Genomic DNA, 57,671 nt, shown 5'->3' with positions numbered 1-57,671 from the left:
TAAGCGTTTGCATAGCGGAACGTCAAATATACAAAATTAGTTACAAAAATAGGCAGATGAAATGCAAAAAGCTACTTCTTAAATACGAAGTAGCTTTTTGAGTTCTTTTGCATATGTACGGCTAACAGGTACTTTTGATCCTTCTTTCATAATTAAATTATATGTAGAATTGAACCATGGTTGTATTTCCGTAATATGATTAATATTTGCAATAAAACTGCGATGGACACGCATAAAACTTGCTTGTGGCAACTTCTTTTCCAAAATTACAAGTGTATCGTGTGTTACATACGTTTCTCTCATTGTTTTTACTGTCACTTTTCCATCCACAAGTCCTACATATATAATATCTTCAATATTCACAAGTACAATCGATTCCTCAATTGGTAATGCTAATTTATGCATCTCGGTCGTTACGTCTACACTCTTTACCTCTTGATTTGTTTCTAATTTTATTTGTTTTTGCTTTTTATATTTCTTTAATGTCTGTACGATACGTTCTTCATCAAATGGTTTTAAAATGTAGTCTAACGCGTCTACTTCAAATGCTTGCAGCGCATATTGATCATAGGCAGTAGCAAACACAATTGCAGGGGGATTTTTCATCTTCTTTAATATATTTGCGATTTCAAATCCGTTATCATCAGATAGCTGAATGTCTAGGAAAACAATATCTGGTTTGTTTTTCATTAATTCCTCTAATGCATCCTCTACACAATCCGCCTCACCAATTATCTCTACTTCTTTCGTTTGCTCTAATAAATACTTCAATTCATCACGTGCTAACATTTCATCGTCAACTACTAATACTTTTAACACTCCGTTCTTCCTCCCCTATTTTTTTAGGAATAACAAAAGTAATCTCTGTCCCCTCATTTAATTCACTTTCAATTTGAAGCATTGTCTCTTTCCCAAATAACCCGATAAGTCGTTCATTAATATTATATAAAGCTGTTCCAGTCCCCTTCTTTGACGACACTACCATTTTTCCTAATTGTTCTAAGCGTTCTTCCTCAATTCCTTGTCCATTATCTTTTACTTCGAAGTGAACCATGCCCCCTTTTTCAAAAACATGCACTTCTACTTCGCATACTGGCTGTTTCTTCGGAAAACCATGTCGCAACGCATTTTCAACCAACAGTTGAAGAACAAATGGTGGTACTAATGTTGTCTTTAACTCTTCCTCAATATACATCTTTACTTCATACTTATTTGGGAATCTTGCTTGTTCTAGTGATAGGTATGCCTGTACATGGTTTAATTCTTGTTCTAGTGGAATCAACAACTGACGTGCCCCTTGCAAATTACAACGAAAATACACGCTAAGCTGCAATAATAACTTCCTTGCCTTTTCTACATCTGTTCGGCATAAAGCTGATACGGTATTAATCGCATTAAATAAAAAATGCGGATTGATTTGTGCTTGTAACGCTTTTATTTCGGCATCTTGCAATAACTTACTTTGTAACTCTGCTTCACCTAACTCAAGCTGCGTGGAAAATATTTTTGCTAATCCTTCTGCAAGTTCCTCTTCAACACGACTTAACTGGTTAGGGTTCTTGAAATACAGTTTTAATGTCCCTATCGTATTTTCATGTGAAGTTAATGGAATAACAATAGCTGCTTGCAAAGGACAGCCTTCATGTTGGCAATTAATAACCTCACGTGATTTCGCTTTCATTATTTTCCCTGTATGTAAAACCTCTTTCGATAAACCTGTTATTAAACTGTGTGAAGGAATATGATGATCTGATGCCAATCCAACGTGAGCTAATATTTTCTCTGTATCTGTTAAGGATACCGCATCCGTTCCCGTAAAACGGTGAATAATTTGTGCCACATGTTTACAAGACTCTTCTGTTAATCCCCTGCGAAAATATGGTAATGTCTTATCAGCAATTCGTAATACTTTATGCGTTTGCAGAGCTTTCGCGTTTTCTTCCTGACGCAAAATAGCTTGTATCATTGAAAGTAAAATAAAACTTCCGAAACTATTTACAAGGATCATTGGTATCGCAATTGTTTTCACGATACTAGTTCCATCCTCTACGACTAATAGGATCATAATCATTTCTAAAGAAACAATAAACACGCTTAAAATCGCTGAAAATTTAGGCGTAATTGCACGATTATATTTTTTGAAAATGTGTCCAATATACCCAGTTATAACACCTGCTAAAATTGAAGAGATTGCACAACTTAGCGCTGTCGTCCCGCCAAGCATATAACGGTGAATACCAGCAATCGATCCTACTCCAATTCCGACGATAGGACCACCAAGCAATCCACTAATTCCAACACCCATAATACGTGTATTCGCAATTGTACTAGATGACGAAACACCTTGTAGCCAATTTTCATTCATAATTGTATTCCCCGCAATTTCAATTCCCGTGTAATTGCTGACAATTGTAAACACTGAAAAAATACAAATAAGCTTAAGCTTATCTACATACCCATCTTGTCTATGAAGAAGGCGCCTGAACGTTCTAATATGAGAAAGTAAAAATCCTAAAATAACAATAAGTCCGACACGTTCAATCATCATAAGTACTAAATTTAGCATCTGTGATTCATTCCTTTTTATATGAGTTAGTTTTATTATGGGAAAATAATGAAGTGGGCGTCAAGAAGAATGCAATATCTTTTGAAATATTTTACACATAACTATCCCCTCTTTATTTGACAACCTAATAGAAGAGTGCTAAAAATAAAGTAATATAATACAGTCCTTTAACCCAACCCCGTGAGGTTGAGAAGGAAGTCGGAATATACTATACGTATGGTCTTTTTTAGAGATACGTATGCTTTTTTGGCCTTCTCATCATATCAGGTGAGAAGGCCTTTTGTTATTCTTCCATAGCGACTGTAGAAGAAAATAAGGAGGAGTAATGATGAACGTTACTACTGATGTACAATCAACAACAGAGGAAACGAAGGAGAAAAGATATAAAACATTGTTTGGTTCTGCGCTAGGATATGCAGCAGAAGGTTTAGATATGTTGCTCTTATCTTTCGTACTCGTCTACATTTTAAAAGAATTTCATTTGAGCCCTGTTGAAGGTGGAAACTTGACATTAGCTACCACAATAGGAATGCTAATCGGGTCTTATTTATTTGGATTTATTGCTGATTTATTTGGGCGTATCCGTACGATGGCCTTCACAATCTTACTATTTTCACTCGCAACAGCACTTATTTATTTCGCAACAGATTATTGGCAATTATTAATTCTTCGCTTTTTAGTTGGAATGGGAGTTGGTGGTGAATTCAGGATTGGAATGGCCATCGTAACTGAAACATGGTCTAAAGAAATGCGCGCTAAGGCGACATCCGTTGTTGCACTTGGATGGCAATTTGGCGTACTAGTCGCTTCACTCCTTCCAGCATTTATCGTCCCGCATTTCGGATGGAGAGCTGTTTTCTTATTTGGACTCATTCCCGCTTTATTAGCTGTTTACGTCCGCAAAAGTTTAAGTGAACCGAAAATATGGGAACAAAAACAACGATACAAAAAAGAATTGTTACAAAAAGAAGCTGAAGGTAATTTAACAACTACCGAGGCAGAACAACTAAAGCAAATAAAAAAGTTCCCACTTCGAAAGTTATTTGCCAATAAAAAAGTAACGATAACAACAATCGGTCTTATTATTATGTCATTCATCCAGAACTTCGGATATTATGGAATTTTCACATGGATGCCAACTATTTTAGCGAATAAATATAACTACACATTAGCAAAAGCGAGCGGTTGGATGTTCATCTCTACAATTGGCATGCTAATTGGAATTGCAACTTTTGGTATTCTAGCTGATAAAATTGGTCGCCGTAAAACTTTTACAATCTATTATGTCGGTGGTACTATATACTGTCTCATTTACTTCTTCTTATTCACAGACTCAACATTATTGTTATGGGGAAGTGCATTGCTTGGATTCTTTGCCAATGGCATGATGGGAGGATTCGGGGCAGTTTTAGCCGAAAACTATCCTGCTGAAGCTCGCTCTACAGCAGAAAACTTTATTTTCGGTACAGGACGTGGTTTAGCTGGATTTGGGCCTGTTATTATCGGCTTACTTGCTGCAGGTGGTAATTTAATGGGAGCATTATCTCTCATCTTCATTATCTATCCAATCGGTTTAGTTACGATGTTATTATGTGTTCCAGAGACGAAAGATAAAGTATTAGAATAGATTGAAAATGTACAGAGTATGAACAGTAGTTAAATAAATAGCAAAGAGGAAGCATCTCAAATGAAACGCTTCCTCTTCTTATATAAATACAATTATTTATTTTGATTTACTAGCTTTTTGGAACAAGAAGCTAGTTTTATCTTCTTCTTTTACAATACCTTGTTTTAACGCTAATTCCCCTGCGACTTTAGGCGCTAGCCATAGCATCGGGAATAACAGAATAGATACTGGAACAGCCGTCACTACAATGAAGGATTGTAAGGCGTTAATACTTCCCTCACCCATATATAAAAGAATCGCCGCAACTGCGCCCATAATAAGCGACCAAAAAACTCGCAAACTAATTCTAGGATCTCCATCTCCAGTCACTGCCATTGAAATCGAATAAGCCATTGAATCTCCTGTTGTTACTACAAATAAAATTGTTAATAAAAGAAATGCAGGTCCAATAATATTAGATAGTGGCAGTTGCTCTGTAATTGCAATCATAGCCGCTGGCATACCAGATTCACTTAATGCCACCGAGATAGAACCAGGATTCATTAACTCATAAAACACACCTGATCCCCCTAGTATAGTAAACCAAAACGTTGTAATAATAGGTGCAATAATTCCAATTGCAACGATGATTTCTCGGATTGTTCTTCCTCTTGAAATTCGGCTCACTAAAATTGCCATCATCGGTCCATATCCAATAAACCATCCCCAGAAAAAGATTGTCCACGACCCTAACCAAGCTGTATCACCACGATATGTGCTCATTGGAATAAATTCATTTATATAAAATCCAAACGAAGAAACAAATGAATCGATAATAAATCCACCTGGTCCAAACAGTAATACGAATACCATTAATAAAACTGCTAACCTAACATTTAAATTACTTATAATTTGAATCCCTTTATCAATTCCCGTTACCGCAGATATAGTAGAAACAGCTACTACACAAACAATAATAGCTAATTGAGTAGTAAACACATCAGGAATGTTAAACAATGCTTGTAACCCATAACTTGCTTGTAGTCCTAAAAATCCGATTGGACCAATCGTCCCTGCAGCTACCGCAATAATGGCAAATACATCGATCATTGTTCCAAGCCAACTCTTTCGCAATCTCTCCCCAAAGATAGGATATAAAAGCGTTCGAGGTTTTAACGGCATATCTTTATGATAATGCCCGTACATCATAACTACCGCACTAATTGTACCTAAAATCGTCCAAGCCAGGAAACCCCAGTGCATATAACTTTGTGCTAAAGCAGGCATTACCGCTTCTTGCGTCCCAGCAGTTATACCTTCATGTATTGGTGGCACCGTCATCAAATGGTACATCGGCTCTGCGGCTGCCCAAAAAACGCCACCTCCAGCAAGTAATGTAGACATAATAATAGCGAGCCATTTTGTCGTACTAATCTCAGGTTTTTCTAGCCCCCCAAGTTTAACTCTCCCATATTTCGAAAATGCCATACACATTGCAACAACAAATGTACCAATTAATAAAACTTGCCAAAAGGCACCAAAATATTTAATTGAAGCTGCAAAACTGCTATTAATGACTCCCTCTACGTAACTTTTATTTAAAATAACTGCAATTACAAATAATAAAAGTGAGCCACCACTAATAAGAAATACAGGCCAATCCGTTTTTCGACTCTTCATTCTCATTTACACTTCCTCCTTCCTCAGCAATCTAAAAAAACAACTTTATTATGTTTTATTGTTTACATCCAAAACACAATGATTATATAAGCATAATAATTCATCAATTTTCTACACACTTATGTTGTCCCTAAAAATATGCTAAATCCCTTATTTAAAAGAAATTTTCTATTCCTATTACATAAAAAAGCAAAACAAAAGACCTTATATTTCTATAAGGTCTTCGAAACAGAAATTTGATTATAACATAAGGAACTCCTTGGTTCAAAAAGCTCCTTCCAAAAATAACCGAGAGTAAAGGCTTCCATTTGCTACGTAACAGTAATTAAAAAAAATTATAATTTGCATAAAAAAACTATACTAGCTATTATTTATGAAAGAAATTTGGCTTCAAAATTTCATTTGGATACGGTTTATGATAAATATGAGTGGTAGCTGGCGACAACGGTGGAATGAGCCATACCCAATTACCTGTTACAACCCGTCCACATGCCGCTTCCTGCTTCTCAAATTGTTGAAATTGTTGCGCAGCTGTATGGTGATCCACAATACTAACTCCTTGTTTTTTAAAAGAATGTAAAACAGCCACGTTTAATTCAATTAGCGCCTTGTCTTTCCATAACGTACCGTTTCTCGATGTATCGAGCTTCATCATCTCCGCAACAGCCGGCAGTAAATTATAACGATCATGATCCGCTAAGTTACGAGCCCCAATCTCCGTCCCCATATACCATCCATTGAACGGAGCGGCTGTATAGGAAATACCGCCAATTTCTAAGCGCATATCTGAAATCATTGGAACCCCATACCATTTTGCTCCTAAAGATGAGATTGGGTACTCTGGATGTTCAATTGGTACCTCTTTCACTTCTTTTTTTGGAATTTCTTTATATACAGGTTCTTTTCCATCGACAGAAAAAACAAGTGGCAATACATCGAAATTCGTACCTTCTCCTCGCCAGCCAAGTTCCTGGCAAAAATCCGTAAACGCAGTGGAATGAGAGTCACCAATCACTCCCATTTCTGTTTTATACCCTGCATACCGAATCAATTGGTGATTATAAATTCGTATATTATTTTCTTCACCTTGATATTGCTTAAAAATTGTAATTGTCGGTTTAACTTTCCCATCGTTCGTTGCATATTTAATATGATGAATTAATGCGTTGTATACACCTTCCTCATCATTTACTTCACGTGCATCTAATATGTGCATCTTACTCCAAAATAGTCTTCCGATACATCGATTACTATTGCGCCATGCCATTCGTGATCCATGAACAAGTTCTTCAAATGTATGCTCATACGTCCCCGTCTTCTCTATCTCAACTTGAATTTCTTTTATTCTCTCTTCTATGAATTGTTCTTTATTAAGCTCTTTATAGCAAACCGTAATAAAATGACTCGCTTCCTCTATTAATTGTTTCGTTTTACTCATAAACGATCTCCTTCTATTTCAACAAAACGTTACTACTTTACAGTATAAGCAAAAAGAATAAGAGTCACAAATGAAAGTCGAAGTGTTACTTTTATTGTAATATTTTTCAGAAAATTAAAGAGATTACTATTGACTTGTATAAAAAATAGGTGTATTTTTGACTCAGGTAAATTATTTTTACCTAGACCAACTTTTTAATGAGAAAGGAGGGAATGTTATGTCTTCATTTCAATTGCCAAAGCTTTCATATGACTATGATGAACTAGAGCCATATATCGATAGCAACACGCTTTCTATTCATCATGGAAAGCACCATGCGACATACGTAAATAACTTGAATGCCGCTTTAGAAAACTATACGGAATTACATAATAAATCTTTAGAAGAGTTACTATGTAATTTAGAAACTTTACCAAAAGAAATTGTTACAGCTGTCAGAAATAACGGTGGTGGTCACTATTGTCATAGTCTTTTTTGGGAAGTAATGAGCCCGCGAGGTGGCAGTGAGCCTAATGGAGACGTTGCAAAAGTAATTGATTATTATTTCAATACCTTTGACAACTTAAAAGATCAACTTTCCAAAGCAGCTATTAGTCGTTTTGGAAGTGGCTATGGATGGCTTGTTCTGGACGGTGAGGAACTTTCCGTTATGAGTACACCCAATCAAGATACACCTTTGCAAGAAGGTAAAATTCCATTACTCGTCATCGATGTATGGGAACATGCCTATTATTTAAAGTATCAAAATCGGCGTCCAGAATTTGTTACCAACTGGTGGCATACAGTGAACTGGGACCAGGTAAATGAAAAGTATTTACAAGCAATGCGATCACAAAAACATTAGTCGTGCGTATAAGGTAAGTTTGGTAATGTACAATTAGTATTGTCGAAATCCTCCAGAATCCCCCGGATTGCCACCGGGGGATTTATGATTATTTCATTGCATGTATGTAATAACGTAATACTTGTTCTATTTCTATTTTCAATTCTCGGAACGGGAATCCTAATTCACTAGCTTTTCCATTATGTAATGTACAATTAATCACTTCATTATAAGGTGCTACATTATCTCCTACTTCTTGAACAAGTGCTTTTATTCCCGTATTTTCTTCTATGAAATGAATAACTTCTCGAGTAGAAACTACCCCGTTGCTACAAGCATTAATTGGCCCTTCTATGTCCTTCATCCCGCACCAAGCTAAAAATTCTCCTGCTTCTTTTTCATGTATAAATGATAACTCTCCATCTAGATTATTCACGGCGACAGGTTCTTGCTTCACAATATGTTCAACGTAAAATTGTAACCTTTTCGTATAATCGTTTTCTCCAATAACAACTGGAAAACGTACTGCAACAACTGGGAATGTTGCTTGTTGAAATGAAACCGCTTCGGCTAATCTCTTTCCTTCACTATAAGTAAAATCCTTCCTACCACCATACGTAACGGCATACTCGTACGGATTAAAGTTCTCTTCTAATAAGCCTAGTGCTGGCTCGTAAACAGCCATTGAAGATGTCATAATGTATTTCTTCGTTTTTCCTCGTAACACTCCACATACTATCTTCGCCGCATTCGAGCTATAGCATAAATTATCGTATACGATATCATAACTTTTATCTTTTAGACGCTCAGCTAGTTGTTTTTCGTCTTCTCTATCTACAATCAATCTGTTTACTACACTTCCAAAAGAATCTTCAGTAATGCCTCTCGTCGCAATTGTTACATCGTGTCCAGCTTGCAAAAGTGCTTCTACTAAATGTTTACCAAAAAATCTTGTTCCCCCTAGCACCAATACTTTTTTCAAATTCATCATCCCCATTTTGATAAATTGTAAAATACTACCTCTCTATTATAAATGCTAATATAGAAAAAGCATGGAATTCGTTTAACGATTCCATGCTTTTCTACAGAAAATATATTAACGTACTCGATATTTATAAATACAATAACAGAAGTATAAAATAGAAATTACGGATACATAAACCCATAGTTCATATACGAATCCCTCTCCCCATACTCCCATAAAATAAAAGAGTGAAGGCAACGTCAATGTTACCCATGATTGTACGAAGGCAATTCTTCCAAGATATTGATTGATATTCTTCTTTTGTGTATTTAATACAAAGAATAAATACCAAAGTAATGCCCACATAAACCACGTTAATGCATTAACAACATCGTGAAATTGAACAAATGAAACAACCATATAGAATAAAGCAATAATTGCTACCCAAATACAAAACCAACCTAAACCGCTACTATCCATTCCTTTTATAAAGGTAACACCTACATATAAATAGGTTAATCCAAATAAGAAAGTAGCTGCATATGAATACACTGTCCAATTACTTTGGTCAGAAATCATGATCAAATAGAACGGAATAATAATTTGTAGTGCACCCACAAATAAATTAAAAACACCCGCACTTTTCATCTCTGCTTTCCCTAATATAACAAGACTATTTAAAAATAAAGCTGCACCCGAAAGTAATAATCCTACGTACCCCATATATCCTCATGTGAAAACCTTACATTTTCACACTGTACCCTCCCCGTCTTGTAAAAATTATATTATTCCTTATTCTCCTTCTTACTTACAACTACATACGAAGTTTTTTCGAAAATAAGTCAGACTTCCTACCTTAAAAAACAATAGAAAAACCCTTTTCATACATTTTATACAGTAATGATGTCAATCAAAATATATCACGCAATAAAAACGCTTTCAATAATACGTAATTCAAGCAAAAAGCTAACAAGATTATTTGATTATAAACGCACTTTAACAATGATACAAGTATTGGAATACTTTTCAATAGAACCGGTTGCTATTCAAATGCTATGGTCAGTAATATTTTATTACATTCTCTTTCCTAAATTGAACATATTACTGACCTCAAGCAACATAATAAAGAAAACAATTTATTATATACATAAAATATCCTACAAATTAATAAGAGAATGCTTTACTAACTACCTTAAATCATTTGATAGCCGTTTTTATTATTTACCTGCCATCTCCAAGAATCTACACACATCTCTTCTAACCCATATTCTGCTTCCCATCCTAATTCTCGTTTCGCTTTAGATACATCAGCAAAACATACTGCTACATCACCAGGACGACGCCCTATCACTTTATAAGGTATTTTTTTACCTGAAACCTCCTCAAAAGCCTTTATCATCTCTAACACACTATACCCTTTACCTGTGCCAAGATTATATGCCTCTATTCCTTTCGTCTCAAGTACTTTCTCAAGTGCCTTTACATGTCCTTTTGCAAGGTCAACAACGTGAATATAATCACGGACACCTGTCCCGTCTTTTGTTGGATAGTCGTTTCCGAATATATTTAGTTCCTTTAATTTACCTACCGCCACCTGCGTTACATATGGCATTAAATTATTCGGAATCCCATTTGGATCTTCTCCAATACGACCACTTTTATGTGCTCCGAAGGGATTGAAATAACGAAGTAACGCAATACTCCATTCATCATCAGCTTTTGCCACATCACGCATAATTTGCTCAATCATTAATTTTGTTTGCCCATATGGATTTGTCACACTTAGTGGAAATTCTTCTGTAATTGGTGACGTTTTTGGAATTCCATATACAGTTGCAGATGAACTAAAAATAAACTTTTTAACATGATGTTTCTGCATCACATCGCATAGTACGATTGTACTTATTATATTATTATAATAATATGTTAGAGGAATTGTAGTCGATTCCCCCACTGCTTTAAATCCAGCAAAATGTATAACCGCTTCAATATTATTTTCCAAAAAAATCTCATTCATTTTTTCACGATTTAAAACACTTTCTTTATAAAATTCAAATTGTTTTCCTGTTATTTCTTTTACTCGATTTAAGGACTCGATTGAACTATTTGAAAGATTATCTACGACTATAATTTTATAATTATTATTTAATAATTCTATACACGTATGACTACCAATATATCCTGCTCCACCTGTTATAAGTATCGCCATATATATAGTCCCCCACTTATTATTAATTATAAAATTTTATAACCTCAATACAAATCTATCCTACCACAAAAGACTGATAATTTAGAATATTTATTTCGAATTATTATTTATATAAAAAAGAGCCGCATAACCTTTACGTTATGCAACTCTTTAACATACATATGTGTCTATATCTTTATTTATTAATCAAGAGAAAATAAAAATCACTCGGAAATTTCATCTTGTTAAATTACGTAGCAATATATACTTAAAAAGTGGGCAAGGCTTCCCAATAACACGAACACGTGAAAAATTTCATGATGCCCCATATGTTTAAACTCTAACCATTTTGGCTTTGTTCCATAAATAAATCCACCGATTGTATAAAGAATGCCTCCAAGCACTAGAAGCACGATACCTCCTGCACTTAAGTTAGCAGCTAACGGTGCAAAGAACAGAACAATTAACCAGCCCATTGTAATATAAATTGCTGTTGATAACCATCTCGGGCAACTAAACCAAAACATTTTAAAAACAATACCACAAATGGCAGTTGCATAAACTAAACAAAATAATAATAAACCGTTTGCGGAATGTAATGTAATTAAACAAAATGGTGCATATGTACCTGCAATCAATATAAAAATCATAGAGTGATCAAGCTTCCGAAAGAAATAAATAACACGTTCACTGGCTACAACACTATGATATACAGCTGATGCTGTATACAGAACCATCATTCCGATACCAAACAAAATAACAGCTGTAATTGCCGCAAAAGATGGCATCTTAATAGAAACTTTTACAAGCATAGCTAATAATGCAATAAATGATAATACAGCTCCTCCCAAGTGGGTAAAAGCATTAACTGGTTCTCTTACATAAGCATTCATATATACACCCCTCATATAATTACATGTAGTTTCAATAACTACATGTAATTATATACGTATTATTATTAGAGGTCAACATTTACAATTCATTTGTTTCGTAATACCATATTTAGAGATAAACTAAACATTATGCTCCACTAAGTTATAAAAGTGAGGGGTTCTACGTGGAAAATATAAATAAACTGCTTGAAACATTATATTTAGAAAAAAACATTACGCTTGAGGATATTCCAAATGTCGACTTGTATGTAGACCAGGTTGTCCAATTATTTGAAAATACTTATTCGGATACAACAAGAACCGATGATGAAAAAGTATTAACAAAAACAATGATTAACAATTACGCAAAAGGGAAACTGTTTATTCCAATCAAAAATAAAAAATACTCAAAAGAGCATATGATTTTAATCAGCTTAATTTATCAATTAAAAGGAGCCCTTTCCATTAATGACATAAAAAGCTCCTTAGAAAATATAAATGAATCCTTATTAAACGATGATTCATTCGAATTAAATACATTATATAAAGATTATCTTTCTCTTACCGAAAAAAACGTCGAAAGCTTTACACAAGACGTAAATAATCTTGTTTCAGAAGTAAGTGAAATTTCTTCCTTAGAAGATCCGAATCTAGAGAAATTTTTATTACTAACATCATTTGTGTCGATGAGTAATATGTATAGGCGCTTAGCTGAGAAGTTGATTGATGATTTAAAAGAATCTTAAATAAAAAAACTATCCACCTATTATAGTGGATAGTTTTTTTGTTTACTTAATTGCCTCATGAACTTTTAATTGTTTACCTTTTATCGTTGTATTTCTCATAACCTTTAAAACAAGTGGTCCTTTTCCGTTTAATATTTCAACATACGAAACATTATCTTGTATTGTAATAATACCTATATCATCAGCAGAAACACCTTGAATTTTAGCAATTGTACCAACGAAATCTACCGCCCTAATTTTCTTTTTCTTTCCGCCATTAAAGTACAATTTCATAATTCCTTTGTTTAGGTCTGCATTTTTATCTTTCTTTATAATTGGTTTAGCATATATTTTTTCTTCAAATACTGCTTTCTCTTTTATAACTTCTTCTTTTGAAGGTGCCAGTTCCTTTGGAATTTCAAATCCGATATATTCCTCAATCTCTTCTAAAAATCTATTTTCATAAGGCGTTATAAATGTAATAGCTTTTCCATTATTACCAGCTCGTCCCGTCCTTCCAGTACGGTGTACATAGCTTTCTTTTTCTAATGGAATATCGTAATTAATAACATGTGTAATATTATCAATATCAATTCCTCTCGCAGCTACATCAGTTGCTACTAAATAACGGAACTTTCCTTTTCTAAAATCATCCATAACTTCAAAACGATCTTCCTGCACCATACCACCGTGTATTTTGTCACAAGGATAATTAACTCGTTTTAGCTGTCTATATACATGGTCTACGTTTTCTTGTGTACGACAAAAAATAATGCAACTGTCTGGATTTTCAATCATAGTTACATCCTTAAGAAGTGAAAGCTTCTCTTCTTCCCTTACTTCAAAAAGGGTATGTTCAATTTTATCTGTTGTAATCCCAGCTGCTTTAATTTCAATATGAGTTGGTGCATTCATATATGTACGGGATAACTTTTCAATATCTTCCGGTAGGGTTGCTGAAAATAGCATTGTCATTCTTTTTGTAGGTAATTCATCAATAATTGCCTCTACTTGATCGATAAAGCCCATATTTAGCATTTCATCTGCTTCATCAATCACTAAATATTTCAATCGATCTAAAGGAAGGGTCCCTTTTTCAATATGATCCAACACACGTCCTGGGGTCCCCACTACAATATGCGTCTTTTGCTTTAACTCTAATTTTTGACGTGCAAATGGAGATTTACCATAAATTGCAGCAGCTTTAATTCTTTTGAATCGCCCTATATTCGTAATATCTTCTTTCACTTGAACAGCAAGTTCCCTCGTTGGTGTTAAAACTAATGCTTGTGGTTTATTCTCTTCCCACTCTACCATTTCACAAAGTGGTATTCCGAACGAAGCCGTTTTTCCACTTCCCGTTTGCGACTTTACAACAAGATCCTTCTTTTGCAATGCAACTGGAATAACCTCTCCTTGCACTTCTGTCGGATGCTCATATCCTAAACCAGTAAGTGCTCGTCTTACTTCTTTACTTAATGCATAATTACTAAAGCTTTTTTTACTCATATATTAACCTCATTTGATTTTATATTTAACCTATTATGTTCTTCATACCTCACTTTAGACTATAGTAAGATACTATATTAATCCACTGTTTTCAATTCGTTTCAACCTAAATTTATCTAAGTATAATTTTAAAATAGGAAAAGGCAGCCTTAATAATAAGTCTGCCCTATCTATACTGTATTCATTTTTACGGAACTAATTTTTTCACAACTGGTATTCTTTGCAATACTAACGTAATTACCAGACTAAGAACAATTGTAATCGTTACATTAATAGGTATTGCCAATATTGCATGTACACGCTCATTTACCTTAGGGAAAACCATGTACAACAAGTTATTTAATAAGAAGAAGTGAAGAATATAGATTCCAAGGCTTGCTTGATTTATAAAACGGAATAACAATGGTAATTCTCTTTCTGACTTTTGGAATGCATATTTGAAAAATATAAATAATCCGATCGCCATCAGTACAACACCTGGCGCAAAATATCCATACCAAAACTGCTCTAACTGTCCATTTGCTTTTACTGTATAGTAATATGTAATAAAGAATGTACTAATAAATCCTACAAGTCCTCCAATGTAAGAAATATTCCTCCATTTTTTCGAAATATCGTAATTGGATAAATAATAACCAAGTAAGAAATACCCTACATAATTTGTAACGTAAAATAATTCAATGTTAAAGTTGATAGGATAATAATATTTCACTAAATTGACTACAACAGACGCATATAGCCATAAAATTAAAAAGTATTCTATCTCTCTTTTTTTAGCGTTCTTCACAAAGATTTTCAGTAGAGGTGTAATTAAATATATCCCTACAATCATGTATAAGAACCATAAATGTCCCCCAATAGTATCCGTTAAAAAGTGCTTTATCCCTTGCTTTAAAGATGCCGGGAAATATCCTGCATATGCTCCATATGCATAAAATATAGCGCTCCAAGCTACAAAAGGTATAATTACTTTACTTGCACGCTTCTGTAAAAATTCCCCGACTGAAATATCTTTTGTACCCTTTAACAATAACGCTCCACTAATCATTACAAAAATCGGAACACTCGCACGTGAAATCGATTCAAACAAGTTACCAGCCATCCAGCGTGATACGTTATTTGCATCTAACATAGAAACATAACCAGCAGAAACGTGAATTGTAACCACTGCGATCGTTGCTAATACACGCAACCAATCCATATATACTAAGCGCTTCATTAGCACCCCTCCTAAATTTACCTCTTTAACTTTTATTTCCCAAACATAATTTTACATCAAATAATACTATGTTTAAACACATTTTAATTACATGAACTTACAACATACGTAGCTAAACCTTAATTTTTAAATATAAACATGAAAACCTTTGACTTATGAGTGAAAATAATGTAAATTATCTTTTGGACGAACATTTTTAAACAAAATGAATAAAATATTCGTATTTTAGGGGTGTAAATGATGGAAAACGTATTCGACTATGAAGATATTCAATTAATTCCTGCGAAATGTATTGTAAACAGCCGCTCTGAATGTGATACAACTGTCACTTTAGGTAAACATAAATTTAAATTACCTGTCGTACCTGCAAATATGCAAACGATTATTGATGAAAGAATCGCAACTTATTTAGCTGAAAACAATTACTTCTATATCATGCATCGTTTCCAACCAGAGAAACGTATCTCATTCATTAGAGATATGCAATCACGTGGATTAATCGCTTCTATTAGCGTTGGTGTAAAAGAGGACGAGTATGAATTCGTACAACAATTAGCTGCTGAGCAACTTACACCTGAATACATCACGATTGATATTGCACACGGACATTCTAATGCTGTAATCAACATGATTCAACATATTAAGAAGCATTTACCAGAAAGCTTCGTTATCGCTGGAAACGTTGGGACTCCAGAAGCGGTAAGAGAATTAGAAAACGCTGGTGCTGACGCAACAAAAGTTGGTATTGGACCTGGTAAAGTTTGTATTACTAAAATTAAAACAGGTTTTGGAACTGGCGGTTGGCAACTAGCTGCACTTCGCTGGTGTGCAAAAGCTGCAAGTAAGCCAATTATCGCTGACGGTGGTATTCGTACACACGGCGACGTAGCTAAATCTATTCGATTTGGGGCGACTATGGTTATGATCGGTTCTCTATTCGCTGGTCATGAAGAGTCTCCAGGGGAAACAATCGAAAAAGACGGCAAACTTTATAAAGAGTACTTCGGTTCAGCTTCTGAATTCCAAAAAGGTGAGAAGAAAAACGTTGAAGGTAAGAAAATGTTCGTTGAGCATAAAGGTTCTTTAGAAGATACTTTAATCGAAATGGAACAAGATCTTCAATCTTCTATCTCTTACGCTGGCGGAACAAAATTAGACTCAATTCGTACTGTAGATTATGTAGTCGTGAAAAACTCTATTTTCAACGGTGATAAAGTATATTAATTTTAAATTTAACTCGAAGGACAAGCATTTTTATGCTTGTCCTTCTTTTTCATACATAGAAATGTAAATTATTTTCATTTTACTGAATTTTCTAGTATCATGTTTTTAGATACTTATAATAAGGGGGATATAACAAATGAAAAATGTAATTGAGAAACGCCATATTCGCACAGAAGTCCCTACTGAACTAACATGGGACCTCTCTGATTTATACGAATCTGATAAAGAGTGGGAAACTGCATTACGTGTATTAACAAACGATATAAAAAAACTTGATGCGTTTAAAGGACAATTACACACTAGCCCCACTACCTTATTACATTGCCTACTTTTAGAAGAAGATCTTTTAATGGAGTTAACAAAACTATACTCATATGCAAATTTAAAAGAATCCACTGATCGTACAAATCCAATTATTCAAGCGAACTCTTCCAAAATTGCTGCTTTATGGACGAAAGTACATACTGCACTGTCCTTTATCCATAATGAAATCCTCTCATTCGACGAAGGAACAATTGAAAAATATTTAGCTGAAGAAACAAAACTCGAACCTTTCCGTAAGTCATTACTAGACATCCTACAAAAAAGGCCGCACACGCTCTCTCCTGAAACAGAAGAAGCTCTTGCTGCACTTGGCGAAGTACATAGTTCTCCATACAAAATTTACGGTATGACTAAATTAGCCGATATGGATTTTACCTCCATACAAGACGAAAAAGGAAACGAACTCCCTGTATCATTTTCATTATTTGAAAGCAAATATGAGTTCTCTCCAAGCGTAGACATACGTAGAAAAGCATACTCATCATTTGTTTCCACCTTAAAACGATATAAGAATACAGTGGCAACAACATATGCTACTGAAGTAAAAAAACAAGTAACACTCTCTCGTTTACGCAAATTTGAATCTGTTACTCATATGCTTTTAGAACCTCAAAAAGTTCCACTTGAAATGTATAACAATCAACTTGATATTATTTATAAAGAATTAGCGCCTCATATGCGCCGTTTTGCAGATTTAAAAAAGAAAGTATTAGGACTCGATCAAATGCTGTTCTGCGACTTACATGCACCTTTAGATCCCGAATTTAATCCAACCATCACATACAAGGAGGCTGGTAAATTAATTCAAGATTCTTTAAAGGTATTAGGCGATGAATATAGTTCCATTATCGAAAAAGGATTCAAAGAAAGATGGGTTGATCTTGCAGATAACGTAGGCAAATCCACCGGAGCATTTTGTTCAAGCCCATATGGTTCTCATCCATACATTTTAATTACATGGCAAAATACGATGCGTGGATGCTTCACATTAGCACATGAATTTGGCCATGCTGGTCATTTTTATTTAGCAAATAAAAACCAGCGTATTATGAATGTACGTCCATCTATGTACTTTGTTGAAGCACCATCTACAATGAATGAATTACTATTAGCCCAGCATTTATTAGCGACTACTGACGACAAGAGAATGCGCAGATGGGTGATTCTGCAACTACTTGGCACATATTATCATAACTTTGTTACTCACTTACTTGAGGGAGAATATCAAAGAAGAGTATATACCCTAGCAGAAGAAGGAGAAGCACTTACAGCTACAACTTTAACTGAAATAAAAACAAATGTACTTTCGACATTCTGGGGAAATTCTGTAGAAATTGACGAAGGTGCTGGCTTAACTTGGATGCGCCAACCTCATTATTATATGGGCTTATATTCTTACACCTATTCCGCAGGCCTCACTGCATCTACTGCGGTAGCCCAAATGATTAAAGAGGAAGGGCAACCTGCCGTTGATCGCTGGTTAGATGTACTTCGCGCTGGTGGTACGATGAAACCACTTGAATTAATGAAGCATGCCGGAGTAGATATGTCAAAACCAGATGCAATCCGCAGGGCTGTTTCTTACGTCGGTTCCTTAATTGATGAATTGGAACGTTCTTATCAAGAATAAAAAAAAGCCCTCACTTTATGAGGGCTTTTTTCATATTTATTTTCCAAATCTTTTACGGTATCCACATTTCCTGCATAGCTCTTCGACTGCAACTCTTTTCGAAAATCCATCGACAATGTTTGTTGCTCTTTCACCTTCTATAATATTAGAAAATGAGTCATTATTAATATTCCCAAGGTTAATAATCCCTTCACCATCTAAACAGCAAGGAATAACCGTTCCGTTCGCTAAAATACCCGCTTGATTTCGAAGACCATGACAGAATCCTTTTCCATCATCCTCTTCTTCATGTAATGCTGGCCACTGGAATTCATAGTCTTGATTAATAAAGACGCGTTCTGCAATTTTTATACCTTTTCCTGGTGTAAGCTTCTCTTCGATTTGATAAGAGAGACCAAACTCATTTTCAATGATGGATAATAAATCTCTATTTTTCTGGATTTCAGCATTTGTTTTATTATCCTGAGTTAAATTCCATAACCGTAGTGAAACAATTAAATCCGATTGACTTGTCGCCTCTCTAATGAAGGAAAGTATACTCCTTACATAACCTTCTTTATCTTGCGAACCTGGATGCCCATCAAAACTGTGCAGTGAAAAATTCATTTGTCTTAAAGCAGGCTTATTTAACAGTCTATGCCTTCTCTTATTAATTAACGTTCCGTTCGTTGTAATATTAACTTTAAACCCTTTTTCATGGCTCAAATCTAACAGTTGATCTATTTTTGGATGGAGCAATGGCTCACCCTTCACGTGCAAATAAATGTAGTCTGTGTGAGGTTTAATTTGGTCTAATCTTTTAGCAAAATCCTCCACAGAAATGAATTGCTTCTGCCTTTCCGTCGGCGGACAAAAGCTGCACGCAAGATTACATACACTCGTAATCTCCAAGTAAAACTTTTTAAACTTCTTCACCTTTAATTCCTCACTTCTATGACTACTTATACTTTTTCCTCTTCATATTACAACACACTTTTTTATAAATAGAAACATACTTATTTTAGGAAACCTTCGTACTACCTATTAATATTTAAAAGACCATCGGTGGTTTTTGCCCAATGGTCTTTTTTACTCTTTTTATATACAAAAAGTAATTTTATTTATGATACGGTTCCCCACGATTAATACGAAACGCTCTATACACTTGCTCAAGCAATACTAATCGCATTAATTGGTGTGGTAATGTCATCTTTGAAAAAGAAAGAGATTCGTTTGAACGCTTCATTACTTCTGAACTTAGTCCAAGTGATCCACCTATTACAAATGCAACTTTACTCTTTCCATATGTAGCAAGACGATCTAAGCTTACTGCAAATTCTTCTGATGATTTTTGTTTTCCTTCTATTGCTAACGCAATGACATGCGTATCGTCAGAAATTTTATCCAGTATACGTATACCTTCTTTTTCTTTTACAATTAACATTTCTGCTACACTTAAATTTTCTGGCGCCTTTTCATCTGGCAATTCAATTACTTCTACTTTTGCGTATGCAGATAATCGTTTTAAGTATTCTGCTATACCTTGTTTTAAATATTTTTCTTTTAATTTCCCAATTGAAATAATCGAGATATTCACACTCATTCCCCACCTTACAAACATGTTATCCACATAACTTATCCACATATCCACAATTGTTACCCACATATTGTGTGAGAATCTGTGTTCGATACAACATATGTCGCCTCGTTTTGACAAAATTCACATGTTTTTTTCTCTTTTTCTGAGTTATCCACATTGTTGATAACCGGTGCAACTTCACACTCATCCACAATAATATCTAAAGCTAATTCAACATGTTCTAAACAACAAGGTAAATTCATATTCTTCACCTCACTTTTCTACAATAGAAAACAGGAGGTAGGCCCTCCTGTTTTTAATACTTTTGAATGCCTAGTTTAACCGTTGTTGTTGCTCGTTTTGTACCACGATAAAACGTAAGAGTCATTTTATCATTAATTTTTTTATCATATAAGGCCGTACGGAATCCAATAATATCGCGAACCGGTTTTCCATCTACTGCTACAATCACATCGTGTTCTCGTAAACCAGCATCTACACCTGGCGAAGGACTTTTCACATCTAAAATGCAAACTCCCTCTGTTACATTGCTTGGTAAATGCAATGTTTTTGACCAATGGTAATTTGGAATCTCATTTAACGATCTAAGTTCAATTCCAACATACGGTCTCCTTACTTTTCCATACTTCTCTAATTCATTCATAATTGGAACAGCTCTAGTAACTGGAATAGCTAGTCCAATTCCTTCTACTTCTTTTGCTGCAATTTTCATTGAGTTAATGCCAATTAATTGACCTGCCGCATTTACAAGCGCACCACCACTATTACCTGGATTAATTGCTGCGTCTGTTTGCAATACTTCTACTTGCCAATCGTAATGTCCATCTTGATCCAAATCTACAGGAACAATACGTTCCTTAGCTGAAATAATGCCTTGTGTAACGGTTCCTGAAAATTGCAGCCCGAGTGGGTTTCCAATCGCAATGACCGGTTCTCCTCTACGAACAGTATTAGAATCGCCAATCTCAATTATTTTTTTCACATGCTTTGCATCTATTTCTAGTACAGCCAAATCTGTGACTACATCCGTTCCTAATACTTTTCCCGGAACCTTCTTACCATCACTTAAGCTTACTTCAATACGATTTGCTCCAGCAACAACATGATTATTCGTTACAATATAAGCTTGGCCATCTGATTTTTTATAAATTACACCCGATCCTGTACCAGCTTCTGAATCTGCCTCTGAAAAATTATCTCGTTGAATATTAATAACGCCAACAACAGCTTCAGACGCACGATCAACAGCATCAACAAAGCTAATCTGTTTAATTCCTTGAGCTTCGGCCATATTACTTCCACTTGCTTCAGCTTGCGGAAGCGCGCCCGCATCATTCGCAAATAAAGGAGCTCCAAATGCAAATAACGAAGCTCCTACAATTGTTCCTGCTATACTAGAAATAACAATACCTTTATGCTTCTTTTTTCTTGCACGTTTCATACGATAATTTTCTTCATCAATAAAGGACATATTTGTTCACCCATCTTCCTGAAAACAACTATATTCACCTTTATTGTTTACTAAAATGAAGAATTATACGTATTGAATTTTTGTAGGCATTTTCGGATCTGTATCGTGAATTTCAAAGGCTTCTCCCACTCCAAATCCTTTTTCCTCTAATACTTGTGATACTGACATACGTGCGAGCTCTTTCATGTTATTATCTAAACTTAAATGAGCTAAATAAATATGTTTTGTCTCATCTGTAATTACATCCGCCATCGCTAATGCAGCGTCCTCATTACAAACGTGACCCACATCACTTAAAATACGTCGCTTAATACTCCATGGATAACGTCCCATACGAAGCATTTCCACGTCATGATTACTTTCAAACACGAAAGCATTAGCACCCTTAATAACACCTTTCATACGGTCACTCACGTATCCCGTATCTGTAATAAGGGCTAACTTTCTATTATTGTTATGAAAAGCATAGAACATCGGCTCTGCCGCATCATGAGAAACCCCAAATGACTCGACCTCAATATCACCGAATGTTTTCACATCCCCAACTGAGAAAATAAACTTTTGCTCAGTTGGGATATTTCCTATTAAATGTTCCATTGCATTCCATGTTTTCTCATTTGCATAAACAGGTAAATCATATTTACGTGCCAATACACCTAACCCTTTAATATGGTCACTATGTTCATGTGTTACAAGAATACCTGATACATCATTTATATTTAGTTCTGCCTGTTTAAATAAAGCCTCTGTTGCTTTACCACTTAAACCTGCATCGACGAGTAATTTTTTTTCATCTGTTCCTACATATAGCATATTCCCTGTACTTCCACTTGCAAGTACGCTAAAATGCAACCCCATTCTTTCTCACTCCAGTATGTTCATCAACCACTTGATTTTCCCTTTCCCCTAATTCCATAACTTGTCCTTCGATTGCATTTACAAAGAAGTCCTGCTTCTGCTCCGTTTTTAAATTCCATGTTGGAGCGAGTACTTGGTTATTAGAAGTAGATGCGGTAAGGGTGGCATAACCAATTTGTGCTTCTTTTACATGTGTATTCCCATGAACTTTATTTTTTAAATACAGATTTTCTAAAGCTGTTTGAGCAGTAATAATTTCTTGCTGTTTCGTTTTTTCACTTTCGCCCATTTCTTTTAAATCAGTTAGCATCGTCTGCGTGTACGACACGAGTTCATTTTTTTCATTTAATTCCACAACAATCATTGCCTGATCGTTATAGAAAATAGGCTTATCTTTATATTTTTGGAAGAAGTAAATTTTAGAGTCTTTCATCGCCCCAAACTCATACTTTTGTCCATCCAATACATAGTTCTTCAAAAAATCACTATACTTATCTTTGGATAATGATTTTGTATTTAAAAAGGGCTCTTTTAGCTTACTTTCTATCCTGTACATATTTTGTATATGCGCCGTTTGATTCTTTAAAGACTGTACATCTTCTTCTTTAAACGCCTTGTTTTCCGCCCTAATAAATGATTCTTTTTTCGGTTCTTTAGGGAAATTACCCATAGTAATTTTATTTGCTTTTAATTCTTGATCTATCTTTGTTTCTGCAATAAGCTCCAATTGATTACTATCTTGCTTTTGAATGAATTGAAAAATGAGAAAGAGGTCCAAAACAAAAAAGGTCACAATAAATATGGTTTTAATCCGATCCCAATCCATTTAGTCCTCCCTCACTCCACTCATATATTTTTTGTTTACCCGCTTCATCTTCAACAAACTTTACATACCAAATTGGCTGTAGTCGAGCTACTTGCCCATCTAGTGATAATTTGTATCCAATACCAATGTCTTTAATGAATCTTTTATCTACCGCGGCATTATTTTCTAAAGATGCTATTACAACATGACCTGATGGAAGAGTAACCTTCTGTTCTATACCTTTCGTATTTAAAGACAACAACGGTCTTTCATATTCCATTACTTCTTCTGATCCCCATACTTGTCTCAATTCAGCTAATCCATCTGTATTGAATACGGAATATCCATCTTCATGTAAACGGAATACCGTCTGTCCTTTATTCATATAATCCAAACGATATGAATCCAAACTCCCACTGTGACCATTTACAAAATCAAAGCTTTTTTGTAAAAGCATTAAATTATCTGTCGTTTTCTCACTTGAAACAGAAGAATTTTTATACTTTAGCATATGATGATCGTTTTCAATCTCCATGGACCTAATACCATCCGTAAATGTTTCTTTCGATTTCTCGGTAATAGGGCTTAAATAACGTGGGTCACTAAAAAGAGCATTCTTAAATGTATCAACCGCTAAATTAGATGAAATATATGTTATATTACTTAATTCTGTCGTTCCATCTGGTAAAAATAGCTTTTTCATATCATTAATTTGATAGTCAAAATAAGGTTTTGCCGATACTATAAATTGATTTTGTACATTTACAATATCTTTTAAATACACACCACTTAATTTTGCTTCATATATTCTAGAGTTATCACCATCAGAAACAAAATTAATTTTAATTTCTTGATCCCTACTTCTAGAAGGATCAAGAATAATTCGATTAAAATATTTAGGCTTATTTATACTTTTTTCTTTCATATTAAACATAGATTTAACTGCATCAAACGGGATGTTGGTAGGAAAAACAAGTTCAATTTTCCCTTCACCATGCACATAAGAAAGGAAATCAGCCTTAGCAATCGATATCTCTTTGAAATCATGTAATTCCCCTGCTTCCAAAGGTTTATAGATTGATTCTATATCTCCCTCTCTTTTGCTCCCATAATGATTTTTATCTTTATGCACGATGATAGAAGTAGGGCGGACAACATCAGCGATTTTAGTTTGAGTAATTCCTTCATTCCCCTGCACAAATTTTGCATTTTGCATAGACGTGGAATCTGGCACATACGTCCATAAGTTAAAAGTAAGAAATAGGCTAATTACAACTAAATTAATTAAAACTATCGTTTTAACATTTTCCATACTCATTCCCAATCGTCCTCTTCATCTGCTGCCATTGGCAATGTGAAGTAAATAGTTGTCCCTTTTCCTTCCTCACTCTTCGCCCAAATCGAGCCACCATGTGCCTCAATCATTTCTTTTGCAATTGCTAATCCAAGTCCTGTACCACCCATTTGTCTTGAACGTGCTTTATCTACGCGGTAAAAACGTTCAAAGATTTTATCGACGTTTTCTTTGGGAATACCCATTCCTTGGTCACTTACACTAACCTCTAATAATTCCCCACGATCACGTAAGCGATATGTTACTGTTCCACCTTCTGGTGAATACTTTAATGCATTCGAAATAATGTTATACAAAACTTGCGTAATTTTATCCGTATCCATATCAATAAATCGGGATTTCTTAGAGAAAGATCGTTTGAAACTTACGTTTTGCTCTTTAGACATTTCAAAACGATCAATAATATTATTAAAGAAGTCAGTAAAGTCGACCCATTCTTTCATTAAACGATGTTCTGTACTATCGAGTTTAGAAAGTTGCAATAACGCATTTACAAGTCTAATCATTCTTTCTGTTTCTTCTTGTGTAACTGTTAAAAATTGCGGTGCAATATTCGGATCTTGCCACGCGCCGTCCGTAAGTGCCTCTAAGTAACTGCGCATCGTTGTTAATGGCGTTCTTAATTCATGGGAAACGTTTGCCACAAACTCACGGCGTTCCCTCTCTATACGCTCCTGCTCAGTTACATCATATAATACGGCAATTAAACCATTTGCTTTCCCTGTCTCTTTTTGAATAACAGAGAAACTAGCACGTAAAATATATGGCTCATTTCTCGTACTAAAATCTAATAAAACGGAATCAGGCTCTTCGTATAAATGATCGAGCGTAAATTCTTCTTGTATCCCTAATACTTCTAAAACAGATTGATCGAGCGCCGTTTCACGCGAAACATTTAGCATCTTTTCCGCAGGATCATTTAATAAAATAATGTCTCCTTTTCGGTCAGTAGCAATTACTCCATCTGTCATATGTGATAAAACAGATGATAATTTACGTCTTTCACTTTCCGTTGAAGAACGAGCTTGTTGTAATTTTTTTGATAAATTATTGAAAGATAATGCTAATTGTCCTATTTCATCATGGCTATGCACTTTTACTTTTCTTGAATAGTTTCCTTTTGCCATTTCAATCGCTTGTCTTCGCATATCTGAGATTGGTCTCGTAATCGTTTGAGCTAACAAAATTCCAAGTACAGCTGTTACGAGTAATGCAATAACGGTTCCAGTCGCAAAAATTTGATTAATATCCTTCATCTGTTTATAAACATCTTCCATAGATGCAACAATGTAAATAACACCAAGTGCATCCTTGCCGTTATCATCTAGAATAGGAGTAAGCATAACTTGTACACGATGTCCTGTACGACCATCCTTCTCAATTTTCACTTCTGGCTTTTTTTGTACCAATACCCGTTGAACAGCTATATCAGTTGATGTTCTATTTACCTTGTTTTGCTTTGACTCATCTGAAATAGCGAGTAACTTTCTATGCGAATCAAATACACTTACCTCTTGGATATCTTTCTTTCGATCAGAGGCAAATTTTCGAATTGAAGTTTTAATCGTTTCATCTGTTGATTCTGTTTCTGCCTTTGTATAACTTTTTTTAAACTCTTGTTTCAAGTTATATGATAATAAGTTCGTTTGCTGCGTTAAAGAATCTCTAAAGCCTTGTACAAGACTCTTTTCTAACTCTCTTACAAAATATACCCCAATAACTTGCATAGCTATCAATATTAATAGCATATATATGAGTACAAATTTTAAATGAATAGATTGAAAAAAACCAACTTTCTTCATATACTATTCCTGCTCTGGGTCACGCAAGTAATATCCTACTCCACGTCTAGTTACAATTAAAGTAGGATGACTTGGATTATCTTCAATTTTTTCACGTAAACGACGCACTGTTACATCCACTGTACGTACATCTCCAAAGTAGTCATAACCCCAAACTGTTTGCAATAAATGCTCACGAGTCATAACTTGTCCTAAATGTTTGGCTAAATAATGTAGTAGCTCAAACTCACGATGTGTAAGTTCAATATTTTCCTCACGTTTCGTTACACTATACGCATTTGAATTGATAACGATTGGTCCAATAACCATTTCCGTATTTTCTTCTTTTTCTGCAGCACCACCTTGTTGATGGCGACGTAAATTCGCCTTCACACGAGCAAGTAGTTCCCTCGTACTAAATGGCTTCGTTACATAATCATCTGCTCCAAGCTCAAGCCCTAATACTTTATCAATTTCAGAGTCCTTTGCTGTAAGCATAATAATCGGCATTTCTGAGCTTTTACGTATTTCACGGCAAACCTCTAAGCCATCCTTACCTGGTAGCATAATATCTAATAAAACCATATCTGGCTGCTCTTCATTCGCTTTTTCAATCGCTTCATCACCATCATGCGCCATTACAATTTCAAAACCTTCTTTTTCTAGGTTGAACTTCAAAATATCCGCAATCGGCTTTTCATCATCAACTACTAAAATTTTCTTTCCCATCATCGTCTATTTCCTCCTTATAAAGTGAAACTTTAATCGGGCATTTACGTGCAGTTGATCCCGCACCTAACTTCTTTACCTTCGTTGAATTTTTGGGTGGGGTCTTACTGCCCGTTAATGCGGGGTAAAAATATGTTCAATATCCCTAAACACATTGATGTCTACATAGTATGTCCCTATATGGCCGCATCTTTTGCTTAAGTACTTTCTCCTCTATTCTCACAGACTCATGTATGATCCACTTTTACACGGAATCCTATACGATCTATAGAAAAACCTCTAGCTTCAACTGCTAGAGGCTTCTCATTCTATTTTAAAATAACTACTCAATTTTGTAAAATTACACAAATAAAAAGGATATTAAGTGGGCCCACTTAATATCCTGAGAGTGGCTCGGGACGGAATCGAACCGCCGACACGAGGATTTTCAGTCCTCTGCTCTACCGACTGAGCTACCGAGCCAAAACTATATATAAAACCACTAATGGTGGTATAAACAAAAGTGGCGGTCCCGACCGGGGTCGAACCGGCGATCTCCTGCGTGACAGGCAGGCATGTTAACCACTACACCACGGGACCAAAAATGAACATAAAAAAAACATGACCCGTACGGGATTCGAACCCGTGTTACCGCCGTGAAAGGGCGGTGTCTTAACCACTTGACCAACGGGCCACGAAAAATAAAATGGTGAGCCATGAAGGATTCGAACCTTCGACCCTCTGATTAAAAGTCAGATGCTCTACCAACTGAGCTAATGGCTCATACTCACCAACGTCATATTTTCGTGACGACAAGATGTATCATAACATGTTTCCTTTGTTTTTTGCAATACTTTTTTTATTTTTTTATAAAAGATAAGAAAAAACTCATGCGGACATGAGTTTTTTCTCAAAAATATCAATTAAGCTTCGTATACGTTACGAACGATATTTGTTTGGTTACGATCTGGTCCAACTGAGAACATAGATAATTGAATTCCTGTTAACTCAGAAACACGTTCTACGTATTTTCGTGCATTTTCAGGAAGCTCGTCTAATGATTTTACACCAGTAATATCTTCTGTCCAACCTGAAAGTTCTTCGTATACAGGCTCACATTTCGCTAAAATGTTTAAGTTTGCTGGAACTTCATCGATAACTTCGCCATTGTATTTGTAAGCAACGCAAATTTTAAGAGTCGGAATACCTGTTAGAACGTCGATAGAATTTAATGATAAATCTGTTAAACCACTAACACGACGCGCATGCCTTACAACAACGCTATCGAACCAACCTACGCGGCGTGGACGACCAGTTGTCGTTCCGTACTCACGACCAACTTCACGAATTTGATGACCAATTTCATCATGAAGCTCCGTAGGGAACGGACCATCACCTACGCGGCTTGTATATGCTTTACACACACCTACAACGCGAGTAACTTTCGCAGGACCAACTCCAGTTCCAACTGTTACACCACCAGCAATCGGGTTAGAAGATGTAACGAACGGGTACGTACCGTGGTCGATATCAAGCATAACACCTTGTGCACCTTCAAATAATACACGGTGATTGTTATCTAGTGCATCATTTAATACAACAGACGTATCACATACATATTGCGCGATTTGTTGTCCGTACTCGAAGTACTCTTCGAAGATTTCTTCTACACTGAAACCTTCTGTATCGTACATTTTTTCAAATAAACGATTTTTTTCTACTAAATTGCGCTCAAGCTTTTCTTTAAATGCTTCACGGTCTAAAAGATCAGCCATACGAATACCAATACGAGCAGCTTTATCCATATATGCAGGACCGATACCTTTTTTCGTTGTACCGATTTTGTTATCACCTTTACTTGCTTCTTCTAATTCATCTTGTTTTAAGTGATAAGGTAAAATAACGTGCGCACGGTTACTCACACGTAAATTATCAGTACTTACACCACGATCGTGTAAGTATTTTAACTCTTCAAGTAATGCTTTCGGATCTACTACTAAGCCATTTCCGATTACACAAATTTTCTCTTTATAGAAAATACCAGATGGAATTAAGTGTAATTTATATTTAACTCCGCCGAAAACAATTGTATGTCCCGCGTTATTTCCACCTTGATATCTTGCAACTACTTCCGCATGCTCAGAAAGAAAATCAGTGATTTTACCTTTTCCTTCGTCGCCCCATTGTGTTCCTACAACTACTACTGAAGACATTATTAAAGCACCTCCGCGATTTTCAAACGATCTATTCAAACAATATAATTGTACCAAAACCGAAAAAGAAGTCAACCAAAAAGCGAACATTTTTTTATTAAAAAACATTTTCGTTCGTAAGAATTATATTTTCACACTATGAAAGCCTTATCTTTCCTATAAAAAAAAAGAAACACATCTTATTATAAGAAATGCATTTCTTTTTTATACTATCTTTATGCAGGCGGCGCATGTCCATCCTCGAAGCGACGTTCTAAGTTAACGAACTTATTGAACTCTTTAACGAATGCGAGCTCTACTGAGCCTACGGGACCGTTACGCTGCTTTGCAATAATAATTTCAATCGTATTTTTATTTTCCGTTTCTCGGTCATAGTAATCTTCACGATATAAGAAGGCTACAATATCAGCATCCTGCTCGATACTTCCTGATTCACGAATGTCAGACATCATCGGACGTTTATCTTGACGAGATTCTACACCACGAGATAACTGTGACAAGGCAATAACAGGCACTTGTAATTCACGCGCAATCCCTTTTAATGTACGAGAAATCTCAGATACTTCCTGCTGACGGTTTTCTCCTGATTTCCCGCTTCCTTGAATAAGCTGTAAATAGTCAATTAAAACCATCCCTAGACCTTGTTCTTGCTTTAATCTACGGCATTTCGCTCGAATCTCATTTACTTTAATCCCTGGTGTATCATCAATATAGATACCAGCATTAGAAAGGCTCCCCATCGCCATTGTTAATTTTGCCCAATCATCAGAAGTTAATGAACCGGTACGCAGTCTTTGCGCATCAATATTTCCTTCTGCACAAAGCATACGCATAACAAGCTGATCAGAGCCCATCTCTAAACTAAAAATCGCTACATTTTCATCAGTTTTCGTCGCTACGTTTTGTGCGATATTTAATGAAAATGCGGTTTTCCCTACTGATGGACGTGCCGCTACGATGATTAAATCATTTCGCTGGAAACCTGCGGTCATCTTATCTAATTCTGTAAATCCAGTTGGTATCCCAGTAACTTCACCTTTTTGATTATGCAAAAGTTCAATTTTATCGTAAGCATCTACAAGAACATCTTTAATGTTTTGGAATGCTTTTGCATTCGTTTGGTGAGATACTTCTAATATTTTTTTCTCAGCCTCATTTAAAAGACCATCCACGTCATCTTCTCTCTCATACCCATCAGACACGATATGAGTCGCTGTTCGAATCAAACGACGTAATAGCGCCTTTTCAGCGATGATTCGTGCATAATATTCTACGTTAGCAGCGGTTGGAACAACTTCTGCTAATTCTGCTAAGTAAGAAACCCCACCAACTTCTTCTAATAATCCTTGATCAGCCATTGCTGACGTCATTATTACTAAGTCAATCGGCTCTCCTTTATCAGATAACCCAAGCATGACTTCAAAAATCTTTTGATGTTTCGTTCGATAAAATGAGTCAGGTACCAATAATTCCGATGCTGACGTTAACGCATCTTGATCAATTAATATGGCCCCTAAAACCGCCTGCTCAGCCTCTATATTATGCGGAGGGGTACGATCAGCCATTACATCACTCATACGCAATCCTCCTTGCTTAACTTATTTTTATTGTTCACTAACATGAACTTTTACTGTTGCTGTTACTTGCGGATGCAACTTCACAGTAACGTTTGTATAGCCTAATGCACGAATTGCATCATCCATTTCAAATTTACGTTTATCAAGTTTAATTTTATGTGATTTTTGCATTGCATCTACGATTTGTTTACTTGTGATTGAACCGAATAGACGGCCACCTTCTCCAGATTTCGCCTTTACTTCTACAGTTAGTTTCTCTAACTTTTCTTTCAACTCTTTTGCATTTTCAACCTCTGCTGCTGCATCTTTTTCTTCTTTTCGCTTTTGAGCTTCTAAAGTTTTCATACTGCTATTTGTCGCTTCAGCAGCTAATCCTTGTTTTAGTAAGAAGTTATTTGCATAGCCATCTGGTACGTTTTTTATTTCTCCTTTTTTCCCTTTACCTTTTACGTCTTTTAGAAAAATTACTTTCATGATTGTGTGCCTCCCTGTAAATAGTCATCAATAACAAATCGAAGCTTCTCCTCAGCTTCATCTACTGTAACATTTTTCATTTGTGTGGCTGCATTCGTTAAATGCCCACCACCGCCTAAATTTTCCATAATTAGCTGCACGTTCACTTCACCTAAAGACCTGCCGCTAATTCCAATGAAATTCTCGCCACGTTTTGCAATAACAAATGACGCAATAATTCCTGTCATTGTTAATAATGTGTCCGCTGATTGCGCAATAAGCACTTGATCGTAGTAATCATCACTATCAACTTTTGCAATCGCAATTCCATTTGTATAAATGTACGCATTTTTAATAGCTTTTGCAACCCGTAAATACTGATCCATATCTTCTTTTAAAAGCTCTTGTACAAGTACAGTATCTGCACCATGTGAGCGTAAATAAGAAGCGGCATCAAACGTACGAGCACCCGTCCGGAATGTAAAGCTTTTCGTATCAACAATAATACCTGCTAACAATGCCGTTGCTTCTAACATTGTCATTTTTAAATTTTTCGGTTGGTACTCAAGTAATTCTGTAACAAGTTCTGCCGTGGAAGAAGCGTATGGCTCCATGTAAACAAGCAATGGATCTTCAATAAAATCTTCTCCCCGGCGATGATGGTCAATAACAACTACATTTTCAATTTTATGTAACAGCTTTTCTTCCATCACCATTGAAGGTTTATGCGTATCAACAACAACAAGTAATGAATCATCATTTGCAAATTCCATCGCTTGTCCTGGGGTAATAAAGTGAGACCATAACTCTTCGTTTTGTTTCACTTTATCCATTAAACGCTTAATTCCCTTATCAGAATCATTTTCATCTAACACAATATATCCTTTGCGCTCATTTAATTGCGCTACCTTTAAAATACCAATCGCAGCACCAATTGCGTCCATATCAGGAGCCCTATGCCCCATTATAATGACATTACTACTTTCTAATACTAAATCCTTTAATGCATGCGAAATAACTCTGGCACGTACACGAGTACGTTTTTCAACTGGATTCGTCTTACCACCATAAAACTTAACTTTACCTGTCGCTTGTTTAATAGCTACTTGATCTCCACCACGGCCAAGCGCAAGGTCTAAACCGGACTGAGCCATTGCCCCAAGCTCTGATAAAGGTAAATCACCTGATCCAACACCTATACTTAAGGTGAGTGGTATATTCCTTTTGGATGTTTCTTCACGCACCTGATCTAAAATGCTAAATTTCCCTTTCTCCATCTGCGCTAAAATACTCTCATTTAGTACAACGAAGAATCTTTCTGAAGATGCACGTTTTAAATATGCCCCATACTTAACGGCCCATTCATTTAGTCGTGATGTTACAAGACTTGTGATATTCGTACGTAATTGATCATCTAATCCCTGTGTAACTTCATCATAATTATCTAAATAAATGACAGCCAAAACAGTGCGTTGATCCTCGTACATCTTTTCAATCTCTGTTTGTTCCGTTACATCAAAGAAATAAATTAACTTTTCTTCTTTCCTTACAAAAACGCGAAACTTTCGGTTATTTAAAGAGACTATATCGTCGGAAGTTTCTCCCTTAATAAAAAGAAGCAACGTTTCTGATACATCATAAAGGTGCCATCCAGCTAACGCATGCTGTCCTAGACATGAAGATAAATAAGGATTCGCCCAATCAATCCCATAATCCTTATTGTATAACAAAATACCAATCGGCATTTGGTTAAATGCTTCATTACTCACTTTCTTTACTCTTGTAATCATATCTGTCGTATACTTCTCAAAATTCCTTTGAAAGGTCAGTTCAAAGCGTATAACAACAAAAAGTACAATGCAAAAAATAAAAAAGGTGGATATCCCCATAATTAAATGAAAATAACAGAGGATGGCAATGAGCACAAACACGAAAAATGCCAATACATAAACAGGATATAAAAACCACTGTTTCTTATAAAATTCAGGCATGTATACAACTCCTATAAAGTAAAACTAACTCACCTTTCAGTTAGTTAAACAGATTAAAATAGTATAAGGAATATTACTTTATCCTCCTATTTTAGAACGCAATGAAATCCCTAAATCAATTATACCTAAGATTGTCACAAGAGGAAACAACATCGGTATAAACATGCAGACAATAAAACTAATAATAGGAACCCCTTTCGTAAAACCTTTGCTATGCGCTAGAAAAGCGATAAATGTCAGACCTTGTAGTACTAGTAGTAAGGTAAATATGACATATAGGTTAGAAAATACCATATGTAAATATGATGTCGGTTCTACTTTTATAAAAGTTGATAGCAAAATAAATATAACGTAATACCAAACAGTACTCTTTGGTAATTGTATATCTTTAAATTTAGGCCAAGGTATAACGTCATGCTTTAGTTTTCTCAAAACACTACCTGATATCATAACTGTAATCCAAGAAAAACATACCGAGACCATTACAAGCAAACTTGGGAATAACGTTTGTAACACATCATTAAATTGTGCAAATAATTCTTTTTGCTCCTTACTAATAGGCATACCAGCAGCAGTGACTATCTTTTCACTTTGCGCCATACTTTCATTAAGCATATTTTGCATTTGCTTCATTAAATCTATGTTAAAAAACTTTATACTTGCAACATAAATGAGCATAATACCAATTAAGTACGCAAGCGTCCCCGCCATCAAAATTTCTACCGGTTTTTTTTGTTTTTTATACATATATCCTAAAACGATACCTATCAATCCAAACATAATTGTCTTTACTAGGTTCATCGGTTGACTAACAATAACAGTAATAAAAAGTGCCGCCGTAAAAATTACAAAGGCGTTAGATAATCTATATCTTATCGTTAGCAATATAAACGGCAATGGCAACGCAAACGTTACAACTGTACCTAAAATTGGAACATACATAGATATAAGCAATAACATTGCATATATCGCTAGCAACGCTGCACCCTCAGTAATAAATTTCGTATTCTTCATCATCTAACCTCTCTTTCAAAAAAAGAAAAGCATAGCAAAATGCACAGTAGAGTCCGACTCTACTGTGCATTTCATACGCTATTATTCACCAACATATGGTAAAAGTGCCATTTGACGAGCACGTTTAATTGCAACTGTAAGTTTGCGTTGGTATTTTGCGCTTGTTCCTGTTACACGACGAGGTAAAATTTTACCACGCTCAGAAACGAAACGTTTTAATAAATCAACATCTTTATAGTCAATGCGAGTGATGCCGTTAGATGTGAAGAAACACACCTTACGACGTTTCGCACGTCCACCTTTGCGTCCTGCCATGTCTATTCCCTCCATTCTTTGTTAAAACTAACTAATTTACTGTATTAGAACGGTAAATCGTCGTCGGAAATGTCGATCGGTTGACCTACATTTGAAAATGGATCGTCATTCTTCGTAAATCCAGAGTTCCCTTGGTTACCTTGGTTACCTTGGTTACCTGAATTACTAGATTGACCAAATGGGTTAGAGCTTTGGTTACCGAAACCAGCTCCTGATGGTTGCTGATTAAATGAACCACGTTGCTCCCCACCGCCATTACGCGGCTCTAAAAATTGTACGCTTTCCGCAAGAACTTCTGTTACATATACACGTTTACCATCTTGTCCATCGTAATTACGAGTTTGAAGACGTCCATCTACGCCTGCTAAGCTACCTTTTTTCAAATAATTTGCTACGTTTTCTGCTTGTTTACGCCATATTACACAATTAATAAAGTCAGCTTCACGCTCACCTTGTTGATTCGCAAATGCGCGATTCACAGCTAACGTAAAAGTAGCTACTGCAACACCATTGGGCGTGTAACGTAAGTCAGGGTCCTTAGTTAAACGACCAACGAGGATAACACGATTCATCAATCGAACCACTCTCCCTTATATATCAATTATTTTTCTTCTTCTTTAACAACGATATGACGAAGGATGTCTTCGTTGATCTTAGCTAAACGGTCGAATTCGTTAATCGCTTCTGCGTTAGAGTTCACGTTTAAGATCATGTAGAAACCTTCACGTAAGTCGTTGATTTCGTAAGCTAAACGACGCTTACCCCACTCTTTCGTGTTAATGATTTCTGCACCATTGTTTGTTAAAACACCTGCGAAACGTTCAACTAAAGCTTTTTGAGCTTCTTCTTCAACGCCAGGACGAATGATGTACATAATTTCGTACTTTCTCATTACACTTTCACCTCCTTTTGGTCTAAACGGCCCATAATGGGCAAGGAGCAATTAATTTATAGTAATTACTCACGAGTTTAGATTATATCATAGTAAGTTAGATGAATCAACTCACCCATGCATAAAAAACTTGGCAAACACATAATATATTTGCCAAGCTCATATCTTTATTTTTCCTAGGAAATATTAAATTAAACGTTGAAGCGGAAGTGCATAACGTCTCCATCTTTTACGATATACTCTTTTCCTTCTAAACGAACTTTACCAGCTTCTTTTGCAGCTGTCATAGAACCGTTTGTCATTAAGTCTTCGTAAGAAACTGTTTCCGCACGAATAAATCCACGCTCAAAGTCTGTATGAATTACGCCAGCACATTGTGGTGCTTTCATACCTTGTTTAAACGTCCATGCACGTACTTCTTGCACACCAGCTGTGAAGTAAGTAGCAAGTCCTAATAAATCATATGCAGCACGAATTAATTGATCTAAACCAGATTCTTCAATGCCTAGTTCTTCAAGGAATACTTTTTTCTCTTCCTCGTCTAGCTCAGCGATTTCTTCTTCGATTTTTGCACATACAACGATTACTTGAGCATTTTCATTTGCAGCAAATTCTTTTACCATTTGTACATATTTATTTTCAGAAGGATCCATAATATCATCTTCACTTACGTTTGCTACGTATAACATTTCTTTCGTTGTAAGTAAATGAAGGCCTTTAACAATCTTCATTTGTTCTTCTGTAAATTCAACAGTACGAGCTGGTTTTCCCTCTTCAAAAGCTTCTTTTAAACGAACTAAAATTTCATGCTCATATACTGCTTCTTTATCTTTTTGTCTTGCTAACTTCGCAACACGCTCGATACGTTTATCAACAGATTCTAAATCCGCTAAGATTAGCTCTAAGTTGATTGTTTCGATATCATCGATTGGATCTACTTTCCCTGAAACGTGTGTAATATTTTCGTCTTCAAAACAACGAACAACTTGGCAAATTGCATCTACTTGGCGAATGTGAGATAAGAATTTATTTCCTAAACCTTCACCTTTACTAGCACCTTTTACGATACCTGCAATATCAGTAAACTCAAATACAGTCGGAACAGTTTTTTTCGGTTCTACTAATTCCGTTAATTTATTTAAACGCTCATCTGGTACTTCTACAATCCCTACGTTTGGATCAATTGTACAGAATGGATAGTTTGCAGATTCTGCTCCTGCTTGTGTAATTGCATTAAATAAAGTTGACTTCCCTACGTTAGGTAATCCAACAATCCCAGCCGTTAATCCCATATTTTTCACTCCTATGTCTCAATCTTTCATCATTATAGATAGTAACGAAAAAAATGACAAGTTTCCTCCAAACGAAAAAAAGTAACAGCTACCCATTGCAACTGTTACTTTCTCTCTATTCTTCGTGCTTCACAAGTATTTTTTTCACCTTACGATCAAATTCTCTTCGAGGAATCATTACTGAATGGTCACATCCCTCGCACTTAATGCGGATATCCATTCCCATACGAATAATTTTCCAGCGATTCTCACCACATGGGTGGGCTTTCTTCATTTCCACAACATCGTACAAGTTATACTGCTTTTGCTCCATTCTCCAAACCCCTCTCCATACTAAATTGCTTTTCCACTCACCAATTCTTCACGATTATATAAAACCATACGTGGATATGGAATTTCAATCCCATGTAGATCTAGACGATTTTTAATTTCTTTACGAAGTGCTCTCGCAATAACCGCATGTTGCATCGGCTCTACTTCCGCAATAACACGTAATATAACTTCTGACGCAGCCAATGTTTGCACACCTAATAACTGAGGCTTTGCTACCATTTGCGTATACTGTGCAGGTAATTCTTCTAATAACTCTTCAATGACTTGCTCCGCTTTCGCTATGTCAGCCTCATACGAAATGGATACATCAACAAATGCTACACTATTACTAACTGAATAGTTCGTAACTTGAATAATACTTCCATTTGGTAAAGTATGAATTTCGCCTGTCCAACTCTTTACTTTTGTTGTACGAAGTCCAATTTCTAGAACGACACCTTCAAACTGACCAATTTTTACATAGTCACCTACTGAAAATTGATCTTCTAGCAAAATAAATAACCCCGTAATAACATCTTTTACTAAACTTTGAGCACCAAATCCGACTGCTAAACCAATTACCCCGGCACCCGCTAATAAACCAGATGCATTAATATTAAACACACCCAAAATCGCAATTAACATAATGAACATAACAACGTATGCCACAATATTTTCAAGTAACTTCGCTACTGTAACTGTACGACGTTCTGAAATTTGAATTGGCGAACGGCTTCCCATACGAAACGCATTTCGTACAATTGCACGCGCAACTCGCACAATAATTGCACCAAGTATTAAAATAACGACTATTTTTAGTGATTTCACACCTATATTCGTCCAATCAATGGACTCAAACCATTTCAACGCTAAATCCATGTACCTCTACCTCTCCAGCTAAAATTTCTTTTTAATCATCCTTCTTATTGTATCAGAAGTCACCCTGATTTCTGAAAAATTTTTATGACTTTAATTGCATTTGTTAACTTCCATGCAGGTATAAAATGGAACGAATATATATATACTAGTACTATTATTTCCGTTTTCACTCAAGTTTTACAGGAAGTACGCACTTATAGTTTTCCATTTTACTCACCATATAACATATTTTGAAAATTTATTAAAAGGATGGATGCTTCATGAATATTGGAAGTTTTCGCTTACCCTTTTTCGAAAAAGAAACTCAAAATGTTATGCACCAAGACGTAGAAGCCTCCGAGACAATTAGTAACTTCTTACTTTCCCATATCCCTATTAAAACGAATATACCGATTATTCTCGTTTGTATCGGAACAGATCGTTCTACAGGCGATGCACTCGGTCCGTTAGTCGGTACGAAACTAGAACAAGCAGGAATTAAAAACTTCCAAGTGTTCGGCACACTAGATGAGCCAGTGCATGCGCTAAATTTAGAAGAAAAAATTCAGAATATACAGAAAGATAATCCTACTTCATTTATAATTGCGGTTGATGCCTGTTTAGGAAAGTCTCAAAACATCGGTTCCATCACTACCGGAATGGGGCCTAGTAAACCTGGAGCTGCGATGAACAAAAAATTACCTGCAGTTGGTGATTTACATATTCATGGCATCGTAAATCTAAATGGTTTTATGGAGTTTTTCGTCCTGCAAAATACAAGATTAAGTTTAGTCATGAAAATGGCTGATGTAATTGCACAAAGTATAAAAGAAACAGACCAAAAATTATCTGTATTAAAAAAAGCAAACCATCTATAAATAATAAGATGGTTTGCTTTTTAGTTTTTCTGCGCTAATAATTCTAAAATACGATTTAAATCTTCTTTATTAAAAAATTCAATTTCGATTTTACCTTTTTCTTTTTTCGTTTCTTTAATTTTCACATCTGTGCCAAACTTTTCTCTTAAGAACGTTTCGCGTTCTACGAAAAATATGTTTCTCTCTTTTTTCACTTGTTTTGTTTCACGTGAAACGCGTTGATTAATCTCCTGAACAATTTTCTCTAATTGACGAACGTTTAATCCTTCTTTTTCGATTCGTTTTAATAAAGATTTCAATTGTTCTTCATCTTTTATAGTAAGCAAAGTTCTCCCATGGGCCATTGAAAGTTGACCATTTGCAATCATATCTTGCACAAAAGAAGGGAGGCTTAATAACCGCGTATAATTTGCAATGTAAGGTCTGCTCTTACCAAGACGTTTTGCTAATTGTTCTTGCGTTACATTTAGCTCATTCATTAACATTTGATATGCCATTGCTTCTTCCATTGGGTTTAAATCTTCTCGTTGTAAGTTTTCAAGCAATGCAAACTCCATCATTTGCTGCTCATTTAATTGTCTTACAACAGCAGGTACCTTTTCGAGCCCTGCCTCTTTGGCAGCACGATATCTTCTTTCACCTGCAACAATTTCATATCCTTTAATACTCTTCCTAGCAATTAACGGTTGCAATATGCCGTGCTCTTTAATAGAGGCCGATAATTCTTGAATTGCCTCTTTATTAAAGTGTTTACGTGGTTGATATGGATTCGGTCTTAATTCAGTTATCACAATCTCCTGAATTGCCTCTTCTTCTTTCACATCTAAATCAGGAAAAAACACATTAATTCCTCTTCCTAATCCTTTAGCCACCTGCAATCACTTCCTCTGCTAAATCTATATATACTTCTGCCCCTCTTGATTTAGCGTCATACTGCATAATTGGTTTCCCATGACTTGGTGCTTCACTTAAACGAACATTACGAGGAATAATCGAACGGTATACTTTATCCCTAAAGTATTTTTTCACTTCATCTATAACCTGAATCCCTAAATTCGTACGGGCATCCAACATCGTTAACAATACACCTTGAATTGCTAGATTTTTATTTAAGTGCTTTTGCACAAGTCGAACTGTATTTAATAGCTGACTTAATCCTTCTAGTGCGTAATATTCGCATTGAACAGGAATAATAACAGAATCTGCTGCGGTTAATGCATTAATCGTTAATAACCCTAAGGACGGGGGACAGTCGATAATAATATAGTCATATTCATCACGAACTGGCTGTAATGCCCTTTGTAAACGTACTTCCCGGGAAATAGTCGGTACCAATTCAATTTCAGCACCTGCCAATTGAATTGTAGCGGGTAGAACATCTAAGTTTTCAGTTGCGGTTTTACGTATAACCCCTTGAACATCTGCATCTTCCACAAGAACATTGTAAATACATTGATCTAATTCGGATTTTTCAATTCCCACACCAGTCGTTGCATTTCCTTGAGCGTCAATATCTACAAGAAGGACTTTTTTACCTACTTGTGCCAATCCAGCCCCTAAATTAACAGATGTTGTTGTTTTTCCAACGCCACCTTTTTGATTGGCAATAGCAATGATTTTTCCCATGATGTCACCTACTTTCAACCTTTCTATCTTATTCTAGTAACAATTACGTTTATTGTAACATGAAATAAAAGTTTTTCTTTTACGTCCTTATTAAACTTCAAAATTTATTTCTAAACTCCTTCTTCATCTAACAAGAAAATATAGTAAAAGAGACCTATCCAGTAGGATAAGGTCTCTAACACGCCATTATTATTTTTTCTTCGGAATTTTAATTGTAATTTGATAGTACTCATCAAATTCTTCTTCCGCAGAATTAACATTTAAACCACTGTCAGCAACCATTTGTAATGACTGCCTAATTGTATTCATGGCAATTCTCGTATCTCGACTTACTGCTTTTTGCTTTGCCTTACGCTTCGGTTTGGCTTCCTCTAGTAATTTCGCAATTCGTTCCTCTGTTTGCTTTACATTCAGTTGTTTCTCCACAATTTCCTGTAAAACCTTCAGTTGTAATTCCTCATTCTTTAAAGGAATGAGAGCGCGGGCATGACGTTCTGTAATACTTTTTTCTAATAACGCACGTTTTATTTCTTCAGGCAACTTTAACAATCGCAACTTATTTGCGATTGTGGATTGTCCTTTTCCAAGTCGTTGTGCCAATGCTTCTTGTGTTAAATTATGTAACTCAATTAGCTTTTGATATGCCACAGCTTCCTCGATTGCTGTTAGTTCCTCACGTTGCAAGTTTTCAATTAAAGCTACAGAAGCTGTCTCTGTATCATTTAAGTTCTTTATAATTGCAGGAACTTTTTCCCACCCTAACTTTGTTGCCGCACGGAAACGCCTTTCTCCAGCGATAATCTCGTACTTGTCATCCTCATATTGCCTCACAACAATCGGCTGAATCAGCCCATGTGTACGAATCGTTAGTGCTAGCTCTTCAATTCGTGCATCATCAAAAACTGTTCGTGGTTGATAACGGTTAGGGGTAATATTTACTATCGGAATTTCTTGTATTTCTTCATATACCTTTTTATCTATTTCTTCATGGCTTTCGTCTTGTAATTCGAATTCGCTCTCTTTATCTCCAAAGCCAAATAAACGAGAAAACGTATTTTTCATACATATTCCACCACCTTTTAGGCCTATTGACTAGTCTCCATAAAATGTTTCCTATGAAACATTTACGTTTTCATTTATATAATTTAATCTTACGTCTAATAAGATTTATTTTTCAATAGGTAATTTATTGGGTGTTCCCGGTTTGCGTGGATATTTCTTTGGTGTCTTGCGCTTTTTCTCGATTAATAAAATATTACGTTCACTTTCTTCAAACGGTAATTGGAACGTAGACATTTCTTTTAAATTCCCACCTAGCACCTCTAAAGCATACTTGCCATTTTCAATTTCTTCGTTTGCTGCGGCACCTTTCATTGCAATGAATGTTCCCCCAACTTTTACAAGTGGTAAACATAGCTCACTCAATACCGAAAGACGCGCGACTGCACGTGCCATTACAATATCGTATGATTCACGTACACCTTCTTTTTTCCCAAATGTTTCCGCACGATCGTGACAAAACGCAACGTCACCTAATTCCAACTTTTGTGCTAAATGATTTAAGAAGTTAATACGTTTTTGCAATGAGTCTACAATTGTTACTTTTAAGTGCGGGAAACAGATTTTCAAAGGAATACTTGGGAATCCAGCTCCTGCGCCAACATCACAAATTGAGAATGGTTCTGAAAAATCATAATAAAAAGCAGCTGTAATGGAATCAAAAAAGTGTTTTAAATATACTTCCTCTTTCTCCGTAATAGCCGTTAAGTTCATTTTTTCATTCCACTCTACTAATGTTTCAAAGTAGATTTCGAACTGCTCTAACTGTCTAGAAGAGAGGGTGATACCCTTCTCTTCTAGCATAGATTGAAATTGTTCTATGTTCATCTAACAATATCTCCTTACTATTTATTGGTTCGATACTCGCGCAATTTTTCCTTGTTCAATATACACAAGTAAAATAGAAACATCCGCTGGATTCACGCCAGAAATACGTGAAGCCTGCCCCATTGAAAGTGGACGCACATCTTTCAATTTCTGTCTCGCTTCTGAGGCAAGGCTAGAAATCGCATCATAATCAATATCCACAGGGATTTTTTTGTTTTCCATTTTCTTCATACGCTCTACTTGCTGTAAGGATTTTTCGATATATCCTTCGTACTTAATCTGAATTTCAACTTGTTCTGTAATTTCATCACTTAATTCTACTTCGCTTGGTACTAAAAGATGAATATGCTCATATGTCATCTCTGGACGACGTAATAAGTCACTTGCACGTATTCCATCTTTCAATTCACTTCCGCCAATACTACGGATTAATTCTTGAACTTCAGGACGTGGTTTAATAATAATGCTGCTTAAACGTTCCTTTTCCTGTTCAATTTTTAATTTTTTATTTGTAAATCGCTCATAGCGCTCTTCTTTAATTAATCCAATTTCACGACCAACTTCAGTTAAACGAAGATCAGCATTATCGTGGCGTAATAATAGGCGATATTCTGCACGAGATGTTAATAAGCGATATGGTTCATTTGTACCTTTCGTTACAAGGTCATCAATTAAGACACCGATATAAGCATCCGCGCGACCTAAAATAACTTCTTTTTTACCTAAAGAACGACATGCTGCATTAATCCCAGCCATAAGCCCTTGTCCTGCCGCCTCTTCGTAACCAGAAGTTCCGTTAATTTGTCCTGCTGTATATAAATTCTTAATTTTTTTCGTTTCAAGTGTTGGCCATAGTTGTGTTGGCACAATCGCATCATATTCAATTGCATAACCTGTACGCATCATTTCAACATTTTCTAGGCCAGGTATTGTTCTAAGCATATCACGTTGCACATCTTCTGGTAAGCTTGTGGATAAACCTTGTACATACACTTCTTGTGTATTACGTCCTTCTGGCTCTAAGAAAATTTGATGACGTGGTTTATCATTAAATCTTACTACTTTGTCTTCAATTGAAGGACAATATCTAGGTCCTGTTCCCTTAATCATACCAGAATACATAGCTGAGCGATGTAGGTTTTCATCTATTAAACGATGTGTTTCCGTACTTGTATACGTCAACCAACATGGAATTTGATCCATAATAAATTTTGTCGTTTCAAAAGAGAAAGCTCGTGGTTTGTCATCACCTGGCTGAATTTCTGTTTTACTGTAATCAATCGTATTACTATTTACACGCGGAGGTGTACCTGTTTTAAATCTAACAAGATCAAATCCAAGCTCCTCTAAATGCTCGGATAAAGTAATAGATGGTTGTTGATTATTCGGACCGCTCGAATATTTTAAATCTCCCATAATAATCTCACCGCGTAAAAATGTTCCAGTCGTAATTACAACTGTTTTGGCTGTATATTCAGCACCAGCTTGCGTAACTACCCCTTTACATTCGCCATCTTCAACGATTAAACGCTCAACCATTCCTTGGAACAACGTTAAATTTGGTGTTTCTTCAATTGTTTTCTTTAATTCATGCTGGTAAGAAAACTTATCTGCTTGTGCGCGAAGCGCGCGTACAGCTGGTCCTTTACCTGTATTTAACATACGCATTTGAATATATGTTTTATCGATGTTGCGTCCCATTTCTCCGCCTAATGCATCAATTTCCCGAACAACAATCCCTTTTGCTGGTCCACCAACAGAAGGGTTACATGGCATAAACGCCACCATATCTAAATTAATTGTTAACATTAATGTTTTGGAGCCCATTCGTGCTGCCGCAAGACCAGCTTCACATCCTGCATGACCTGCACCGATTACTATGACATCGTATGAACCGGCATTGTATCCCATTGTTTATTCCTCCTAAAAATCTCTATCTTTCTCAAACATCGCTATATTATTTTCCTAAACAAAATTGAGAGAACAACTGGTCAATTAGGCTTTCATGGACGGTATCACCAGTAATTTCACCAAGTATTTCCCACGTTCTTGTTAAATCAATTTGCACCATATCAATTGGAACACCATTTTCTATTGCCTCAATTGCATCTCCAATTGTTTTTCCTGCTTGTGTTAATAATCCAATATGTCTCGCGTTAGAAACATATGTCACATCTGCAGAATCAATTGTTCCTTCAAAGAATAAATCAGCTATTGCCTTTTCAAGCTCATCTATTCCTTGTTCCTCAATTAACGATGTTGTAATAATACGATTTCCCGCTGCCAATTCTATAACACGTTCCATATCGATTACTTGCGATAAATCTGTCTTATTTACAATAACAATGAAATCTTTTCCTTGTACGGCACGGAATAGATCTTCATCCTCATGCGTTAAAGCCTCGCTATAATTAACGACAACTAACACTAAATCAGCTTGGCTCATCATTTCTTTTGAACGCTCTACACCAATTCGTTCAACAACATCTTCTGTTTCACGAATCCCGGCTGTATCTATAAGTTTAAGTGGTACACCACGCACATTAACGTACTCTTCAATAACATCACGAGTTGTTCCTGCAATATCAGTTACAATTGCCTTTTTCTCCTGAACAAGACTATTTAATAGCGATGATTTCCCAACGTTAGGTCTACCGATGATTGCAGTAGCAATACCTTCACGTAAAATCTTTCCTTGCTTCGATGTTTCTAATATTTTTGCAATTTCCGTGCGAACATGTGTAGCTTTCTCAATTAAAATATTATGTGTCATTTCTTCCACATCATCATATTCCGGGTAATCTATGTTTACCTCAACATGAGCCAACGTTTCTAATATGTCCTGGCGCAGACGGCCGATTAATTTAGATAATCGTCCTTCCATTTGATTAATCGCTACGTTCATTGCACGATCTGTTTTTGCACGGATTAAATCCATAACAGCTTCTGCTTGTGATAAATCAATACGGCCATTTAAAAAAGCACGTTTTGTAAATTCACCAGGCTCTGCTAATCGTACTCCTTGCGCTAAAATAAGCTGCAATACTTTATTTACCGAAACAAGTCCGCCGTGACAGTTAATTTCCACTATATTTTCACGTGTAAAAGTCCTTGGTGCACGCAGAATAGATACCATCACTTCTTCAATAACCTGATTTGTATCTAAATCCACAATATGACCATAATGAATTGTGTGAGAAGGAACTTCTGTTAAATCCTTCCCTTTAAAAATACGATTAACTTTTTCAACCGCATCATCTCCACTTACTCGAACAATGGCAATTGCACCCTCTCCAAGCGCTGTGGAAATCGCGGCAATTGTATCAAATTCCATGTCCTTTCACCTCACTTGCTTATTTATCTCTATTTCAACATGATTATTTTCTTCACTAAATTATTAGAATACCATAACGAACCTATCTACAAAAGAATAATAACTCATTTTATTATGTCCTCATGTAAAAAACACTAAACTTATTCACAGTGGATAAGTTTAGTGTTTTTTAGTTATCCACACCTATTTTCCCCTCAAAAAAACCGGCACTCAATTGAGTAACCGGTCACTTGGAAGATATTACAACATGTCGATGTGGTTCTTTTCCTTCAGAAGTTGTAATGATATTTTGATGATTAGATAATGCTTGGTGGATAATCTTTCGTTCAAAAGATGGCATAGGCTCCAACACAACTCTTTTTTTCGTACTTACTACTTGTTTTGCTAATCGATAAGAAAGTGCTTCTAATGTAGCTTTTCTTTTACTACGATAATTTTCAGCATCTAGTGTGATGCCAATATACTGCTTCGTACTACGATTCGCCACAAGTTTTGTTAAATACTGCAAAGAATTCAAGGTGTTTCCTCTTTTTCCAATCAAAACACCTATGTTTTTGCCGGAAATTGTAAATTCAACTTCGCGTCCTTTTACAATTTTACTAATCTCAGCTTCCACACCCATATCATGAATAATATTTTTTAAATATTCTTCACATTCTTGAATCGGATCTTTCTTCAATACAACTTCTACTACTGCAGGTCGGTTCCCAAATAAACCTAGGAACCCTCTTTTACCCTCATCGATAATATTTATATCTACTCGGTCTTTTAGAACATTTAGTTGCCTTAAAGCATCTTGTACTGCCAGCTCGACTGTTTGTCCTTTAGCAGTAATTACACTCACTTGCTTGATCCTTCTGCCTTACTAGCCTTAATTTCTGGCCCCTTGATCAAGTACATTTGAGCGATACCAAAGATATTACCAACAACCCAGTAAAGTGATAATGCAGCTGGGAAGTTAATTGCAAAGACTAAAATCATAATTGGCATAAGCCAAATCATCATTGCCATTTGCGGATTTTGACCAGCTGTTCCTGCCATTGCAAGCTTTTGCTGAATAAATGTCGTAATTGCCGCGACAACCGGTAAGATATAGTACGGATCTGCCTGCCCTAAGTCGAACCATAAAAATGTATGCTTACTAATTTCTGCCGTTCTCATAATCGCATGGTAAAACGCAAATAAAATAGGCATCTGAACAAATATCGGTAAACACCCTGCTAATGGGTTTACACCATTTTTTTGATATAACTGCATCATTTCTTGTTGTAGTTTTTGCTGTGTTGCTTGATCTTTAGAACTATATTTCTCTTTTAACTTCACCATTTCTGGTTGTAACGCTTGCATTGCTTTCGTACTCTTCGTTTGTTTAATCATTAATGGTAATAATGCAAAACGAATGATAAGAGTTGTAACAACGATTGCTAAACCGTAATTACTACCAAATAAGTTGGCAAAATACGTAATTAACTGAGAAAGCGGATATACGAAATATTCATTCCAAATTCCAGTACTTTTCGGTGTAATCGGCTGTTTCACTTCACTACAGCCAGCAGCAATTGCCATTAATGCAATAACCATGGCTAGTAAACCTATTTTCTTTTTCAAAGCCTGCTCCTCCTTGTTTCGGTATGTATATAGTGTAATTCATTTCCTTACGCTACTTTTTTATTCTTTTCATACCAGAGCGTTTAAAGACATGAATTAAGCTTTTCTTTAATTCTTCATATGTCATCTCTGCACAAGGCTTCCTTGCTATTATAACAAAATCTTTTCCAGAATCTATCTCATCTTTTAATTCTGTGATCGACTGGCGAATCATACGTTTAATTCGGTTACGCACTACTGCATTTCCTATTTTCTTGCTGACAGAAAGGCCAATACGAAAGTTTGGCTGCTCTCCCTTATCTAGTTGATAGACAACAAGCTGACGGTTAGCATTCGATTTTCCTTTTTGAAAAACCGTCTGGAATTCATCATTCTTTTTTATACGATATTTTTTCTTCATATCAATTGACACTCCTGTAGTTCATCAGTGGAAATTCACTATTATTAGAAAAAAAGACCACTGAACGATCAGTGGTCTACGCAGATAATACTTTTCTTCCTTTACGACGACGAGCTGCTAGCACTTTACGTCCGTTCGCTGTGCTCATACGGCTGCGGAAACCATGTACTTTGCTGCGCTTACGTTTATTTGGTTGGTAAGTTCTTTTCATTATATGACACCTCCCTGAGGAATATCTGTTAAAGACAGTCCTATAAATTATAGTTAATCAACTAGGAAAATGTCAATGGTTCTCGAAATTTTCATCAAATATTCATTTTGAACCTATTCACATACTTTTTCACAGACCCTATATTTCCTTGTGGATAAATGTTTTTTCTCGGTTTTTATATCCACAAACCCCTTTCGTACTTTTACACAGTATATCGTGTTGTGGACAAGTTTATTCCACAAGGTATTGATTTTGTGGATAACTTTCTTAAATTCATTGCTATAGCTACTTTTTTTTGATATTATAGTTGTGTTTTCACTTTGAATAAGTTTTCCACACCTTTATCTTATCCACAATTTGTGCATAACATGTGGACAGTTTTAATCACATGTGGGTAAATACTTATCCACATTTGCTTTTTTTGTCGAAAACCCTATCTCATATACAAACGACGTTTTTAGGTTTTAAAATACGTTTCGTATAAATATACATTTTATATTTATTTAGGTTGTACATTTGTTGCGCAACCTTATTCTTTTACCATCTTAGTAAAGGAGGGACACCTTTGGAAAACATCTCTGATTTATGGAACAGCGCCTTAAAAGAACTAGAAAAAAAGGTCAGTAAACCAAGTTATGAAACATGGTTAAAATCAACAACCGCACATAATTTAAAGAAAGACGTGTTAACAATTACAGCTCCAAATGAATTCGCTCGTGATTGGTTAGAATCTCATTATTCAGAGCTAATTTCGGAAACACTTTATGATTTAACGGGGGCAAAATTAGCTATTCGCTTTATTATTCCCCAAAGTCAAGCTGAAGAGGAGATTGATCTTCCTCCTTCTAAACCAAATTCAGCACAAGATGATTCTAATCATTTACCACAGAGTATGCTAAATCCAAAATATACGTTTGATACATTTGTTATTGGCTCTGGTAACCGTTTTGCTCACGCTGCTTCATTGGCCGTAGCCGAAGCGCCAGCTAAAGCATATAATCCCCTCTTTATTTACGGGGGAGTTGGACTCGGAAAGACCCATTTAATGCATGCAATTGGTCATTATGTAATTGAACATAACCCAAACGCAAAGGTTGTATATTTATCATCAGAAAAATTTACAAATGAATTCATTAATTCTATTCGTGATAATAAAGCGGTCGATTTTCGTAATAAATACCGTAATGTAGATGTTTTATTGATAGATGATATTCAATTTCTAGCAGGAAAAGAACAAACTCAAGAAGAGTTTTTCCATACATTCAATGCATTACACGAAGAAAGTAAACAAATTGTAATTTCAAGTGATCGGCCACCAAAAGAAATTCCAACTTTAGAAGATCGTCTTCGTTCTCGCTTTGAATGGGGACTCATTACGGATATTACGCCGCCAGATTTAGAAACACGAATTGCAATTTTACGTAAAAAAGCAAAGGCTGAAGGACTCGATATACCAAATGAGGTTATGCTTTATATTGCAAATCAAATTGATTCAAACATTCGTGAACTAGAAGGTGCACTTATCCGAGTTGTAGCTTATTCATCTTTAATTAACAAAGATATTAATGCTGATTTAGCAGCTGAAGCACTTAAAAATATTATTCCAAATTCTAAACCAAAAATTATCTCCATTTATGATATTCAAAAGGCTGTCGGGGATGTTTATCAAATAAAACTGGAAGATTTCAAGGCGAAAAAGCGAACAAAATCAGTTGCCTTCCCTCGCCAAATTGCAATGTATTTATCACGCGAACTTACAGATTACTCCTTACCTAAAATCGGTGAAGAATTTGGTGGACGTGATCATACAACAGTTATCCATGCTCATGAAAAAATTTCTAAGCTGCTTAAAACGGATACGCAATTACAAAAACAAGTTGAAGAAATTAACGATATTTTAAAGTAGTAGCTGAATAGTGTGAATAACTTCCCTTGTTTTACGCACAGTCTATCCACATGTAGATAGACTGTTTTTACATCCTTCAACGGGGTTATCCACATATCCACAGGCCCTATTACTATTACTACTATTTTTTATCTTTATTAATTAAATAAAATATTATACTTACCGGAGGTTTTTCTTTATGCGTTTTACAATACAAAAAGACTATCTTGTAAGAAGTGTACAAGATGTAATGAAGGCTGTTTCTTCTCGTACAACAATTCCGATCCTTACAGGAATTAAAGTTGTCGCTACGGAAGAAGGAGTTACGTTAACAGGAAGCGATGCTGATATTTCTATTGAATCTTTTATCCCAGTTGAAGACAATGGAAAAGAAATCGTAGAAGTAGCACAATCAGGAAGTATTATTTTACAAGCAAAATATTTTAGTGAGATTGTAAAAAAATTACCTAAAGAGACTGTCGAAATTTCTGTGGAAAATCATTTTATGACAAAAATAATTTCTGGAAAATCAGAGTTTAATTTAAATGGTTTAGATTCTGCTGAATATCCATTGTTACCACAAATTGAAGAACATCATGTTTTTAAGATCCCAACAGATTTACTGAAACATATGATCAGACAAACTGTATTTGCAGTTTCCACTTCTGAAACAAGACCAATCTTGACAGGTGTAAACTGGAAAGTATATAACAGCGAATTAACTTGCATTGCTACAGATAGTCACAGGTTAGCTCTTCGAAAAGCAAAAATCGAAGGAATCGCAGATGAATTTCAAGCGAATGTTGTTATTCCAGGTAAAAGCTTAAATGAATTAAGCAAAATTCTAGATGAGTCTGAAGAAATGGTAGATATCGTTATTACGGAGTATCAAGTATTATTCCGTACAAAGCATTTATTATTCTTCTCAAGATTGTTAGAAGGTAATTATCCGGATACAACTCGTTTAATTCCAGCCGAAAGTAAAACAGATATTTTTGTAAATACAAAAGAATTTTTACAAGCGATTGATCGTGCATCTTTATTAGCAAGGGATGGTCGTAATAATGTTGTAAAATTATCAACTTTAGAACAGGAAATGCTAGAAATTTCTTCGAATTCACCAGAAATTGGGAAAGTAGTAGAAGAAGTTCAATGTGAAAAGATGGATGGGGAAGAGTTAAAAATATCTTTTAGTGCAAAATATATGATGGATGCACTAAAAGCTTTAGATAGTACTGAAATTAAAATTAGCTTTACTGGTGCGATGAGACCATTCTTAATTCGTACAGTAAATGATGAGTCCATTATTCAATTAATTTTACCGGTTCGTACTTACTAAGTAAGAAGTAAGGGTTGCTAGTTTTCAGATACTAGTAGCCCTTATTTGATTTTTGGGTATTACTTTCCTAATGTTAGTTTATTTAGTACAATGAAAGAATGAACACTTTCAGAAAGTGAGCGATTTTATGAAACGTATTAAAATTTCAACAGAGTATATTACACTAGGACAATTTTTGAAGTTAGCCGATGTAATTGATACAGGTGGCGCTGTAAAATGGTTTTTACAAGAATATGAAGTGTACGTGAATCAAGAACTTGAAAATAGAAGAGGTCGCAAATTATATGCGAACGATATTATTGAAATTCCAGGAAGCGGAAGTTTCCAAGTTCAGGCATAAAGGGGGAGCCCTTTGTTTATTTCAGAAATACAATTAAAAAACTATCGCAATTATGAAAAGTTAGAGCTTTCCTTTGAAGATAAAGTGAATGTGATTATCGGTGAAAACGCACAAGGGAAAACGAATTTGATGGAAGCTATTTATGTTTTAGCGATGGCGAAATCTCATAGAACCTCTAATGATCGCGAGCTTATCCGTTGGGATGAAGACTTCGGTCAAATTAAAGGGAAATTACAAAAGAGAAATAGTTCTTTGTCTTTGGAATTAAATATTTCGAAAAAAGGTAAAAAGGCAAAATTAAATCAACTTGAACAACAAAAATTGAGTCAATATATTGGCATGATGAATGTTGTCATGTTTGCCCCAGAAGATTTAAATCTTGTAAAAGGAAGCCCTCAAGTAAGAAGACGCTTTTTAGATATGGAATTAGGCCAAATAGCTCCAATCTATTTGTATGAATTGAGTCAATATCAAAAGGTGCTCACGCAACGAAATCACTTGCTGAAAAAGATGCAAGGGAATAGTAAGAATGAGGAAACGATGTTGGATGTATTTACACTTCAACTTATTGAGCATGGTGCAAAAATATTGCAAAAACGGTTTGAGTTTTTGCATTTACTACAAGAATGGGCAGCTCCAATTCATCGCGGTATAAGCCGCGGATTAGAAGAATTAGAAATTGTCTATAAACCAAGTGTAGATGTATCAGAATCAATGGATTTGTCGAAAATAAAAGAAGTATACTATGAAAATTTTCAATCTGTGAAACAACGTGAGATTTTCCGTGGTACGACTTTAATTGGTCCTCATCGTGATGATTTACAATTCTTCGTTAATAGTAAAAATGTTCAAGTCTTTGGTTCGCAAGGACAACAACGAACGACCGCACTGTCCCTAAAATTAGCTGAAATTGAATTGATTTACTCAGAAGTTAAGGAATATCCGATTCTTTTATTGGATGATGTATTATCAGAATTAGATGATTATCGTCAATCGCATCTGTTAAATACAATTCAAGGAAAAGTGCAAACATTTGTGACAACGACGAGTGTCGACGGAATTGAACACGAAACATTAAAAGAAGCGAAAACAATTCATGTAACGAACGGCACGGTAGATTGTGAAATAGATAGGGCGTAATCCCTATTTAAATGGAAAAGTAGGTGATCTTTGTGTCAATGGAACAAAAGCAAATGGAAGAAAACTCATATGATGAAAGTCAGATACAGGTACTTGAAGGATTAGAAGCGGTTCGAAAACGCCCTGGGATGTATATTGGATCTACAAGTGGAAAAGGACTTCACCATCTTGTGTGGGAAATCGTCGATAATAGTATTGATGAAGCACTTGCAGGGTATTGTGATGAAATTAACGTTAGTATCGAAGAAGATAATAGTATTCTTGTAACGGATAATGGACGTGGTATTCCAGTTGGTATACAAGAAAAAATGGGACGTCCTGCTGTAGAAGTTATAATGACCGTTCTTCATGCTGGTGGTAAGTTTGGCGGTGGCGGTTATAAAGTTTCTGGTGGTTTGCATGGTGTTGGGGCATCTGTAGTAAATGCTCTATCAACAGAACTAGAGGTATTTGTACATCGTGAAGGCAAAATCCATTATCAAAAATACGAAAGAGGTATCCCGGTTGCGGATTTAAAAGTCATTGGTGACACAGATCAAACAGGGACGATAACTCGATTTAAACCAGATCCAGAAATTTTTCAGGAAACAATAGTATACGAATTTGATACGTTAGCAACTCGTATGCGCGAATTAGCATTTTTAAATCGTAATATTAAATTAACAATTGAAGATAAACGTGAACATAAACAGAAGAAAGAATTCCATTATGAAGGTGGAATTAAATCATATGTTGAACATTTAAATCGTTCAAAACAGCCAATTCATGAAGAACCTGTATATGTAGAGGGTTCAAAAGATGGTATTCAGGTTGAAGTTGCGCTTCAATATAACGAAGGATACACAAATCATATTTACTCATTTACAAATAATATTCATACGTATGAAGGTGGTACACATGAGGTAGGATTTAAAACAGCCTTAACTCGTGTGATCAACGATTATGGTCGTAAAAATAATATTTTAAAAGATGCGGATAGTAATTTAACTGGTGAAGATGTTCGTGAAGGTTTAACAGCGATTGTGTCAATTAAACATCCAAATCCACAATTCGAAGGACAAACGAAGACGAAACTTGGAAATAGTGAAGCAAGAACAATTACAGAGTCAGTATTCTCAGAGGCATTTGAAAAGTTCTTACTGGAAAATCCGAATGTTGCACGTAAGATTATAGATAAAGGGACGATGGCAGCGCGTGCGCGTGTAGCAGCTAAAAAGGCTCGTGAGTTAACTCGCCGAAAGAGTGCTTTAGAAGTTTCAAGTTTACCAGGGAAATTGGCAGACTGTTCTTCTAAAGATCCAGCAATTAGTGAAATCTATATCGTAGAGGGTGACTCTGCGGGTGGGTCTGCAAAACAAGGACGTGATCGTCATTTCCAAGCAATTTTACCGCTGAAGGGTAAAATTATTAATGTTGAAAAGGCACGCTTAGATAAGATTTTATCAAATGATGAAGTTCGTACAATTATTACGGCGATTGGTACAAATATCGGCGGAGACTTCGCTATTGAAAAAGCACGCTATCATAAAGTTATTATTATGACGGATGCCGATGTTGATGGTGCGCATATTCGTACCCTATTATTAACGTTCTTCTATCGCTATATGCGTCAAATAATTGAGTGCGGTTATATATATATTGCACAGCCACCTTTGTTTAAAGTACAACAAGGTAAGAAAATTCAATATGCTTACAATGATAAGGAACTTGAAAAAATCTTAGCTGAATTACCAGCCCAACCTAAGCCGGGGATTCAGCGTTATAAAGGTCTAGGGGAAATGAATCCAACTCAGTTATGGGAGACGACAATGGACCCAGAAGTACGTTCATTACTTCAAGTTTCACTTCAAGATGCAATTGAAGCGGATGAAACATTTGAAATTTTGATGGGAGATAAAGTAGAGCCACGTCGTAACTTTATCCAAGAAAATGCAAAATACGTGAAAAACCTTGATATTTAAATGGGTAATGACAGGAATCTAAGTATTCCTGTCTTCTACATATAAATCAATGTATGTGTAACGGAAATGTAAGAGGAGGTGCTGGTTGATGTCAGACAATCAACAACAAGCACGAATTCGAGAAATTAATATTAGTCATGAAATGCGTACCTCGTTTTTAGATTACGCAATGAGTGTTATCGTATCTCGTGCATTACCAGATGTTCGTGATGGATTAAAACCTGTGCATCGTAGGGTTTTATATGCGATGAATGATTTAGGAATTACAGCTGATAAAGCGTATAAAAAATCAGCGCGTATTGTCGGTGAAGTAATCGGTAAGTATCACCCTCACGGTGATTCAGCTGTTTACGAGACGATGGTACGTATGGCGCAAGATTTTAGTCAACGTTATATGCTTGTTGATGGGCATGGTAACTTTGGTTCTGTTGATGGTGATTCAGCAGCAGCGATGCGTTATACAGAAGCAAGAATGTCTAAGATTTCTATGGAATTAATACGTGATATTTCAAAAAATACGATTGATTATCAAGATAACTATGATGGTTCTGAAAGAGAGCCAATTGTATTGCCAGCGCGTTTCCCTAATTTATTAGTGAATGGTACGACGGGTATTGCGGTAGGTATGGCAACGAATATTCCACCGCATCAACTTGGTGAAGTAATTGATGGTGTATTGGCACTAAGCCATAATCCCGACATTACGATTGCGGAATTAATGGAGTTTATTCCAGGACCAGATTTTCCAACAGCAGGTTTAATTTTGGGACGAAGTGGGATTCGAAGAGCGTATGAAACAGGTAGAGGCTCTATTATGCTTCGAGCTAAAGTTGAAATTGAAGAGAAGTCAAATGGTAAACAATCTATTCTCGTAACTGAACTACCTTATCAAGTTAATAAGGCGCGATTAATTGAAAAAATTGCAGAATTAGTTCGTGATAAGAAAATTGAAGGTATTACGGATTTACGTGATGAGTCAGATCGAAACGGTATGCGTATTGTTATGGAAGTACGCCGTGATGCCAATGCCAATGTACTATTAAATAATCTATATAAACATACAGCACTTCAAACAAGTTTCGGTATTAATATGTTGTCTCTTGTAAATGGAGAGCCACAAGTACTGAATTTAAAACAAAATTTATATCATTACTTGGAGCATCAGAAGGTAGTAATTCGTCGACGTACTGCTTATGAATTAGAAAAAGCAGAGGCGCGTGCTCATATTTTAGAAGGATTACGAATTGCTCTAGATCATCTAGATGAAGTTATTACGTTAATTCGTAGTTCGAAAACAGCAGATATTGCAAAACAAGGCTTAATGGAACGTTTCGGTTTAAGTGAGAAACAAGCACAAGCAATTTTAGATATGCGTCTGCAACGTTTAACAGGATTAGAACGTGAAAAAATTGAGCAAGAATATCAAGACTTAATGAAGTTAATCGCTGAATTAAAAGCAATCTTAGCAGATGAAGAGAAAGTTCTTGAGATTATTCGTGAAGAATTAACGGAAGTAAAAGAACGCTTCAATGATAAGAGACGAACGGAAATTACAATTGGTGGCATGGAATTTATTGAAGATGAAGATTTGATTCCAGAACAAAACATCGCTATTACGTTAACTCATAATGGTTATATTAAGAGGTTACCGGCTTCTACGTACAAAACACAGAACCGTGGTGGACGTGGTGTGCAAGGAATGGGAACAAATGATGATGATTTCGTAGAGCATTTATTAACTACTTCTACGCATGATCACATTTTATTCTTTACTAATAAAGGGAAAGTATACCGTACGAAAGGATATGAAATCCCAGAGTATAGTCGTACAGCAAAAGGTATACCTATTATTAACTTATTAGGTGTAGATAAGGGTGAATGGATTAACGCCATTATTCCAATTCGTGAATTTGGTGATGATGAATTCTTATTCTTCACAACAAAACAAGGTATTTCTAAGAGAACGCCACTTTCATCATTTGCAAATATACGTACGAATGGTTTAATCGCCATCTCTCTTCGTGAAGAGGATGAAGTAATATCTGTACGTTTAACATCTGGTGATAAGGATATTATTGTAGGAACAAGCAATGGTATGTTAATTCGCTTTAACGAGCAAGATGTGCGTTCTATGGGACGTAATGCGGCTGGTGTAAAAGCAATTACATTAGGTGATGAAGATCAAGTTGTAGGCATGGAAATTGTCGAAGAGGATGTAAATGTTCTAATCGTAACGAAAAATGGTTATGGAAAACGTACACCTATTGATGAATACCGTCTACAAAGCCGTGGTGGTAAAGGTCTGAAGACTTGTAATATTACAGATAAAAACGGTAAATTAGTAGCTGTTAAATCTGTAACAGGTGAAGAAGATATCATGTTAATTACGGCAGCAGGTGTTATTATTCGTATGCCAGTTGATCAAATCTCTCAAATGGGACGTAATACACAAGGTGTTCGTCTAATTCGATTAGAGGATGAGCAAGAGGTAGCGACGGTAGCAAAAGCACAGAAAGATGAAGAAGAGGAATCTAATGAAGAGGTTTCTTCTGAAGAATAAGAGGGGGATTTTTCCTCCTCTTATTTTTTTATAATAATACTTGCATAGCGATGGAAAACTCTGTATAATAGGCAGAGTCAGCAAATGAGAGATACAAATTATCTTAAAAAACTTGTTGACGAAAATAATATACTATGATATATTATGAAAGTCGCTGAAACGCGATGTTGAACTTTGAAAACTAAACGAAACAAACAACGTGAAACGTCAATTTTTATTTTTAGATGCTAGACAAACTAACTTTATTGGAGAGTTTGATCC

General features: G+C 35.6%; 52 protein-coding genes and 4 tRNA genes. 12 read left to right on the top strand and 44 right to left on the bottom strand.

The features are described from left to right. Positions 1-78: 78 nt before the first annotated feature. Together JDS99_RS13820 and lytS are read right to left on the bottom strand one after the other, a co-directional pair. A complete protein-coding gene (locus JDS99_RS13820; protein ID WP_048542820.1) occupies positions 79-819 on the bottom strand; it encodes a LytR/AlgR family response regulator transcription factor in 741 nt (246 codons plus the stop codon). Further along, positions 797-2,566 (bottom strand): two-component system sensor histidine kinase LytS, encoded by a 1,770-nt coding sequence (gene lytS / locus JDS99_RS13815; RefSeq protein ID WP_097890083.1) that lies wholly within the window; start codon positions 2,564-2,566, stop codon positions 797-799. Before lytS ends, JDS99_RS13820 begins: the two co-directional genes overlap by 23 nt. Before the next feature lie 328 nt (positions 2,567-2,894). On the opposite strand from lytS, the gene JDS99_RS13810 reads away from it, so the two are divergent. Further along, on the top strand, positions 2,895-4,193 hold the full coding sequence (locus tag JDS99_RS13810; RefSeq protein ID WP_199695231.1) for an MFS transporter: 1,299 nt from the start codon (positions 2,895-2,897) through the stop codon (positions 4,191-4,193). Between the two features lie 96 nt (positions 4,194-4,289). On the opposite strand, the gene JDS99_RS13805 is transcribed toward JDS99_RS13810, so the two are convergent. Both JDS99_RS13805 and JDS99_RS13800 read right to left on the bottom strand, forming a co-directional pair. Beyond that, on the bottom strand, positions 4,290-5,858 hold the full coding sequence (locus tag JDS99_RS13805) for a BCCT family transporter (RefSeq protein WP_088065078.1): 1,569 nt from the start codon (positions 5,856-5,858) through the stop codon (positions 4,290-4,292). Between the two features lie 361 nt (positions 5,859-6,219). Further along, entirely contained in the window at positions 6,220-7,290 is a 1,071-nt protein-coding gene (locus JDS99_RS13800; protein WP_088065079.1) for a nitric oxide synthase oxygenase, read from the bottom strand. Positions 7,291-7,507: 217 nt separating this feature from the next. On the opposite strand from JDS99_RS13800, the gene sodA reads away from it, so the two are divergent. Next, a complete protein-coding gene (sodA, locus tag JDS99_RS13795; protein WP_088065080.1) occupies positions 7,508-8,134 on the top strand; it encodes a superoxide dismutase [Mn] in 627 nt (208 codons plus the stop codon). An 88-nt stretch (positions 8,135-8,222) separates the two neighbouring features. On the opposite strand, the gene JDS99_RS13790 is transcribed toward sodA, so the two are convergent. The 4 genes from JDS99_RS13790 to trhA all read right to left on the bottom strand — a co-directional run bounded on the left by JDS99_RS13790 (position 8,223) and on the right by trhA (position 12,158). Further along, positions 8,223-9,110 (bottom strand): NAD-dependent epimerase/dehydratase family protein, encoded by an 888-nt coding sequence (locus JDS99_RS13790; protein WP_142287457.1) that lies wholly within the window; start codon positions 9,108-9,110, stop codon positions 8,223-8,225. 99 nt (positions 9,111-9,209) lie between these two features. Continuing rightward, complete coding sequence (locus tag JDS99_RS13785) at positions 9,210-9,800, bottom strand: AmiS/UreI family transporter (protein WP_000542569.1); 591 nt, start codon at positions 9,798-9,800, stop codon at positions 9,210-9,212. Positions 9,801-10,269: 469 nt separating this feature from the next. Beyond that, on the bottom strand, positions 10,270-11,286 hold the full coding sequence (galE, locus tag JDS99_RS13780) for a UDP-glucose 4-epimerase GalE (protein ID WP_098082163.1): 1,017 nt from the start codon (positions 11,284-11,286) through the stop codon (positions 10,270-10,272). 224 nt (positions 11,287-11,510) lie between these two features. Beyond that, positions 11,511-12,158, bottom strand: a complete 648-nt coding sequence (gene trhA / locus JDS99_RS13775; RefSeq protein WP_199695227.1) for a PAQR family membrane homeostasis protein TrhA — start codon at positions 12,156-12,158, stop codon at positions 11,511-11,513. Positions 12,159-12,322: 164 nt separating this feature from the next. Between trhA and JDS99_RS13770 the strand changes: the two genes are divergently transcribed. Further along, positions 12,323-12,883, top strand: coding sequence for a DUF1836 domain-containing protein (locus tag JDS99_RS13770; RefSeq protein WP_088065081.1), 561 nt, complete (start codon positions 12,323-12,325; stop codon positions 12,881-12,883). 42 nt (positions 12,884-12,925) lie between these two features. Here the strand turns inward: JDS99_RS13770 and dbpA are convergent, their stop codons facing one another. Together dbpA and JDS99_RS13760 are read right to left on the bottom strand one after the other, a co-directional pair. Then, positions 12,926-14,371 carry an ATP-dependent RNA helicase DbpA gene (dbpA, locus tag JDS99_RS13765; protein WP_097890079.1) on the bottom strand — a complete coding sequence of 482 codons (1,446 nt, stop codon included), beginning with the start codon at positions 14,369-14,371 and terminating at the stop codon, positions 12,926-12,928. Between the two features lie 187 nt (positions 14,372-14,558). Continuing rightward, complete coding sequence (locus JDS99_RS13760; protein WP_087981859.1) at positions 14,559-15,590, bottom strand: acyltransferase; 1,032 nt, start codon at positions 15,588-15,590, stop codon at positions 14,559-14,561. A 240-nt stretch (positions 15,591-15,830) separates the two neighbouring features. Between JDS99_RS13760 and guaC the strand changes: the two genes are divergently transcribed. Together guaC and pepF are read left to right on the top strand one after the other, a co-directional pair. After that, on the top strand, positions 15,831-16,814 hold the full coding sequence (gene guaC, locus JDS99_RS13755; protein WP_000432444.1) for a GMP reductase: 984 nt from the start codon (positions 15,831-15,833) through the stop codon (positions 16,812-16,814). A 136-nt stretch (positions 16,815-16,950) separates the two neighbouring features. Beyond that, a complete protein-coding gene (gene pepF, locus JDS99_RS13750) occupies positions 16,951-18,768 on the top strand; it encodes an oligoendopeptidase F (RefSeq protein WP_088065083.1) in 1,818 nt (605 codons plus the stop codon). A 36-nt stretch (positions 18,769-18,804) separates the two neighbouring features. Here the strand turns inward: pepF and JDS99_RS13745 are convergent, their stop codons facing one another. From JDS99_RS13745 to JDS99_RS13630, 24 genes are all read right to left on the bottom strand, one after another. Continuing rightward, positions 18,805-19,683, bottom strand: coding sequence for a radical SAM/SPASM domain-containing protein (locus tag JDS99_RS13745; protein ID WP_000713629.1), 879 nt, complete (start codon positions 19,681-19,683; stop codon positions 18,805-18,807). 181 nt (positions 19,684-19,864) lie between these two features. After that, positions 19,865-20,344 (bottom strand): 23S rRNA (pseudouridine(1915)-N(3))-methyltransferase RlmH, encoded by a 480-nt coding sequence (gene rlmH, locus JDS99_RS13740; protein WP_199695226.1) that lies wholly within the window; start codon positions 20,342-20,344, stop codon positions 19,865-19,867. 59 nt (positions 20,345-20,403) lie between these two features. Then, a complete protein-coding gene (locus JDS99_RS13735) occupies positions 20,404-20,589 on the bottom strand; it encodes a CxxH/CxxC protein (RefSeq protein WP_001052827.1) in 186 nt (61 codons plus the stop codon). Between the two features lie 53 nt (positions 20,590-20,642). Then, positions 20,643-21,818, bottom strand: a complete 1,176-nt coding sequence (locus JDS99_RS13730) for a S1C family serine protease (RefSeq protein ID WP_199695225.1) — start codon at positions 21,816-21,818, stop codon at positions 20,643-20,645. A gap of 63 nt (positions 21,819-21,881) precedes the next feature. Then, complete coding sequence (locus tag JDS99_RS13725) at positions 21,882-22,676, bottom strand: MBL fold metallo-hydrolase (RefSeq protein ID WP_000522836.1); 795 nt, start codon at positions 22,674-22,676, stop codon at positions 21,882-21,884. Further along, on the bottom strand, positions 22,660-23,502 hold the full coding sequence (locus tag JDS99_RS13720; RefSeq protein WP_088065084.1) for a two-component system regulatory protein YycI: 843 nt from the start codon (positions 23,500-23,502) through the stop codon (positions 22,660-22,662). The genes JDS99_RS13725 and JDS99_RS13720 overlap by 17 nt, the downstream gene beginning before the upstream one ends. Further along, positions 23,483-24,799, bottom strand: a complete 1,317-nt coding sequence (locus JDS99_RS13715) for a YycH family regulatory protein (protein ID WP_088065085.1) — start codon at positions 24,797-24,799, stop codon at positions 23,483-23,485. Before JDS99_RS13715 ends, JDS99_RS13720 begins: the two co-directional genes overlap by 20 nt. Continuing rightward, complete coding sequence (gene walK / locus JDS99_RS13710; RefSeq protein ID WP_048542845.1) at positions 24,796-26,637, bottom strand: cell wall metabolism sensor histidine kinase WalK; 1,842 nt, start codon at positions 26,635-26,637, stop codon at positions 24,796-24,798. The genes JDS99_RS13715 and walK overlap by 4 nt, the downstream gene beginning before the upstream one ends. Before the next feature lie 3 nt (positions 26,638-26,640). Next, a complete protein-coding gene (gene walR / locus JDS99_RS13705; protein ID WP_000971866.1) occupies positions 26,641-27,348 on the bottom strand; it encodes a cell wall metabolism DNA-binding response regulator WalR in 708 nt (235 codons plus the stop codon). Between the two features lie 386 nt (positions 27,349-27,734). After that, positions 27,735-27,807, bottom strand: a tRNA-Phe gene (locus tag JDS99_RS13700). Between the two features lie 41 nt (positions 27,808-27,848). Beyond that, positions 27,849-27,924, bottom strand: a tRNA-Asp gene (locus tag JDS99_RS13695). Positions 27,925-27,946: 22 nt separating this feature from the next. Continuing rightward, a tRNA-Glu gene (locus JDS99_RS13690) sits at positions 27,947-28,018 on the bottom strand. 13 nt (positions 28,019-28,031) lie between these two features. Next, positions 28,032-28,107 (bottom strand) — tRNA-Lys (locus tag JDS99_RS13685). Positions 28,108-28,247: 140 nt separating this feature from the next. Then, positions 28,248-29,537: an adenylosuccinate synthase gene (locus JDS99_RS13680; protein WP_044740892.1), complete on the bottom strand. Its 1,290-nt coding sequence runs from the start codon at positions 29,535-29,537 to the stop codon at positions 28,248-28,250. A 215-nt stretch (positions 29,538-29,752) separates the two neighbouring features. Beyond that, a complete protein-coding gene (gene dnaB, locus JDS99_RS13675) occupies positions 29,753-31,114 on the bottom strand; it encodes a replicative DNA helicase (RefSeq protein ID WP_001286242.1) in 1,362 nt (453 codons plus the stop codon). Positions 31,115-31,141: 27 nt separating this feature from the next. Next, positions 31,142-31,588, bottom strand: coding sequence for a 50S ribosomal protein L9 (gene rplI / locus JDS99_RS13670; RefSeq protein ID WP_088065087.1), 447 nt, complete (start codon positions 31,586-31,588; stop codon positions 31,142-31,144). Then, positions 31,585-33,558 (bottom strand): DHH family phosphoesterase, encoded by a 1,974-nt coding sequence (locus tag JDS99_RS13665; protein WP_199695224.1) that lies wholly within the window; start codon positions 33,556-33,558, stop codon positions 31,585-31,587. The genes rplI and JDS99_RS13665 overlap by 4 nt, the downstream gene beginning before the upstream one ends. A 78-nt stretch (positions 33,559-33,636) precedes the next feature. Beyond that, the gene (locus JDS99_RS13660; protein ID WP_199695223.1) at positions 33,637-34,572 is read right to left on the bottom strand and encodes a YybS family protein; all 936 of its coding nucleotides are present in this window, start codon (positions 34,570-34,572) and stop codon (positions 33,637-33,639) included. Positions 34,573-34,653: 81 nt separating this feature from the next. Beyond that, the gene (gene rpsR / locus JDS99_RS13655; RefSeq protein ID WP_000918874.1) at positions 34,654-34,887 is read right to left on the bottom strand and encodes a 30S ribosomal protein S18; all 234 of its coding nucleotides are present in this window, start codon (positions 34,885-34,887) and stop codon (positions 34,654-34,656) included. Between the two features lie 44 nt (positions 34,888-34,931). Further along, entirely contained in the window at positions 34,932-35,462 is a 531-nt protein-coding gene (gene ssb, locus JDS99_RS13650) for a single-stranded DNA-binding protein (RefSeq protein ID WP_002108911.1), read from the bottom strand. Between the two features lie 26 nt (positions 35,463-35,488). Next, on the bottom strand, positions 35,489-35,779 hold the full coding sequence (gene rpsF, locus JDS99_RS13645) for a 30S ribosomal protein S6 (RefSeq protein ID WP_001233781.1): 291 nt from the start codon (positions 35,777-35,779) through the stop codon (positions 35,489-35,491). 191 nt (positions 35,780-35,970) lie between these two features. Continuing rightward, entirely contained in the window at positions 35,971-37,071 is a 1,101-nt protein-coding gene (ychF, locus tag JDS99_RS13640) for a redox-regulated ATPase YchF (RefSeq protein WP_000524660.1), read from the bottom strand. Between the two features lie 115 nt (positions 37,072-37,186). After that, complete coding sequence (locus tag JDS99_RS13635; RefSeq protein ID WP_000436051.1) at positions 37,187-37,384, bottom strand: DUF951 domain-containing protein; 198 nt, start codon at positions 37,382-37,384, stop codon at positions 37,187-37,189. Between the two features lie 20 nt (positions 37,385-37,404). Then, positions 37,405-38,262, bottom strand: coding sequence for a mechanosensitive ion channel family protein (locus JDS99_RS13630; protein ID WP_097890076.1), 858 nt, complete (start codon positions 38,260-38,262; stop codon positions 37,405-37,407). A gap of 260 nt (positions 38,263-38,522) precedes the next feature. On the opposite strand from JDS99_RS13630, the gene yyaC reads away from it, so the two are divergent. After that, positions 38,523-39,119 (top strand): spore protease YyaC, encoded by a 597-nt coding sequence (gene yyaC, locus JDS99_RS13625; RefSeq protein WP_097858866.1) that lies wholly within the window; start codon positions 38,523-38,525, stop codon positions 39,117-39,119. A 20-nt stretch (positions 39,120-39,139) separates the two neighbouring features. Here the strand turns inward: yyaC and spo0J are convergent, their stop codons facing one another. The 10 genes from spo0J to rpmH all read right to left on the bottom strand — a co-directional run bounded on the left by spo0J (position 39,140) and on the right by rpmH (position 48,185). Then, on the bottom strand, positions 39,140-39,991 hold the full coding sequence (spo0J, locus tag JDS99_RS13620) for a stage 0 sporulation protein Spo0J (RefSeq protein ID WP_001051814.1): 852 nt from the start codon (positions 39,989-39,991) through the stop codon (positions 39,140-39,142). Next, complete coding sequence (soj, locus tag JDS99_RS13615) at positions 39,984-40,745, bottom strand: sporulation initiation inhibitor protein Soj (protein ID WP_000516117.1); 762 nt, start codon at positions 40,743-40,745, stop codon at positions 39,984-39,986. The genes spo0J and soj overlap by 8 nt, the downstream gene beginning before the upstream one ends. A gap of 189 nt (positions 40,746-40,934) precedes the next feature. Continuing rightward, positions 40,935-41,807, bottom strand: coding sequence for a nucleoid occlusion protein (noc, locus tag JDS99_RS13610; protein ID WP_000799025.1), 873 nt, complete (start codon positions 41,805-41,807; stop codon positions 40,935-40,937). Between the two features lie 105 nt (positions 41,808-41,912). Further along, complete coding sequence (gene rsmG / locus JDS99_RS13605) at positions 41,913-42,632, bottom strand: 16S rRNA (guanine(527)-N(7))-methyltransferase RsmG (protein WP_001019619.1); 720 nt, start codon at positions 42,630-42,632, stop codon at positions 41,913-41,915. Positions 42,633-42,653: 21 nt separating this feature from the next. Then, positions 42,654-44,543 (bottom strand): tRNA uridine-5-carboxymethylaminomethyl(34) synthesis enzyme MnmG, encoded by a 1,890-nt coding sequence (gene mnmG / locus JDS99_RS13600; protein ID WP_000541059.1) that lies wholly within the window; start codon positions 44,541-44,543, stop codon positions 42,654-42,656. Between the two features lie 46 nt (positions 44,544-44,589). Next, positions 44,590-45,966, bottom strand: a complete 1,377-nt coding sequence (gene mnmE, locus JDS99_RS13595; protein WP_087981843.1) for a tRNA uridine-5-carboxymethylaminomethyl(34) synthesis GTPase MnmE — start codon at positions 45,964-45,966, stop codon at positions 44,590-44,592. A gap of 226 nt (positions 45,967-46,192) precedes the next feature. Then, positions 46,193-46,810: an RNA-binding cell elongation regulator Jag/EloR gene (jag, locus tag JDS99_RS13590; protein ID WP_060487895.1), complete on the bottom strand. Its 618-nt coding sequence runs from the start codon at positions 46,808-46,810 to the stop codon at positions 46,193-46,195. Next, positions 46,807-47,574, bottom strand: coding sequence for a YidC family membrane integrase SpoIIIJ (gene spoIIIJ / locus JDS99_RS13585; protein ID WP_048542855.1), 768 nt, complete (start codon positions 47,572-47,574; stop codon positions 46,807-46,809). Before spoIIIJ ends, jag begins: the two co-directional genes overlap by 4 nt. A gap of 52 nt (positions 47,575-47,626) precedes the next feature. After that, entirely contained in the window at positions 47,627-47,974 is a 348-nt protein-coding gene (gene rnpA / locus JDS99_RS13580; protein ID WP_000731505.1) for a ribonuclease P protein component, read from the bottom strand. Between the two features lie 76 nt (positions 47,975-48,050). Continuing rightward, the gene (rpmH, locus tag JDS99_RS13575) at positions 48,051-48,185 is read right to left on the bottom strand and encodes a 50S ribosomal protein L34 (RefSeq protein WP_000831901.1); all 135 of its coding nucleotides are present in this window, start codon (positions 48,183-48,185) and stop codon (positions 48,051-48,053) included. Positions 48,186-48,750: 565 nt separating this feature from the next. On the opposite strand from rpmH, the gene dnaA reads away from it, so the two are divergent. The 6 genes from dnaA (at position 48,751) to gyrA (ending at position 57,410) form a co-directional block, all read left to right on the top strand. Further along, positions 48,751-50,091: a chromosomal replication initiator protein DnaA gene (dnaA, locus tag JDS99_RS13570; protein WP_000428027.1), complete on the top strand. Its 1,341-nt coding sequence runs from the start codon at positions 48,751-48,753 to the stop codon at positions 50,089-50,091. A gap of 178 nt (positions 50,092-50,269) precedes the next feature. Continuing rightward, entirely contained in the window at positions 50,270-51,409 is a 1,140-nt protein-coding gene (gene dnaN / locus JDS99_RS13565; protein ID WP_087981847.1) for a DNA polymerase III subunit beta, read from the top strand. A gap of 127 nt (positions 51,410-51,536) precedes the next feature. Next, positions 51,537-51,749 (top strand): S4 domain-containing protein YaaA, encoded by a 213-nt coding sequence (gene yaaA / locus JDS99_RS13560; protein ID WP_000821366.1) that lies wholly within the window; start codon positions 51,537-51,539, stop codon positions 51,747-51,749. Positions 51,750-51,761: 12 nt separating this feature from the next. Then, positions 51,762-52,889, top strand: coding sequence for a DNA replication/repair protein RecF (gene recF / locus JDS99_RS13555; protein ID WP_000470742.1), 1,128 nt, complete (start codon positions 51,762-51,764; stop codon positions 52,887-52,889). Between the two features lie 38 nt (positions 52,890-52,927). After that, positions 52,928-54,850 (top strand): DNA topoisomerase (ATP-hydrolyzing) subunit B, encoded by a 1,923-nt coding sequence (gene gyrB, locus JDS99_RS13550; protein WP_000435974.1) that lies wholly within the window; start codon positions 52,928-52,930, stop codon positions 54,848-54,850. Between the two features lie 88 nt (positions 54,851-54,938). Further along, complete coding sequence (gyrA, locus tag JDS99_RS13545) at positions 54,939-57,410, top strand: DNA gyrase subunit A (RefSeq protein WP_001282859.1); 2,472 nt, start codon at positions 54,939-54,941, stop codon at positions 57,408-57,410. Positions 57,411-57,671 lie beyond the last annotated feature (261 nt).

The organism is Bacillus cereus group sp. N6 (assembly GCF_016483705.1).
Classification (GTDB): domain Bacteria; phylum Bacillota; class Bacilli; order Bacillales; family Bacillaceae_G; genus Bacillus_A; species Bacillus_A wiedmannii.
Note: the sequence above shows the minus strand (reverse complement) of the source record. Positions and strands in the feature narration are given on the sequence as shown.

Excerpts from the sequence above, each read along its gene's own strand:
- rnpA (WP_000731505.1), bottom strand. The coding sequence starts at position 47,974 with ATGAAGAAAAAATATCGTATAAAAAAGAATGATGAATTCCAGACGGTT.
- pepF (WP_088065083.1), top strand. The coding sequence starts at position 16,951 with ATGAAAAATGTAATTGAGAAACGCCATATTCGCACAGAAGTCCCTACT.
- mnmG (WP_000541059.1), bottom strand. The coding sequence starts at position 44,543 with ATGGGATACAATGCCGGTTCATACGATGTCATAGTAATCGGTGCAGGT.
- JDS99_RS13800 (WP_088065079.1), bottom strand. The coding sequence starts at position 7,290 with ATGAGTAAAACGAAACAATTAATAGAGGAAGCGAGTCATTTTATTACG.
- rpmH (WP_000831901.1), bottom strand. The coding sequence starts at position 48,185 with ATGAAAAGAACTTACCAACCAAATAAACGTAAGCGCAGCAAAGTACAT.
- ychF (WP_000524660.1), bottom strand. The coding sequence starts at position 37,071 with ATGGGATTAACGGCTGGGATTGTTGGATTACCTAACGTAGGGAAGTCA.
- JDS99_RS13665 (WP_199695224.1), bottom strand. The coding sequence starts at position 33,558 with ATGCCTGAATTTTATAAGAAACAGTGGTTTTTATATCCTGTTTATGTA.
- JDS99_RS13810 (WP_199695231.1), top strand. The coding sequence starts at position 2,895 with ATGAACGTTACTACTGATGTACAATCAACAACAGAGGAAACGAAGGAG.
- rpsR (WP_000918874.1), bottom strand. The coding sequence starts at position 34,887 with ATGGCAGGACGCAAAGGTGGACGTGCGAAACGTCGTAAGGTGTGTTTC.
- soj (WP_000516117.1), bottom strand. The coding sequence starts at position 40,745 with ATGGGAAAAATCATTGCTATTGCCAATCAAAAAGGTGGCGTTGGAAAA.
- JDS99_RS13630 (WP_097890076.1), bottom strand. The coding sequence starts at position 38,262 with ATGGATTTAGCGTTGAAATGGTTTGAGTCCATTGATTGGACGAATATA.
- sodA (WP_088065080.1), top strand. The coding sequence starts at position 7,508 with ATGTCTTCATTTCAATTGCCAAAGCTTTCATATGACTATGATGAACTA.
- gyrA (WP_001282859.1), top strand. The coding sequence starts at position 54,939 with ATGTCAGACAATCAACAACAAGCACGAATTCGAGAAATTAATATTAGT.
- JDS99_RS13680 (WP_044740892.1), bottom strand. The coding sequence starts at position 29,537 with ATGTCTTCAGTAGTAGTTGTAGGAACACAATGGGGCGACGAAGGAAAA.
- dnaB (WP_001286242.1), bottom strand. The coding sequence starts at position 31,114 with ATGAGTGATGTAATGGCTGATCGTACCCCTCCGCATAATATAGAGGCT.
- dbpA (WP_097890079.1), bottom strand. The coding sequence starts at position 14,371 with ATGAGTAAAAAAAGCTTTAGTAATTATGCATTAAGTAAAGAAGTAAGA.
- JDS99_RS13730 (WP_199695225.1), bottom strand. The coding sequence starts at position 21,818 with ATGTCCTTTATTGATGAAGAAAATTATCGTATGAAACGTGCAAGAAAA.
- rplI (WP_088065087.1), bottom strand. The coding sequence starts at position 31,588 with ATGAAAGTAATTTTTCTAAAAGACGTAAAAGGTAAAGGGAAAAAAGGA.
- guaC (WP_000432444.1), top strand. The coding sequence starts at position 15,831 with ATGGAAAACGTATTCGACTATGAAGATATTCAATTAATTCCTGCGAAA.
- galE (WP_098082163.1), bottom strand. The coding sequence starts at position 11,286 with ATGGCGATACTTATAACAGGTGGAGCAGGATATATTGGTAGTCATACG.
- JDS99_RS13720 (WP_088065084.1), bottom strand. The coding sequence starts at position 23,502 with ATGGATTGGGATCGGATTAAAACCATATTTATTGTGACCTTTTTTGTT.
- JDS99_RS13635 (WP_000436051.1), bottom strand. The coding sequence starts at position 37,384 with ATGGAGCAAAAGCAGTATAACTTGTACGATGTTGTGGAAATGAAGAAA.
- dnaN (WP_087981847.1), top strand. The coding sequence starts at position 50,270 with ATGCGTTTTACAATACAAAAAGACTATCTTGTAAGAAGTGTACAAGAT.
- lytS (WP_097890083.1), bottom strand. The coding sequence starts at position 2,566 with ATGCTAAATTTAGTACTTATGATGATTGAACGTGTCGGACTTATTGTT.
- yaaA (WP_000821366.1), top strand. The coding sequence starts at position 51,537 with ATGAAACGTATTAAAATTTCAACAGAGTATATTACACTAGGACAATTT.
- JDS99_RS13725 (WP_000522836.1), bottom strand. The coding sequence starts at position 22,676 with ATGGGGTTGCATTTTAGCGTACTTGCAAGTGGAAGTACAGGGAATATG.
- mnmE (WP_087981843.1), bottom strand. The coding sequence starts at position 45,966 with ATGGAATTTGATACAATTGCCGCGATTTCCACAGCGCTTGGAGAGGGT.
- gyrB (WP_000435974.1), top strand. The coding sequence starts at position 52,928 with ATGGAACAAAAGCAAATGGAAGAAAACTCATATGATGAAAGTCAGATA.
- trhA (WP_199695227.1), bottom strand. The coding sequence starts at position 12,158 with ATGAATGCTTATGTAAGAGAACCAGTTAATGCTTTTACCCACTTGGGA.
- yyaC (WP_097858866.1), top strand. The coding sequence starts at position 38,523 with ATGAATATTGGAAGTTTTCGCTTACCCTTTTTCGAAAAAGAAACTCAA.
- walK (WP_048542845.1), bottom strand. The coding sequence starts at position 26,637 with ATGAAGAAAGTTGGTTTTTTTCAATCTATTCATTTAAAATTTGTACTC.
- JDS99_RS13735 (WP_001052827.1), bottom strand. The coding sequence starts at position 20,589 with ATGAATTTACCTTGTTGTTTAGAACATGTTGAATTAGCTTTAGATATT.
- JDS99_RS13805 (WP_088065078.1), bottom strand. The coding sequence starts at position 5,858 with ATGAGAATGAAGAGTCGAAAAACGGATTGGCCTGTATTTCTTATTAGT.
- JDS99_RS13785 (WP_000542569.1), bottom strand. The coding sequence starts at position 9,800 with ATGGGGTACGTAGGATTATTACTTTCGGGTGCAGCTTTATTTTTAAAT.
- JDS99_RS13760 (WP_087981859.1), bottom strand. The coding sequence starts at position 15,590 with ATGAAGCGCTTAGTATATATGGATTGGTTGCGTGTATTAGCAACGATC.
- noc (WP_000799025.1), bottom strand. The coding sequence starts at position 41,807 with ATGAAAAATACGTTTTCTCGTTTATTTGGCTTTGGAGATAAAGAGAGC.
- JDS99_RS13660 (WP_199695223.1), bottom strand. The coding sequence starts at position 34,572 with ATGAAGAATACGAAATTTATTACTGAGGGTGCAGCGTTGCTAGCGATA.
- JDS99_RS13790 (WP_142287457.1), bottom strand. The coding sequence starts at position 9,110 with ATGGGGATGATGAATTTGAAAAAAGTATTGGTGCTAGGGGGAACAAGA.
- rpsF (WP_001233781.1), bottom strand. The coding sequence starts at position 35,779 with ATGAGAAAGTACGAAATTATGTACATCATTCGTCCTGGCGTTGAAGAA.
- JDS99_RS13715 (WP_088065085.1), bottom strand. The coding sequence starts at position 24,799 with ATGAGTATGGAAAATGTTAAAACGATAGTTTTAATTAATTTAGTTGTA.
- rsmG (WP_001019619.1), bottom strand. The coding sequence starts at position 42,632 with ATGAACATAGAACAATTTCAATCTATGCTAGAAGAGAAGGGTATCACC.
- walR (WP_000971866.1), bottom strand. The coding sequence starts at position 27,348 with ATGATGGGAAAGAAAATTTTAGTAGTTGATGATGAAAAGCCGATTGCG.